Annotated in this window: 61 protein-coding genes (2 of these 61 only partly in view); 49 read left to right on the top strand and 12 right to left on the bottom strand. The window is 64.4% G+C overall.

All coding sequences use genetic code 11. The features are described from left to right. From rplW to dsbD, 27 genes are all read left to right on the top strand, one after another. Nucleotides 1-314 carry the 3' portion of a 50S ribosomal protein L23 gene (rplW, locus tag U1H99_RS26675; protein WP_141835705.1) on the top strand. The gene continues 4 nt to the left of window position 1, outside the view, so 314 of the gene's 318 nt are visible here — the last part of the coding sequence; the start codon falls outside the window, past its left edge; its stop codon occupies nt 312-314. Beyond that, entirely contained in the window at nt 314-1141 is an 828-nt protein-coding gene (rplB, locus tag U1H99_RS26670; RefSeq protein ID WP_141835702.1) for a 50S ribosomal protein L2, read from the top strand. The genes rplW and rplB overlap by 1 nt, the downstream gene beginning before the upstream one ends. A gap of 9 nt (nt 1142-1150) precedes the next feature. Next, a complete protein-coding gene (rpsS, locus tag U1H99_RS26665) occupies nt 1151-1426 on the top strand; it encodes a 30S ribosomal protein S19 (protein ID WP_036240336.1) in 276 nt (91 codons plus the stop codon). Continuing rightward, complete coding sequence (gene rplV, locus U1H99_RS26660) at nt 1423-1755, top strand: 50S ribosomal protein L22 (RefSeq protein ID WP_170976705.1); 333 nt, start codon at nt 1423-1425, stop codon at nt 1753-1755. Before rpsS ends, rplV begins: the two co-directional genes overlap by 4 nt. Nucleotides 1756-1765: 10 nt before the next feature. Continuing rightward, nucleotides 1766-2563, top strand: a complete 798-nt coding sequence (gene rpsC, locus U1H99_RS26655) for a 30S ribosomal protein S3 (RefSeq protein ID WP_141835697.1) — start codon at nt 1766-1768, stop codon at nt 2561-2563. A gap of 2 nt (nt 2564-2565) precedes the next feature. Then, the gene (gene rplP / locus U1H99_RS26650; protein WP_005663456.1) at nt 2566-2985 is read left to right on the top strand and encodes a 50S ribosomal protein L16; all 420 of its coding nucleotides are present in this window, start codon (nt 2566-2568) and stop codon (nt 2983-2985) included. Nucleotides 2986-2997: 12 nt separating this feature from the next. Beyond that, on the top strand, nt 2998-3189 hold the full coding sequence (gene rpmC, locus U1H99_RS26645; protein WP_323144670.1) for a 50S ribosomal protein L29: 192 nt from the start codon (nt 2998-3000) through the stop codon (nt 3187-3189). Further along, nucleotides 3186-3458: a 30S ribosomal protein S17 gene (gene rpsQ / locus U1H99_RS26640; RefSeq protein WP_141835692.1), complete on the top strand. Its 273-nt coding sequence runs from the start codon at nt 3186-3188 to the stop codon at nt 3456-3458. The genes rpmC and rpsQ overlap by 4 nt, the downstream gene beginning before the upstream one ends. 233 nt (nt 3459-3691) lie before the next feature. Next, nucleotides 3692-4060 (top strand): 50S ribosomal protein L14, encoded by a 369-nt coding sequence (gene rplN / locus U1H99_RS26635; protein WP_036172202.1) that lies wholly within the window; start codon nt 3692-3694, stop codon nt 4058-4060. Between the two features lie 10 nt (nt 4061-4070). Further along, nucleotides 4071-4385 carry a 50S ribosomal protein L24 gene (rplX, locus tag U1H99_RS26630; protein ID WP_141835689.1) on the top strand — a complete coding sequence of 105 codons (315 nt, stop codon included), beginning with the start codon at nt 4071-4073 and terminating at the stop codon, nt 4383-4385. Between the two features lie 6 nt (nt 4386-4391). Next, nucleotides 4392-4931 (top strand): 50S ribosomal protein L5, encoded by a 540-nt coding sequence (gene rplE, locus U1H99_RS26625; protein ID WP_141835685.1) that lies wholly within the window; start codon nt 4392-4394, stop codon nt 4929-4931. A gap of 4 nt (nt 4932-4935) precedes the next feature. Continuing rightward, on the top strand, nt 4936-5241 hold the full coding sequence (gene rpsN, locus U1H99_RS26620) for a 30S ribosomal protein S14 (RefSeq protein ID WP_141835681.1): 306 nt from the start codon (nt 4936-4938) through the stop codon (nt 5239-5241). 14 nt (nt 5242-5255) lie between these two features. Next, complete coding sequence (gene rpsH, locus U1H99_RS26615) at nt 5256-5651, top strand: 30S ribosomal protein S8 (protein WP_141835678.1); 396 nt, start codon at nt 5256-5258, stop codon at nt 5649-5651. 10 nt (nt 5652-5661) lie between these two features. After that, entirely contained in the window at nt 5662-6195 is a 534-nt protein-coding gene (gene rplF, locus U1H99_RS26610) for a 50S ribosomal protein L6 (RefSeq protein WP_141835675.1), read from the top strand. Nucleotides 6196-6206: 11 nt separating this feature from the next. Then, nucleotides 6207-6569, top strand: a complete 363-nt coding sequence (gene rplR, locus U1H99_RS26605) for a 50S ribosomal protein L18 (protein ID WP_141835673.1) — start codon at nt 6207-6209, stop codon at nt 6567-6569. A 12-nt stretch (nt 6570-6581) separates the two neighbouring features. Then, the gene (gene rpsE / locus U1H99_RS26600; protein ID WP_047826112.1) at nt 6582-7100 is read left to right on the top strand and encodes a 30S ribosomal protein S5; all 519 of its coding nucleotides are present in this window, start codon (nt 6582-6584) and stop codon (nt 7098-7100) included. Nucleotides 7101-7111: 11 nt separating this feature from the next. Next, a complete protein-coding gene (gene rpmD / locus U1H99_RS26595; protein WP_141835670.1) occupies nt 7112-7291 on the top strand; it encodes a 50S ribosomal protein L30 in 180 nt (59 codons plus the stop codon). A 28-nt stretch (nt 7292-7319) separates the two neighbouring features. Then, nucleotides 7320-7751 carry a 50S ribosomal protein L15 gene (gene rplO, locus U1H99_RS26590; protein WP_141835667.1) on the top strand — a complete coding sequence of 144 codons (432 nt, stop codon included), beginning with the start codon at nt 7320-7322 and terminating at the stop codon, nt 7749-7751. Nucleotides 7752-7779: 28 nt separating this feature from the next. Beyond that, nucleotides 7780-9114 (top strand): preprotein translocase subunit SecY, encoded by a 1335-nt coding sequence (gene secY / locus U1H99_RS26585; protein ID WP_141835664.1) that lies wholly within the window; start codon nt 7780-7782, stop codon nt 9112-9114. 30 nt (nt 9115-9144) lie between these two features. Then, nucleotides 9145-9363 carry a translation initiation factor IF-1 gene (gene infA, locus U1H99_RS26580; protein WP_005663428.1) on the top strand — a complete coding sequence of 73 codons (219 nt, stop codon included), beginning with the start codon at nt 9145-9147 and terminating at the stop codon, nt 9361-9363. Between the two features lie 36 nt (nt 9364-9399). Further along, nucleotides 9400-9513, top strand: coding sequence for a 50S ribosomal protein L36 (gene rpmJ / locus U1H99_RS26575; RefSeq protein ID WP_005663407.1), 114 nt, complete (start codon nt 9400-9402; stop codon nt 9511-9513). Between the two features lie 15 nt (nt 9514-9528). Beyond that, nucleotides 9529-9894 carry a 30S ribosomal protein S13 gene (gene rpsM, locus U1H99_RS26570; protein WP_141835661.1) on the top strand — a complete coding sequence of 122 codons (366 nt, stop codon included), beginning with the start codon at nt 9529-9531 and terminating at the stop codon, nt 9892-9894. A gap of 14 nt (nt 9895-9908) precedes the next feature. Further along, the gene (gene rpsK / locus U1H99_RS26565; protein WP_036172227.1) at nt 9909-10313 is read left to right on the top strand and encodes a 30S ribosomal protein S11; all 405 of its coding nucleotides are present in this window, start codon (nt 9909-9911) and stop codon (nt 10311-10313) included. 245 nt (nt 10314-10558) lie between these two features. Continuing rightward, nucleotides 10559-11182 carry a 30S ribosomal protein S4 gene (rpsD, locus tag U1H99_RS26560; protein ID WP_141835658.1) on the top strand — a complete coding sequence of 208 codons (624 nt, stop codon included), beginning with the start codon at nt 10559-10561 and terminating at the stop codon, nt 11180-11182. A 261-nt stretch (nt 11183-11443) separates the two neighbouring features. Continuing rightward, nucleotides 11444-12421 (top strand): DNA-directed RNA polymerase subunit alpha, encoded by a 978-nt coding sequence (locus tag U1H99_RS26555; protein WP_141835655.1) that lies wholly within the window; start codon nt 11444-11446, stop codon nt 12419-12421. A gap of 273 nt (nt 12422-12694) precedes the next feature. Continuing rightward, nucleotides 12695-13090: a 50S ribosomal protein L17 gene (gene rplQ, locus U1H99_RS26550; RefSeq protein WP_047826107.1), complete on the top strand. Its 396-nt coding sequence runs from the start codon at nt 12695-12697 to the stop codon at nt 13088-13090. Nucleotides 13091-13204: 114 nt separating this feature from the next. After that, entirely contained in the window at nt 13205-15076 is a 1872-nt protein-coding gene (gene dsbD / locus U1H99_RS26545) for a protein-disulfide reductase DsbD (protein ID WP_323144669.1), read from the top strand. Between the two features lie 111 nt (nt 15077-15187). Here the strand turns inward: dsbD and U1H99_RS26540 are convergent, their stop codons facing one another. Next, nucleotides 15188-15727 (bottom strand): Spy/CpxP family protein refolding chaperone, encoded by a 540-nt coding sequence (locus U1H99_RS26540; protein ID WP_323144668.1) that lies wholly within the window; start codon nt 15725-15727, stop codon nt 15188-15190. A gap of 210 nt (nt 15728-15937) precedes the next feature. On the opposite strand from U1H99_RS26540, the gene U1H99_RS26535 reads away from it, so the two are divergent. From U1H99_RS26535 to U1H99_RS26515, 5 genes are all read left to right on the top strand, one after another. Beyond that, nucleotides 15938-16666, top strand: coding sequence for a response regulator (locus U1H99_RS26535; protein WP_323144667.1), 729 nt, complete (start codon nt 15938-15940; stop codon nt 16664-16666). Then, nucleotides 16663-18036, top strand: a complete 1374-nt coding sequence (locus U1H99_RS26530; RefSeq protein WP_323144666.1) for an ATP-binding protein — start codon at nt 16663-16665, stop codon at nt 18034-18036. Before U1H99_RS26535 ends, U1H99_RS26530 begins: the two co-directional genes overlap by 4 nt. Nucleotides 18037-18135: 99 nt before the next feature. Continuing rightward, nucleotides 18136-19371: an efflux RND transporter periplasmic adaptor subunit gene (locus U1H99_RS26525; protein WP_323144665.1), complete on the top strand. Its 1236-nt coding sequence runs from the start codon at nt 18136-18138 to the stop codon at nt 19369-19371. 5 nt (nt 19372-19376) lie between these two features. Further along, the gene (locus U1H99_RS26520; protein WP_323144664.1) at nt 19377-22499 is read left to right on the top strand and encodes an efflux RND transporter permease subunit; all 3123 of its coding nucleotides are present in this window, start codon (nt 19377-19379) and stop codon (nt 22497-22499) included. A gap of 335 nt (nt 22500-22834) precedes the next feature. After that, nucleotides 22835-23671 carry a hypothetical protein gene (locus U1H99_RS26515; RefSeq protein WP_323144663.1) on the top strand — a complete coding sequence of 279 codons (837 nt, stop codon included), beginning with the start codon at nt 22835-22837 and terminating at the stop codon, nt 23669-23671. A 163-nt stretch (nt 23672-23834) separates the two neighbouring features. Here U1H99_RS26515 and hemB read toward each other — a convergent pair whose 3' ends face one another. Together hemB and yihA are read right to left on the bottom strand one after the other, a co-directional pair. Further along, on the bottom strand, nt 23835-24848 hold the full coding sequence (hemB, locus tag U1H99_RS26510) for a porphobilinogen synthase (protein WP_323144662.1): 1014 nt from the start codon (nt 24846-24848) through the stop codon (nt 23835-23837). 19 nt (nt 24849-24867) lie between these two features. Then, entirely contained in the window at nt 24868-25614 is a 747-nt protein-coding gene (gene yihA, locus U1H99_RS26505; RefSeq protein ID WP_323144661.1) for a ribosome biogenesis GTP-binding protein YihA/YsxC, read from the bottom strand. On the opposite strand from yihA, the gene U1H99_RS26500 reads away from it, so the two are divergent. The 7 genes from U1H99_RS26500 to U1H99_RS26470 all read left to right on the top strand — a co-directional run bounded on the left by U1H99_RS26500 (nt 25613) and on the right by U1H99_RS26470 (nt 31774). Further along, nucleotides 25613-25756, top strand: a complete 144-nt coding sequence (locus U1H99_RS26500; RefSeq protein WP_185748667.1) for a hypothetical protein — start codon at nt 25613-25615, stop codon at nt 25754-25756. The two genes, yihA and U1H99_RS26500, sit on opposite strands and share 2 nt — an antisense overlap. Nucleotides 25757-25797: 41 nt before the next feature. Next, on the top strand, nt 25798-26475 hold the full coding sequence (locus U1H99_RS26495) for a c-type cytochrome (protein ID WP_323144660.1): 678 nt from the start codon (nt 25798-25800) through the stop codon (nt 26473-26475). Between the two features lie 108 nt (nt 26476-26583). Beyond that, a complete protein-coding gene (locus U1H99_RS26490) occupies nt 26584-28671 on the top strand; it encodes a cytochrome c biogenesis protein ResB (RefSeq protein WP_323144659.1) in 2088 nt (695 codons plus the stop codon). Between the two features lie 18 nt (nt 28672-28689). Then, on the top strand, nt 28690-29862 hold the full coding sequence (gene ccsB / locus U1H99_RS26485; RefSeq protein WP_375341653.1) for a c-type cytochrome biogenesis protein CcsB: 1173 nt from the start codon (nt 28690-28692) through the stop codon (nt 29860-29862). Between the two features lie 93 nt (nt 29863-29955). Further along, entirely contained in the window at nt 29956-30936 is a 981-nt protein-coding gene (gene msrP, locus U1H99_RS26480) for a protein-methionine-sulfoxide reductase catalytic subunit MsrP (protein WP_323144657.1), read from the top strand. Between the two features lie 12 nt (nt 30937-30948). Next, nucleotides 30949-31584: a protein-methionine-sulfoxide reductase heme-binding subunit MsrQ gene (gene msrQ, locus U1H99_RS26475; protein WP_323144656.1), complete on the top strand. Its 636-nt coding sequence runs from the start codon at nt 30949-30951 to the stop codon at nt 31582-31584. A gap of 4 nt (nt 31585-31588) precedes the next feature. After that, on the top strand, nt 31589-31774 hold the full coding sequence (locus tag U1H99_RS26470; protein WP_141835591.1) for a hypothetical protein: 186 nt from the start codon (nt 31589-31591) through the stop codon (nt 31772-31774). Here the strand turns inward: U1H99_RS26470 and U1H99_RS26465 are convergent. The 3 genes from U1H99_RS26465 to lptM form a co-directional block, all read right to left on the bottom strand. Next, a complete protein-coding gene (locus U1H99_RS26465) occupies nt 31771-33639 on the bottom strand; it encodes a DUF4153 domain-containing protein (RefSeq protein WP_323144655.1) in 1869 nt (622 codons plus the stop codon). The genes U1H99_RS26470 and U1H99_RS26465 overlap by 4 nt on opposite strands. 71 nt (nt 33640-33710) lie before the next feature. Beyond that, nucleotides 33711-34985 (bottom strand): diaminopimelate decarboxylase, encoded by a 1275-nt coding sequence (gene lysA, locus U1H99_RS26460; RefSeq protein ID WP_323144654.1) that lies wholly within the window; start codon nt 34983-34985, stop codon nt 33711-33713. 13 nt (nt 34986-34998) lie between these two features. Then, nucleotides 34999-35262: an LPS translocon maturation chaperone LptM gene (gene lptM / locus U1H99_RS26455; protein WP_221631847.1), complete on the bottom strand. Its 264-nt coding sequence runs from the start codon at nt 35260-35262 to the stop codon at nt 34999-35001. A gap of 41 nt (nt 35263-35303) precedes the next feature. On the opposite strand from lptM, the gene cyaY reads away from it, so the two are divergent. Further along, a complete protein-coding gene (cyaY, locus tag U1H99_RS26450; protein WP_323144653.1) occupies nt 35304-35633 on the top strand; it encodes an iron donor protein CyaY in 330 nt (109 codons plus the stop codon). 157 nt (nt 35634-35790) lie between these two features. On the opposite strand, the gene U1H99_RS26445 is transcribed toward cyaY, so the two are convergent. Beyond that, entirely contained in the window at nt 35791-38151 is a 2361-nt protein-coding gene (locus tag U1H99_RS26445; RefSeq protein WP_323144652.1) for a penicillin-binding protein 1A, read from the bottom strand. Between the two features lie 353 nt (nt 38152-38504). On the opposite strand from U1H99_RS26445, the gene U1H99_RS26440 reads away from it, so the two are divergent. The 8 genes from U1H99_RS26440 to U1H99_RS26405 all read left to right on the top strand — a co-directional run bounded on the left by U1H99_RS26440 (nt 38505) and on the right by U1H99_RS26405 (nt 48457). After that, nucleotides 38505-39581, top strand: a complete 1077-nt coding sequence (locus U1H99_RS26440) for a pilus assembly protein PilM (RefSeq protein WP_141835565.1) — start codon at nt 38505-38507, stop codon at nt 39579-39581. Beyond that, nucleotides 39581-40222: a PilN domain-containing protein gene (locus U1H99_RS26435; RefSeq protein ID WP_323144651.1), complete on the top strand. Its 642-nt coding sequence runs from the start codon at nt 39581-39583 to the stop codon at nt 40220-40222. Before U1H99_RS26440 ends, U1H99_RS26435 begins: the two co-directional genes overlap by 1 nt. Continuing rightward, complete coding sequence (locus tag U1H99_RS26430) at nt 40219-40896, top strand: type IV pilus inner membrane component PilO (protein WP_141835559.1); 678 nt, start codon at nt 40219-40221, stop codon at nt 40894-40896. The genes U1H99_RS26435 and U1H99_RS26430 overlap by 4 nt, the downstream gene beginning before the upstream one ends. Beyond that, nucleotides 40893-41435: a pilus assembly protein PilP gene (locus U1H99_RS26425; RefSeq protein ID WP_323144650.1), complete on the top strand. Its 543-nt coding sequence runs from the start codon at nt 40893-40895 to the stop codon at nt 41433-41435. The genes U1H99_RS26430 and U1H99_RS26425 overlap by 4 nt, the downstream gene beginning before the upstream one ends. Next, nucleotides 41432-43576 (top strand): type IV pilus secretin PilQ, encoded by a 2145-nt coding sequence (locus U1H99_RS26420; protein ID WP_375341652.1) that lies wholly within the window; start codon nt 41432-41434, stop codon nt 43574-43576. The genes U1H99_RS26425 and U1H99_RS26420 overlap by 4 nt, the downstream gene beginning before the upstream one ends. A 54-nt stretch (nt 43577-43630) precedes the next feature. Then, nucleotides 43631-45586 (top strand): Ig-like domain-containing protein, encoded by a 1956-nt coding sequence (locus tag U1H99_RS26415; RefSeq protein ID WP_323144649.1) that lies wholly within the window; start codon nt 43631-43633, stop codon nt 45584-45586. A 112-nt stretch (nt 45587-45698) separates the two neighbouring features. Then, nucleotides 45699-47321 (top strand): bifunctional shikimate kinase/3-dehydroquinate synthase AroKB, encoded by a 1623-nt coding sequence (gene aroKB, locus U1H99_RS26410; RefSeq protein WP_445974740.1) that lies wholly within the window; start codon nt 45699-45701, stop codon nt 47319-47321. Then, entirely contained in the window at nt 47318-48457 is a 1140-nt protein-coding gene (locus U1H99_RS26405; protein ID WP_323144647.1) for a deoxyguanosinetriphosphate triphosphohydrolase, read from the top strand. The genes aroKB and U1H99_RS26405 overlap by 4 nt, the downstream gene beginning before the upstream one ends. 4 nt (nt 48458-48461) lie before the next feature. Here the strand turns inward: U1H99_RS26405 and U1H99_RS26400 are convergent, their stop codons facing one another. The 5 genes from U1H99_RS26400 to mutM form a co-directional block, all read right to left on the bottom strand. After that, nucleotides 48462-48830: a VOC family protein gene (locus U1H99_RS26400; protein WP_323144646.1), complete on the bottom strand. Its 369-nt coding sequence runs from the start codon at nt 48828-48830 to the stop codon at nt 48462-48464. An 82-nt stretch (nt 48831-48912) separates the two neighbouring features. Beyond that, on the bottom strand, nt 48913-49602 hold the full coding sequence (locus U1H99_RS26395) for a helix-turn-helix transcriptional regulator (protein ID WP_323144645.1): 690 nt from the start codon (nt 49600-49602) through the stop codon (nt 48913-48915). 6 nt (nt 49603-49608) lie between these two features. Beyond that, nucleotides 49609-50724, bottom strand: a complete 1116-nt coding sequence (gene mutY, locus U1H99_RS26390) for an A/G-specific adenine glycosylase (RefSeq protein WP_323144644.1) — start codon at nt 50722-50724, stop codon at nt 49609-49611. Beyond that, on the bottom strand, nt 50721-52643 hold the full coding sequence (locus U1H99_RS26385) for a dynamin family protein (protein ID WP_323144643.1): 1923 nt from the start codon (nt 52641-52643) through the stop codon (nt 50721-50723). Before U1H99_RS26385 ends, mutY begins: the two co-directional genes overlap by 4 nt. A gap of 32 nt (nt 52644-52675) precedes the next feature. Further along, complete coding sequence (gene mutM, locus U1H99_RS26380; RefSeq protein WP_323144642.1) at nt 52676-53512, bottom strand: bifunctional DNA-formamidopyrimidine glycosylase/DNA-(apurinic or apyrimidinic site) lyase; 837 nt, start codon at nt 53510-53512, stop codon at nt 52676-52678. Nucleotides 53513-53620: 108 nt separating this feature from the next. On the opposite strand from mutM, the gene U1H99_RS26375 reads away from it, so the two are divergent. Continuing rightward, nucleotides 53621-54678, top strand: the 5' portion of a protein-coding gene (locus U1H99_RS26375) for a tetratricopeptide repeat protein (protein ID WP_323144641.1). 724 nt of this gene lie beyond the right edge of the window; 1058 of the gene's 1782 nt are visible here — the first part of the coding sequence; the start codon lies at nt 53621-53623; its stop codon lies off the right edge, out of view.

The raw sequence follows: 54678 nt of genomic DNA, 5'->3' as shown, positions 1-54678 counted from the left end.
GCGCCGCAATCAAATTCAGCGAAGAGCGCCTGATGAAGGTGCTGCTGGCTCCGGTCATTTCCGAAAAGGCGACCTTCGTCGCGGAAAAGAACGAACAGATCGTGTTCAAGGTCCTGCCTGACGCGACCAAGCCGGAAATCAAAGCTGCCGTCGAACTGCTGTTCAAAGTCGAAGTGGAATCGGTGCAGACCGTGAACCGCGAAGGCAAAGTCAAGCGTTCGGGCCGTTTCACCGGTCGCCGCAACCACACCAAGCGCGCTTTCGTGGCCCTGAAGCCGGGTCAGGAAATTAACTTTGTCGAGGAGGCTCAATAATGGCACTCGTTAAGATGAAGCCAACCTCCCCAGGCCGCCGCGGCATGGTGAAGGTTGTGAACAGCGACCTGTACAAAGGTCGTCCGTTCGCAGCCCTGGTTGAGAAGAAATCGAAGACTGCTGGCCGTAACAACAACGGCCACATCACCACCCGCCACATCGGCGGTGGTCACAAGCAACACTACCGTATCGTTGACTTCAAACGCAACAAGGACGGTATTCCGGCCAAGGTCGAGCGTATCGAATACGACCCGAACCGTACCGCGCACATCGCTCTGCTGTGCTACGCGGACGGCGAGCGCCAGTACATCATCGCCACCAAAGGCATGGCTGTCGGCGACAGCGTCATGAACGGCTCGGAAGCTGCGATCAAGTCGGGCAACTGCCTGCCGATCCGCAACATCCCGGTTGGTACCGTGATGCACTGCGTCGAGATGCTGCCGGGTAAGGGCGCGCAGATGGCGCGTACCGCTGGCGCCGGCGTCGTGCTGATGGCACGCGAAGGCACCTACGCCCAGGTCCGCCTGCGTTCGGGTGAAGTGCGTCGCGTGCACATCGAGTGCCGCGCCACTATCGGCGAAGTCGGCAATGCAGAACACAGCCTGCGCAAGATCGGTAAAGCCGGTGCAATGCGTTGGCGCGGCGTCCGCCCGACCGTTCGCGGTGTGGTCATGAACCCGATCGACCACCCGCACGGTGGTGGTGAAGGTCGTACGGCTGCGGGTCGTCACCCGGTCTCCCCATGGGGCCAGCAGACGAAGGGCAAGAAGACGCGTTCGAACAAGCGCACGTCTTCGATGATCGTTTCGCGCCGCGGCAAGAAATAAGGATAAGACATGACTCGTTCATTGAAAAAAGGGCCGTTCATTGACGCCCACCTGGTGAAAAAAGTCGAAGCCGCGCAAGCGAACAAAGACAAGAAGCCAGTCAAAACCTGGTCGCGCCGCTCGACGATCACCCCGGACTTCATCGGTCTGACGATCGCTGTCCACAACGGCAAGGTGCACGTGCCGGTGTACGTCTCCGAGAACATGGTTGGTCACAAGCTGGGCGAATTCGCCCTGACCCGCACGTTCAAGGGCCACGCCGCTGACAAGAAGGCGAAGAAATAATGGAAACTAAAGCTATCCTCAAAGGCGTGCGCCTGTCGGAGCAGAAGGGCCGCCTGGTTGCGGACCTGATCCGCGGCAAGAAAGTCGACGCTGCGCTGAACATCCTGCAATTCAGCCCGAAAAAAGGCGCGACCATCATCAAGAAAGTGCTGGAGTCCGCAATCGCGAACGCCGAGCACAACGATGGTGCCGACATCGACGAACTGAAAGTGGTTCAGATCTATGTCGAAAAGGGCCCGATCCTGAAGCGCTTTACGGCTCGCGCCAAAGGCCGCGGTGATCGCATTTCGAAACAATCCTGTCACGTCTACGTGACTGTCGGTAACTAAGGGGCATACGATGGGTCAGAAAATCCACCCAACCGGCTTCCGCCTGGCGGTCACCCGTAACTGGGCATCGCGCTGGTACGCTGGCAACGGCAACTTCGCCGACATGCTGAAGGAAGACCTGGAAGCACGCGTCTTCCTGAAGAAGAAGCTGAAGAACGCCTCGGTCGGCCGCATCGTCATCGAGCGTCCTGCCAAGAACGCGCGCTTCACGATCTACTCGTCGCGTCCGGGCGTGGTCATCGGTAAAAAAGGCGAAGACATCGAAGTCCTGAAGTCGTCGCTGACCAAGATCATGGGCGTGCCGGTGCACGTCAATATCGAAGAGATCCGCAAGCCGGAAATCGACTCGCAGCTGATCGCCGATTCGATCTCGCAGCAGCTGGAAAAGCGCATCATGTTCCGCCGCGCCATGAAGCGCGCGATGCAGAACGCCATGCGCCTGGGCGCCGTCGGCATCAAGATCATGTCGTCGGGCCGCCTGAACGGCATCGAAATCGCACGTACCGAATGGTACCGCGAAGGCCGTGTGCCGCTGCACACCCTGCGCGCCGATATCGACTACGGCACCAGCGAAGCATCGACCACCTACGGCATCATCGGCGTCAAGGTGTGGGTCTACAAGGGCGACCGTTCGGCAACGGGCGAAGCTCCTGTGATCGACGTCCCGGCCGACGAGAAGAAGCCACGCGGCCCGCGCCGCGATGATGGCAAGCCGGGCGGCCGTCCGCGTCCAGGCGCCAAACCAGGTACCGCTCCAGCCGGTCGCCGCGCTGCTGCCAAGCCGGCAGCTGAGAAAGCAGGAGAATAAGCATGCTGCAGCCATCCCGCAGAAAGTATCGTAAAGAGCAGAAAGGCCGTAACACCGGCATTTCGCACACCCGCGGCACCGCAGTGTCGTTCGGTGAATTCGGTCTGAAGGCAGTTGCCCGCGGCCGTATCACCGCACGCCAGATCGAAGCTGCCCGTCGTGCCATGACCCGTCACATCAAGCGTGGCGGCCGTATCTGGATCCGTATCTTCCCGGACAAGCCGATCTCGAACAAGCCGGCCGAAGTCCGTATGGGTAACGGTAAGGGTAACCCGGAGTACTACGTCGCTGAAATCCAGCCGGGCAAAGTCCTGTACGAGATGGACGGCGTCGCTGAAGAACTGGCGCGCGAAGCATTCCGCCTGGCTGCCGCCAAACTGCCGCTGGCCACGACCTTCGTCGTGCGTCAAGTCGGCCAATAACAGGAGTTAAGAATGAAAGCAACAGAACTCCGCGGCAAGGACCAGGAAGCTCTGAAGAAAGAGCTGAGCGAACTGCTGAAGGCCCAGTTCGGTCTGCGTATGCAAGTCGCGACCCAGCAACTGACCAACACCGCGCAGCTCAAGAAGGTGCGCCGCGATATCGCGCGTGTGAAGACCGTGATGAACCAGAAGGAAGCCAAATGAACGACACCACTAAAACGGCGCTGAAGCGTACGCTGGTCGGCAAAGTCGTGTCCGACAAAATGGACAAGACGGTGACCGTGCTGATCGAACGTCACGTCAAGCACCCGCTGTACGGCAAGATCATCGTGCGCTCGAACAAGTACCACGCGCACGACGAGACCAACCAGGCCAAGATCGGTGACACGGTCGAGATCGCGGAAGGTCGTCCGATCTCGAAGACCAAAGCTTGGACGCTGACGCGTGTTGTGCAAGTCGCACAAGTACTGTAAGCACTAAAATTTGTCTTGCGACGCCCGCTGGTATCTGAGATACTAGCGGGCTTCGTTCATGTGTCGCCGCAGTTGGTCTCCGCGATTGCTGCGGCCTGCAAATGAAGTACATTGGAAAGTCCAATCACCCAAACGTATTGCTCCAGCAGGGGCGGTGCGGCGGGACCAAGACTGACCGCAGGCCCACGGTTTCCGTGGGGATTACTACGGCTTAAGTTGGGAAAGAAAATATCATGATTCAAACCGAAAGCCGGCTCGAAGTGGCCGACAATACCGGTGCAAAAGAAGTTCTGTGCATCAAGGTATTGGGCGGCTCCAAGCGCCGTTACGCCAGCATTGGCGACGTGATCAAGGTCACCGTGAAGCAAGCCGCTCCGCGCGGCCGCGTCAAGAAAGGTGAAATCTACAATGCCGTGGTTGTGCGTACCGCCAAGGGTGTGCGCCGCCAAGACGGTTCCCTGGTGAAGTTCGACGGCAATGCCGCCGTTCTGCTGAACGCCAAGCTGGAGCCGATCGGCACCCGTATCTTCGGACCGGTAACGCGCGAACTGCGTACCGAAAAGTTCATGAAGATCGTGTCCCTGGCACCTGAAGTTCTGTAAGGGAGTCGTAATGTCTAAGATTCGTAAAAACGACGAAGTCATCGTTCTGGCCGGTAAAGACAAAGGCAAGCGCGGCGTCGTCCAGCAACGCGTTGATGCTGAACACGTTATCGTCGAAGGCGTGAATGTGGCCAAGAAGGCCGTCAAGCCGAACCCGATGACTGGTGTCACTGGTGGTATCGTCGACAAGACCATGCCGATTCACGTGTCGAACGTCGCGCTGTTCAATGCAGCGACCGGCAAGGCAGATCGCGTTGGCTACAAAGATGTGGATGGCAAAAAAGTCCGCGTCTTCAAGTCGAACGGCGAAGTAGTGAAAGGGTAATAAGAAATGGCCCGTCTCCAACAACTGTATAAAGACAAAGTCGTCGCCGAGCTGACCGAGAAATTCGGTTACAAATCGGTGATGGAAGTTCCGCGCCTGACCAAGATCACCCTGAACATGGGTCTGTCGGAAGCAGTCGCCGACAAGAAGATCATCGAGCACGCTACCGGCGACCTGACCAAGATCGCCGGCCAGAAGCCGGTCGTGACCAAGGCTCGCAAGGCAATCGCAGGTTTCAAGATCCGCGAAGGCTACCCGATCGGCACGATGGTGACCCTGCGCGGCAACCGTATGTACGAATTCCTGGACCGTTTCATCACCGTGGCTCTGCCGCGCGTGCGTGACTTCCGCGGTGTCAGCGGCAAATCGTTCGACGGTCGCGGCAACTACAACATCGGCGTCAAAGAGCAGATCATCTTCCCGGAAATCGATTACGACAAGATCGATGCGCTGCGTGGCATGAACATCTCGATCACCACCACCGCCAAGACCGACGAAGAAGCCAAAGCGCTGCTCGCCGCCTTCAAATTCCCGTTCAGGAACTAAGAGCATGGCAAAACTTGCACTGATTAACCGCGAACAGAAGCGTGCAGACCTGGTGGAGAAATTCGCCGCAAAGCGTGCCGCTCTGAAAGCAATCATCGACGACCAGTCGAAGACCGAAGAAGAGCGTTACGAAGCCCGCCTGAAACTGCAGGCCCTGCCGCGTAACTCGGCCCCGACCCGTCAGCGCAACCGTTGCGCAATGACCGGCCGTCCGCGTGGCACTTTCCGTAAATTCGGTCTGGCCCGTACCAAGATCCGCGAATTCGCCATGAAAGGCGAAATCCCGGGTATGACCAAAGCTAGCTGGTAATAGGAGAACAAGCAATGAGTATGAGCGATCCTATCGCCGATATGCTGACCCGCATTCGTAACGCACAGGGCGTGCAAAAGACCAACGTGTCGATGCCGTCGTCGAAAGTGAAAGTTGCGATCGCCAACGTCCTGAAGGACGAGGGTTACATCGAAGATTTCGCCGTGTCCACCGAAGGTGGCAAGTCGGAACTGCAAATCGGTTTGAAGTATTACACCGGCCGTCCGGTCATCGAGCGCATCGAGCGCGTCTCCCGTCCTGGCCTGCGCATCTACAAGGGCAAGGATGAAATCCCTCAGGTCATGAACGGCCTGGGCGTGGCAATCATCTCGACCCCGCAGGGCGTGATGACCGACCGCAAAGCACGCGCAACCGGTGTCGGTGGCGAAGTGATTTGCTACGTGGCTTAAGGAGTAGACGATGTCTCGAGTAGCTAAGATGCCAATCGCCGTCCCGGCCGGTACCGATGTCGCGATCAACGCGTCGTCGATCACCGTCAAGGGCCCGCTGGGCACCCTGACCCAGCCGCTGAACGGCCTGGTCAAAGTAGAAAACAACAACGGCACGCTGTCGTTCGACGTCATCGACGATTCCCGCGAATCGAACGCGATGTCGGGCACCCTGCGTGCTCTGGTCAACAACATGGTGACCGGCGTGACCAAGGGCTTCGAGCGCAAGCTGAACCTGGTCGGCGTGGGCTACAAGGCAGCAGTGCAGGGCAACGCCCTGAACCTGTCGCTGGGCTTCTCGCACCCGGTTCTGCACGCGATGCCGGAAGGCGTCACCGCAACCACCCCGACCCCGACCGAGATCCTGATCAAGGGTATCGATCGTCAAAAGGTCGGCCAGGTCGCCGCGGAAGTGCGCGCTTACCGCTCGCCTGAGCCTTACAAAGGCAAGGGTGTCCGTTATTCGGACGAAGTGGTGAAGCTTAAAGAAACCAAGAAGAAATAATCGGAGCTGACATGGACAAGAAACAATCGCGTCTGCGTCGCGGACGCCAAACCCGCATCAAGATCGCCCAGCTGGGCGTGAATCGCCTGTCGATTCACCGCACCAACCTGCACATCTATGCGAACCTGATCAGCCCGGATGCGAAGGTCCTGGTTTCGGCTTCGACGCTGGAAGCAGACGTGCGCGCCGAACTGGCTGGCAAGACCGGCGCAGGCGGCAACGCTGCCGCCGCTGCCCTGGTTGGCAAGCGCGTCGCAGAAAAAGCACTGCAAGCAGGGATCACCGAGGTCGCTTTCGACCGTTCGGGTTTCCGTTACCACGGCCGTGTCAAAGCGCTGGCAGAAGCTGCCCGCGAAGCCGGTCTGAAGTTCTAAGGAAGAATCGTCATGGCAAAAATGCAAGCGAAAATGGCAAGCGACAAGCCGGATGATGGCATGCGCGAAAAAATGATCGCGATCAACCGCGTGACCAAAGTGGTCAAGGGTGGTCGTATCATGGGTTTTGCAGCGCTGACCGTTGTCGGTGACGGCGATGGCCGCATCGGCATGGGCAAAGGCAAGTCGAAGGAAGTTCCGGTCGGCGTGCAAAAAGCGATGGAAGAAGCCCGCCGCAACCTGATCAAGGTGCCCCTCAAGAACGGTACCCTGCAGCACACCGTTACCGGCCGCCACGGCGCCTCGCGCGTCCTGATGGCCCCGGCCAAGCCGGGTACCGGCGTGATCGCCGGTGGCGCAATGCGCGCTATCTTCGAAGTGATGGGCGTGACCGACGTGGTCGCCAAGTCGACCGGTTCGTCGAACCCGTACAACCTGGTTCGCGCTACCCTCGACGGTCTGGCGAAAATGAGCACCCCGGCTGACATCGCTGCCAAGCGCGGCAAGTCGGTCGAAGAGATCCTGGGTTAAGGGGAATTACCATGGCAAACACCATCAAAGTCAAGCTGGTCAAAGGCCTGATCGGTACCCGTCAGGATCACCGCGCCACCGTGCGTGGTCTGGGTCTGCGTCGCGTCAACTCGGTTTCCGAGCTGCAAGACACCCCGTCGGTCCGCGGTATGATCAACAAGGTCAACTACCTCGTCAAAGTTGTCGACTAAGCCGCGGCTTGGTCAACGGAGAAAATCTATGCAACTCAATACCATTCAACCTGCAGACGGCGCCAAGCATGCGAAGCGCCGCGTCGGTCGCGGTATCGGCTCCGGCCTGGGCAAGACTGCCGGCCGTGGTCACAAAGGTCAGAAGTCGCGTTCGGGCGGTTTCCACAAGGTCGGTTTCGAAGGCGGTCAGATGCCGCTGCAGCGCCGCCTGCCGAAGCGTGGCTTCAAGTCGCTGAACGCTACGTTCAAGGCTGAAGTCCGCCTGTCGGACCTGAACGCCCTGGCCGTCGGCGATGTCGACATCCTGGTGCTCAAGCAAGCCGGCGTGCTGCCGGTGGTCGCTCGCGACGTGCGTGTCATCCTGTCCGGCGAGATCACCAAAGCGGTGAACCTCAAGGGTATCAAGGCGACCGCTGGCGCGAAAGCCGCGATCGAAGCAGCTGGCGGTTCGGTCGCCTAAAGCGGCCGCTGCCTGATCGGAGCAAAAATTGGCGACTAATTCACAACTTGGTAAAAGTGCAGCATCCGGTTTCCCCTGGGGCCGGCTGTGGTTCTTGCTTGGCGCGTTGGTCGTGTACCGTATCGGTGCTCATATCCCGGTCCCCGGGATTGACCCGGTCGCCATGGCCCAGCTGTTCAAGCAGAACGAGGGCGGCATCCTGGGCATGTTCAACATGTTCTCGGGTGGCGCACTGTCCCGCTTTGCCGTGTTCGCTCTTGGCATCACGCCTTACATTTCGGCTTCGATCATCATGCAGCTGGTGTCGATCGTCTCGCCGCAGATGGAGGCACTGAAGAAAGAAGGCGAGGCCGGTCGCCGCAAGATCACCCAGTACACCCGTTACTTCACGGTGCTGCTGGCTCTGTTCCAGGCGTTCGGCATCGCGGTCGCCCTCGAGGCCCAGCAGGGCCTCGTGATCGACCCGGGCATCGCTTTCCGCTTCGTGACCGTCGTGACGCTGCTGACCGGCACCATGTTCCTCATGTGGCTGGGCGAGCAGATCACCGAACGTGGTCTTGGCAACGGTATCTCGATCATCATTTTTGCCGGTATCGCAGCCGGTCTGCCGAACGCACTGGGTAGCCTGTTCACCCTGGTGTCGAACGGTTCGATCAGCAGCTTCGCCGCAATCTTCATCGTGATTCTGGTGGCCCTCGTGACCTACGCGGTCGTGTTCGTAGAACGCGGCCAGCGCAAGATCCTGGTGAATTACGCGAAACGCCAGGTCGGTAACAAGATCTACGGTGGCCAAACCAGCCACCTGCCGCTGAAGTTGAACATGGCCGGCGTCATTCCGCCCATCTTCGCTTCGTCGATCATCCTGTTCCCGGCCACGATCGTCGACTGGTTCACCCGTGGCAAGGACACTTCGAATCCGTTCATCGGCTTCCTGAAGGACCTGGCCGCGTCGCTGACAGCCGGCGAACCGATCCATGCGTTGCTGTATGCGGTGGCGATCGTGTTCTTCTGCTTCTTCTATACGGCGCTGGTATTCAACAGCAAGGAAACGGCGGACAACTTGAAGAAGAGCGGCGCATTCGTTCCGGGCATCCGTCCGGGCGAGCAGACTGCGCGCTACATCGACAAGATCCTGATGCGCCTGACCCTGGCCGGTGCGGTCTATATCACGGCAGTGTGCCTGCTGCCGGAGTTCATGCAGAGCCAGTGGAAAGTACCTTTCTACTTCGGCGGTACTTCGCTCCTGATCATCGTGGTCGTCACGATGGATTTCATGGCGCAAGTGCAGAACTACGTCATGTCGCAGCAATATGAATCGCTGCTGCGCAAGGCTAATTTCAAGGGCGGCATCCCGTCGCGTTAAGCGGCGAGCGCCCAGGAGTGTATAGACCGAATGGCAAAAGACGACGTCATCCAAATGCAAGGGGAGATTCTCGAGAATCTCCCGAACGCGACGTTTCGCGTGAAGCTGGAAAACGGGCACGTGGTATTGGGACACATCTCGGGTAAAATGCGGATGAATTACATCCGCATTCTCCCAGGCGACAAGGTGACGGTGGAGTTGACGCCGTACGACCTGTCCCGGGCCCGCATCGTGTTCCGCACCAAGTAAAACATTTAAGTATCTGAATCTGGAAGAGAGTGCAAAATGAAAGTTAATGCTTCAGTCAAGCGGATCTGCCGCAACTGCAAGATCATCAAGCGCAAGGGCGTGGTCCGTGTGATCTGCGTCGAGCCGCGTCACAAGCAGCGTCAAGGTTAATACGAGGAATATCGAATGGCACGTATTGCAGGGGTCAACGTCCCCAATCATCAGCACACCGTGATCGGCCTGACGGCAATCTACGGTATCGGTCGCACCCGCTCGCAAAAGATCTGCGAAACCACTGGTGTTGCAACCAACAAGAAGGTCAAGGACCTGGACGACAACGAACTGGAAAAGCTGCGTGACGCAGTCGGCAAGTTCACCGTCGAAGGCGATCTGCGCCGTGAGCTGTCCATGAACATCAAGCGTTTGATGGACCTGGGCTGCTACCGTGGCATGCGTCACCGCAAGGGCCTGCCGGTCCGCGGTCAGCGTACCCGTACCAATGCACGTACCCGCAAGGGCCCGCGCAAGGCCGCTCAATCGCTGAAGAAATAATCTAGGAACCGACCATGGCTAAGCAACAAAGCTCGGCGGCTGCAGCCCGCATCCGCAAGAAAGTCAAAAAGAACGTCGCCGAAGGCATCGCACACGTCCACGCATCGTTCAACAACACCATCATCACGATCACCGATCGCCAGGGCAATGCCCTGTCGTGGGCAACTTCCGGCGGCGCCGGCTTCAAGGGCTCGCGTAAGTCGACCCCGTTTGCGGCGCAGGTCGCAGCTGAAGCTGCTGGCAAGGTCGCTCAGGAATACGGCGTGAAGAACCTGGAAGTGCGCATCAAGGGCCCGGGCCCTGGCCGTGAATCGGCTGTGCGCGCGCTGAACAACCTGGGCATCAAGATCACCGAGATCCAGGACGTGACGCCGGTACCGCACAACGGTTGCCGTCCGCCGAAACGTCGTCGTATCTAATCGATGGGCGGGCTCGCCCGCCTGTTGTGTGGATACCACGCGCTTTGACCGCACCATTGTGGTCAATGATCGCCGGTGCAGTTAACCCGTAATTGGGTTATACTGCCCGGCTATTGTCGCCTCCGATCGTCACGATTGGGGGCTTTTTGTAAGCCACGTCCGGTCTCATGCAGAATCGGACTAGCGCCTGTTGCGGGATTCCATCCGCATCCGGGGCGTGATCATTCAAATAAAGGAAGTACAACGTGGCACGTTATATCGGACCAAAAGCAAAACTGGCTCGCCGTGAAGGCACCGACCTGTTCCTGAAGAGCGCACGCCGCTCGCTCGATTCGAAGTGCAAGCTGGACGTCAAGCCGGGTCAACACGGCGTGAAGTCGGGCGCCCGTACCTCGGACTACGGCAACCAGCTGCGCGAAAAGCAGAAGGTCAAGCGCATCTACGGCGTGCTGGAGCGTCAGTTCCGCCGCTACTTCGCCGAAGCGTCGCGCCGCAAGGGCAACACCGGCGAAACCCTGCTGAAGCTGCTGGAAGCGCGTCTCGACAACGTCGCTTACCGCATGGGCTTCGGCTCGACCCGCGCCGAAGCGCGCCAGCTGGTGAGCCACAAGGCCTTCACCGTCAATGGCCAGGTCGTGAACATCGCTTCGTACCAGGTCAAGGCCGGTGACGTCGTCGCCGTGCGCGAAAAGGCCAAGAAGCAGACCCGTATCCTGGAAGCCCTGTCGCTGGCCGAACAAGTCGGCATGCCGAGCTGGGTCTCGGTCGACGCCAAGAAGATGGAAGGCACCTTCCGTTCGTTCCCGGAGCGTAACGAGATCGCTGCTGACGTCAACGAAGCGCTGATCGTCGAACTGTACTCGCGTTGATGCGGTAAACGACGATAAGGGACGGCCCGGCCGTACCTTATCGTCTTCCCCGCGAAGGCGGGGATCCAAGTTTGGCTGCGCAGTGTTAGCGCGAAAACTTGGGGGAGTTGATGCCATTGGCATCCACTCCGCCTTCGCGGGAACGACGGTTTATCCGTCCACACCGAATTCGTTTCACCGCCTGCTCAAAGAAGCAGGCGTTTTCACTGATGCCATCAGCCTTATCGGTGTAACGAGCCGAGGGTATTGAAGAGGACACCCATGCAAAATAGTTTGTTGAAGCCACGTATCATCGACGTCGAAGCTCTCGGCGCCGGCCACGCGAAAGTCGTGATGGAGCCGTTCGAACGTGGTTATGGTCACACGCTGGGTAACGCGCTGCGCCGCGTCCTGCTGTCGTCGATGATCGGCTACGCGCCGACCGAAGTGACGATCGCCGGCGTCGTGCACGAGTACTCGTCGCTGGACGGCGTGCAGGAAGACGTGGTCGATCTGCTGCTGAACCTGAAGGGCGTCGTGTTCAAGGTGCACAATCGTGACTCCGTGACGCTGACCCTCAAAAAGGACGGCGAAGGCCCGGTCCTGGCTTCCGACATCGATCTGCCGCATGACGTGGAACTGATCAATCCGGAGCACGTGATCGCCCACCTGACCGCCGGCGGCAAGCTGGACATGCAGATCAAGGTCGAAAAAGGCCGCGGCTACGTGCCGGGTAACGTCCGTCGCCTGTCGGAAGACACCAACAAGACCATTGGCCGCATCATCCTGGATGCATCGTTCTCGCCGGTGCGCCGCGTGTCCTACGCCGTGGAATCGGCCCGTGTCGAACAGCGTACTGACCTGGACAAGCTGATCATCAACATCGAGACCAACGGCGTCATCACCCCGGAAGAGGCGATCCGCCAGTCGGCCCGCGTGCTGGTCGACCAGCTGAACGTGTTCGCCGCCCTGGAAGGCACCGAAGCCGCCGCGGAAGCGCCGTCGCGCGCACCGCTGGTCGATCCGATCCTGCTGCGTCCGGTGGACGACCTGGAACTGACCGTCCGTTCGGCAAACTGCCTGAAGGCCGAGAACATCTACTACATCGGCGACCTGATCCAGCGTTCGGAAAACGAGCTGCTGAAGACGCCGAACCTGGGCCGCAAGTCGCTGAACGAGATCAAGGAAGTCCTGGCTTCCCGCGGTCTGACCCTCGGCATGAAGCTCGAGAACTGGCCGCCGGCAGGCCTCGAGAAGTAATACGTGAGGGGTTCCCGATAAACCTACTGCGCGGGCACATTTTGAGTCTGCGATGCTCCGCCACGGCGGACCGGCCGTACCGGATGTACGGCTGCGCTTCTTGACTCAAACTGAGCCCTGCTCGCTACGGTTTCTCGGGACCCCGATACGCTAGCTGTTTTTTGTAGTACCGCCAAAACATGTTGTTTCGGCGTTAGCCATTAACCGGCCCGCGCGGCGTAATGCGTTGCGATCGAAGAGCTGGACTTAAACTCAATCTTTAAAGGAATTACCATGCGTCACCGTCACGGCCTCCGTAAACTGAATCGTACTTCGTCCCACCGTCTGGCAATGCTGCGCAACATGACCGTTTCGCTGCTGCGTCACGAAGCGATCAAGACCACCGTTCCGAAAGCCAAGGAACTGCGTAAAGTCGTCGAGCCGATCATCACCCTGGGCAAAAAAGACACCCTGGCCAACAAGCGCCTGGCCTTCGCCCGTCTGCGCGACCGCGAAATCGTCCAGAAGCTGTTCGCTGACATCGGCCCGCGCTTCGCGAACCGTAACGGCGGCTACACCCGTATCCTGAAGATGGGCTTCCGCGTTGGCGACAATGCACCGATGGCCTACGTCGAACTGACCGACCGTCCGGAAGTCGGCGTCGACGAAAACGCACCGACCGCCGAGTAATCGACCGGTAGCATCAGAGGAACCAGGCCGCGTGCCTGGTTTTTTTTCGCCTCCATGCGTCGCATGCGCGAGCGGTGTACCATTTCCGCTGCGCAGAATCCTGATAAGCCATCCATGTCCCGATTTATATTCGCCTTGCTGTTGTCCTGGGCTGCACTGCTGGCCGCGCCCGCCCGTGCCGACGACGATTTCCTGCCGCCCGAACAGGCTTTCCAGTTCTCTGCGCGCATGCTCGACGCCCACACTGTCGTCGTGAACTACGCGATCGCCGACGGCTACTACATGTACCGCGAGCGCTTCAAGTTCACGGCCACCGGTGCCCAGCTGGGCGCGCCCCAGGTCCCGGCGGGCAAGATCAAGTTCGACGAGACCTTCAACAAGAACGTCGAGACCTATCACAAGGGTGTCGAGATCCGCATCCCGGTCGAGGGCAACGGGCCGTTCACGCTGAATGCCACCGGCCAGGGCTGCGCCGACAAGGGCCTGTGCTATCCGCCGCAGGATGCATCGATCCAGCTGGTGGCTGGCGGCGGGGCGGCTGCTGCGCAACCCGGCCTGCCGGTCGGGCAGGGCAGCGGTCTCGGCAACGCGCCGCAGTTCTCGCTGCCGGGCCAGGCCGCGCCGCAGGTCGACATTCCGGCCGGCCAGCCGCCGGCTGCTGCGGCTGGCGCGGCGACCGGGGCTTCGGCACCGTCAGCGGTAGCGGCGACGCCTGCAGCCCCGTCCGAGCTGTCCGGCATCGCCAGCCTGCTGCAGGGCGGCCGCCTGCTCGCCATCGTGCCGGCCTTCGTGCTGCTCGGCCTGGGCCTGGCCTTCACCCCCTGCGTGCTGCCGATGGTGCCGATCCTGTCGTCGATCATCGTCGGCGAGGGTAAGCAGGTCAAAAAAGCGCGCGGCTTCATCCTGTCGGTCGCCTATTCGCTCGGCATGGCCATCGTCTACACCGCGCTCGGCGTGGCCGCCGGCCTGGTCGGCGAGGGCTTGTCGGCGGCGCTGCAGAATCCCTGGGTGCTGTCCGCCTTCGCGTTGCTGATCGTGGTGATGGCCCTGTCGATGTTCAATGTCTACCAGCTGCAGGTACCTGCCAGCCTGCAGTCGCGCCTGGCCAGCGCCTCCGGCCGCCAGTCCGGCGGCAAGCTGGCCGGCGTGTTCGTCATGGGCGCGATCTCGGCCCTGATCGTCGGTCCCTGCGTGGCCGCGCCGCTGGCCGGCGCACTGGTGTACATCAGCCAGACCCGCGACGTCCTGATCGGCGGCGCAGCGCTGTTCGCGATGGCGGCCGGGATGAGCATTCCGCTGCTGCTGGTCGGCGTGTCGGCCGGTTCGCTGCTGCCGCGCGCCGGCATGTGGATGGAATCGGTGAAGCGCTTCTTCGGCGTGCTGATGCTGGCGATGGCCCTGTGGATGGTGACGCCGGTGCTGCCGGCGTTGGCGCAGATGGTGCTGTGGGCCGCGCTGCTGCTCGGCTACGGCTTTTATCTTTTGAAGGGCAAGGGGCACTGGGCCGCGATGGCCCTGGGCACCGCATGTGCCGTGCTGGGCGCGACCCAGCTGGTCGGCATCGCCAGTGGCGGGCGCGATCCGCTGGCGCCGCTGGCCCACCTCACGCGCGGCGCGGTGCCGCTGCAGCCGCTTGCCTTCACCCGCATCAAGACCGTCGAGCAGCTCGATGCCGCGCTGGCCCAGACCGGTGGCAAAACCGCGATGCTGGACTTCTATGCGGACTGGTGCGTGTCGTGCAAGGAGATGGAAAAGCTGACCTTCGTCGATCCTGCCGTGAAAGCGCGCCTGGCCAATACCTTGCTGCTGCAGGTCGACGTCACCGCCAACGATGCCGCCGACCGTGCGCTGCTCAAGCGCTTCGGGCTGTTCGGGCCGCCGGGGATCATCCTGTTCGACCGCCAGGGCCGCGAAATCGCGGACAGCCGTGTGATCGGCTACCAGGACACCAACAAGTTCCTCGGTTCGCTCGGCAAACTTCAGTAACAACTGCAAACGCAGGGAACGACAACTACAGCAACGAAAAAAAGGGAGGCCGCGGCCTCCCTTTCTTCCATTTATGTTTCGTTCACGATGCCGCCATGCCGGCGCAACCGGTCAACCGCGTGCGCTATCGGCGGCAGCGTCGCCGCGATGCTGCCAGCCGCCGCGGCCGCCATGCTTGCCGCCATGGCCCTGCAGGCGCGCCGCCTTGTCGTCGAAGGTCTTCTTCTGTTCCGGCGTCAGCACGGCATAGAAGCTGTTCACGGCGCCCAGGCGCTGCTCCATCATGGCGGTGCGCTGCTTCTGGCGTTCGATGTGCTGCGCCAGGCGCTGCGGGGCGCTGAGGCCGGCCTGTGCAGCGCGGTCCGGACGTGCCCCACGCGCCTGCGGTTTCATCGAGGCGACGAAGGCGTTCCAGGCGTTTTCCTGCGCCGGCGTGATCTTCAGCTCGTCGTGCAGTTGCGCCACGCGCTTGGCCTGGAACTCGGCCCGCTTGGCCTTGAACGCGGCACGTTGTTCCTGGCTGACGGCGTGGCCATAGCGGCCCTGGTTGGCGCCGTCGGGGGCCTGGGTCTGGGCATGGGCCCCCAGGGCGGCCGTACCCATCGACAGTACAGCCAGTGCGCTCAGGAGGTTTTTGCGAAAGGTAGTCATTTTGTTTGTCCCTAGTAGGTGAGGGCGGCGATCGGGCCGCCGCGGCCCGCCGCGAAAAGGCTCGCGGCATGGACCTATCATCGGTGGCAGATGTAAGCCGGGCGTGTCCGCTGTCCCACTCTTTGTATCAATTTGTTTCGCCTATGCATCCATATACACGCCGATACAAAGTGGCTGTTCAGGGGTGCACGAAGTCAGGATAATGACGCCATGGATACGCAATCTACCATTCTGATCGTCGACGATGACCGCGATATCCGGTCGCTGCTGGCCGACTACCTGGAAGCGAACGGCTACCGCGCGCTCGCTGCCGGCGACGGCAACGCCATGTGGAAAATGCTCGACGAGTCGCGCCCCGACCTGATCGTGCTCGACCTCAACCTGCCGGGCGACGACGGCCTGACGCTGTGCCGCAAGCTGCGCGCGCACTCGACCCTGCCGGTGATCATGCTCACCGCGCGCAACGAACCGCTCGACCGCATCCTCGGCCTCGAGATGGGCGCCGACGACTACCTGCCGAAGCCCTTCGAGCCGCGCGAACTGCTGGCGCGCATCCGCAGCGTGCTGCGCCGCAGTCACGCGATGCCGCCGAACTCGCAGACGGAAAACGTGCAGCAGATGAAATTCTCGGGCTGGACCCTGGACCTGACCGCGCGCCACCTGGTCAATCCGCAGGGCGTGGTGATCATGCTGTCGGGCGCCGAATTCCGCCTGCTGCGCGTGTTCCTGGAGCACCCGAACCGCGTGCTCAACCGCGACCAGCTGCTGAACCTGACCCAGGGCCGCGACGCCGATCCGTTCGACCGCTCGATCGACATCCAGATCAGCCGCCTGCGCCAGAAGCTGGGCGAGGACGCGCGCATGCCGCAGATTATCAAGACCGTGCGCAACGGCGGCTACGTGCTGGCCGGCCAGGTGAGCGTGGAGCCCGCTGCGTGAGAGCCTTCCTCGGCTCGATGACGGGCCGCGTATTCGGCACGCTGTTGCTGGGGATCCTGATTACCGCGGCGCTGACCCAGCTGCTGGCGGACGCCGAGCGCCAGCGCGTGATCGACGAGTACCGCGAACTGCACTGGCTCGACCGCGCCGAACAGCTGATCATGGCCACCGAGATCGTGCCGCAATCGGCGCGCACCGCCTATCTCGAAGTCGCCAACCGGCCCGGGGTCGAGCTGACCGAAATCATCGGCGGCGCGCCGCCGCCGACGCTGGCGCCGTCCCAGACCGAATTCACGCATGCGCTGGCCGCCCGGCTGGGCCCCGCCTACCAGTTGCGCTCGGTGGCCGCGCGTCCCAGCGCCTGCGATACCGCGCTCGACCAGCCGGTGGTATTCGGCCTGCTGCGCATGAAGTGGCACGGCACCTGCGAAAGCGTGGCCGTGCGCCTGCGCGACCGCAGCGAACTGCTGCTGTCGGTGCTGCCGCCGCGCTACGCCACCTCGCCGGAACGCACCGACTACACCTGGACCATCGCGCTGTTCCTGGCCAGCATCGGTGCCCTGGCCTATGTCGTGGCGGGCATGACCACCCGTCCGCTGAAGCAGCTGGCCCAGGCCGCGAAAGACCTCGGCAACGACATCAACCACCCGCCGCTGGACCTGACCGGCGCCGACGAGATCCGCCAGGCCAGCGCCGCCTTCAACGCGATGCAGGCGCGCATCCGCCAGTACATCTTCCAGCGCACCCAGATGCTGGCCGCGATCACCCACGACCTGCAGACGCCCCTGACCAGGATGCGCCTGCGCCTGGAAAAGGTCTCGGAGCCGGAGTTGCAGGAACGCCTGATCGGCGACCTGTCGGCCATGCAGGCGATGGTCAAGGAAGGCCTCGACCTGGCGCGCAGCATGGACACCAGCGAGACCATGCAGATGCTCGACCTCGACTCGCTGCTCGATTCCGTGTGTGCCGACGCCGTCGACGCCAGCCAGCGCGTGGACCTGGTCGGCCATGCCGGCATGGCGCTGCTGGGCCGTCCGCTCGACCTGCGCCGCTGCCTGGTCAACCTGATCGACAACGCCGTCAAATACGGCCACGCGGCCAAGGTGACGGTCGACCGCATCAACGGCGCCGCGCGCATCCGCGTGCGCGACGCCGGCCCCGGCATTCCCGCCACCGAACTGGGACGGGTGTTCGACCCGTTCTACCGCGTCGAGACCTCGCGTTCGCGCGAGTCGGGCGGCACCGGCCTGGGCCTGACGATCGCACGCAACATCGCCGAGCAGCACGGCGGCAGCATCCGCCTGGTCAACCACCCCGAAGGTGGCTTGGAAGCGACACTGATGCTGCCCGAGTACTACCCTGGCAAATGATGACACCCCGCTGTCATGCCAGCGTGCGACAATCGCTGGCTTTGAGCCGCTGAATACCTATAAAAACGAAGCCGCCGGCAAGGTGGCACAGGGAGTGGAATGAAGAACAAGAATCTCGGCGTCATCGCCGCCGTGGTCGTCGCCGCCGGCGCCGGCCTGTGGTACGTCAACCATGGCGACGCCGCCCATGCCGAAGGCGCGGGCAATGCAGGCGGGCCGGGCGCGCATGGTGAAAAAGGCGGCGGGGCACAGCCGCCGGCCGTGGTCAACGTGGTAGCGCCGCAACGCCAGGACGTGCCGGTGCTGCAGGTCGCCAACGGCACCGTCACCCCGATCCGCACCGTCGACCTGCATCCGCAGACCACCGCCACCATCCGCACGGTCCACATCAGGGAAGGCCAGTTCGTGAAGCAGGGCGAGCTGATGTTCTCGCTGGACGACCGCGCCGACCGCGCCAACCAGGACAAGGCGCAAGCCCAGGTCGAGCGCGACCGCGCCTCGCTGGCCGATCTCGAACGCCAATACAAACGCAGCCAGGACCTGCTGGCGCAGAAGTTCTTCTCGCAGAGCGCGGTCGACACCCTGCGTGCCCAAGTGGATCAGGCGCGCGCCACGCTGCAGGCCGACATCGCGGCCGCGCGCGCGGCCGGCGTCAGCACCAGCTACACCGCGATCCGCGCGCCGATGTCGGGCCGCGTCGGCGGCATCGGCGTCTATCCGGGCAGCCTGGTGCAGCCGACGACCTCGCTGACCACGGTCACCCAGCTGGATCCGATCAACGTCGCCTTCACCCTGCCGGAATCGAGCCTGCCGGCGCTGCTGGCGGCGCAGAAGCGCGGCAAGGTCGAGGTGCAGGCCCTGCCTGGCGCCGGCCTGGCCCCAGTGAGCGGCGTGCTGAGCTTCGTCGACAACACGGTCGACCCGACCGCCGGCACCATCAAGGTCAAGGCCGAATTCGACAACCGCGAGACCACCCTGTGGCCGGGCCAGTACGTCAACACCAAGGTCACGGTGCAGACCATCAAGGATGCCGTGGTGGTGCCGCAGAGCGCCATCATCACCAGCGCCCAGGGCACCTTCGTGTACGTGCTGGACAAGGACCGCTCGGCCAGGCAGGTGCCGGTGGAGCGCATCTACGGCTTCGGCGTGGACGCCGCCGTCAGCGGCTTGAGCGGCAGCGAGACCATCATCACCGAGGGCAAGCAGAACGTGCGCCCGGGCGGCAAGGTGCGCCTCGCGTCCGAGCTGGACAAGGGCGGCGCCAATGGCAAGAGCGGCAAGGACGGCAAGGATGGACACACGCTGACCGCCGAAGCCGGCGCACATAAAGGCTGAACGCGATGAATTTGTCCGAACTGTGCATCCGCCGGCCGATCATGGTGGTGCTGCTGTCGATCAGCCTGATCCTGGTCGGCATCCTGGCCTATTCGCATATCCCGGTCGCCGCGCTGCCCAGCTATAACACGCCGGTCATCAACGTCAACGCCAACCTGTCCGGCGCCAGCCCGGAGACCATGGCGTCGTCGGTGGCGCTGCCGCTCGAAAAGCAGTTCTCGACCATCCCCGGCATCAACCTGATCACCTCGACCAGCACCCAGGGCAATACCTCGCTGACGCTGGAATTCGACACCACGATCGACATCAACGCGGCCGCGGTCGACGTCCAGGCCGCGCTGCTGGCGGCCCAGCGCCAGCTGCCGCAGGAAATGACCGACCTGCCGTCCTACCGCAAGGTGAATCCGGCCGACGCCCCGGTGCTGTTCATGACCATGAGCTCGCCGTCGATGAACCTGTCGGAATTGAACGACTACGCCGAGAACCTGGTGTCGCCGGCGATTTCGACGCTGCCGGGCGTGGCCCAGGTGCAGGTCAACGGCGGCAAGAAATTCGCCGTGCGCGTGCGCGCCAAGACCGACCTGATGAACGCGCGCAACCTGACGATGGACGAGCTGGCGACGGCGCTGCGCTCGGCCAACTCGAATTCGGCGCTCGGCATCCTCGACGGTCCGCAGCAGACGCTGACCATCCAGGGCCCGCCGCAGATGATGAAGGCGGCCGACTTCCGCGAACTGATCGTCGCCACCCGCGACGGCCAGCCGGTGCGCCTGAAGGACGTGGCCGAGGTCGAGGACAGCTACCAGTCCACCAAGGCCTACGGCGCCTACAACGGCGAGCGCGCCATCGTGCTGCTGGTGCAGCGCCAGCCGGACGCCAACACCGTCGCCGTGGTCGACCACGTGCGCCACCTGCTGCCGCGCTTCGAATCGCAGCTCCCCAGCTCGATCAAGATCAACCTGGTCAACGACCGCTCGGTCTCGATCCGCGAAGCGCTGCACGACGTGAATTTCACGCTGGCGCTGACCGTCGGCCTGGTGGTGATGGTGATCTTCCTGTTCCTGCACCGCGCCTCGGCCACCTTCATCCCGGCCGTCACGATGCCGATTTCGCTGCTCGGCGCCTTGTCGCTGCTGTACTGGCTCGGCTACAGCCTGGACAACATCTCGCTGCTCGGCATCACGCTGGCCGTGGGCCTGGTGGTCGACGACGCCATCGTGGTGCTGGAAAACATCGTGCGCCACATCGAGATGGGCAAGAAGCCGATGCGCGCCGCGCTCGAAGGCTCGCGCGAGATGGGGTTCACCATCATCTCGATCTCGATCTCGCTGATCGCCGTGTTCATCCCGATCTTCTTCATGCCGGGCGTGATCGGCCTGCTGTTCCACGAATTCGCGGTGATCGTCGGCCTGGCGATCCTGGTGTCGGCGGTGGTGTCGCTGACGCTGGTGCCGATGCTGGCGTCGCGCCTGCTCCCCGCACATGGCCATGATCATGCCGAAGAGAAAAGCTTCATCGGCCGCCACTTCGAAGCCGGCTTCACCGCGGTGCGCAACGGCTACGAAAAGACGCTCGACATCGCCTTGAAGTACCGCTTCATCGTGCTGATGATCGCGCTCGGCACCTTCGCGCTGACGGCCGTGATGTACACCACGATTCCGAAAGGTTTCTTCCCTGAGGAAGACATCGGCCAGCTGCGCGTGAGCACCGAAGCGGCGGAAGACATCTCGTCGTCGGCCATGATGGCCTTGCAGGCGCGGGTGGCGGCCACGATCCAGGCCGATCCGGCGGTGCAGGACGTGACCGCGTTCTCCGGCGGCGGCAACGGCGGGCGCATGTTCGTGGTGCTCAAGGCGCGCGAGCAGCGCGACAAGATGCCGCAAGTGCTGGAGCGCCTGCGCAAGTCCACGCGACAAGTTGCCGGCATCAACGTCTACATGGCGCCGGTGCAGAACCTGCAACTGGGCGGCCGCCAGAGCAAGAGCCGCTACCAGTACACGCTGCAGAGCGTGTCGGGCGCGGACATCGGCAGCTGGTCGAACGCGTTCATGGAGCGCATGCGCAACAACCCGCTGTTCCGCGACGTCACCAGCGACACCCAGGAAAAGGGCTTGCAGGCCACGCTCGACATCGACCGCGACAAGGCCAACTCGCTCGGCGTGTCGCTGGGCGACGTGCGCACCGCGCTGTACGCCGCCTTCGGCGAGCGCCAGGTCTCGACCATCTATTCGAGCGCGGCCAGCTATTACGTGATCCTGGAAACCGCCAACGAAGACCGCCAGTTCGAGGATGCGCTGTCGCGCCTGTCGGTGCGCAGCAAGGATGGCCGCCTGGTGCAGTTGTCCAGCCTGGCGAAGGTCAAGCGCACGGTCGGTCCGATCGCGGTCAACCACCAGGGCCAGCTGCAGGCGATCACGCTGTCCTTCAACCTGGCGCCGGATGCGCCGCTGGGCGAAGCGACCGCGGCGATCGAGCAGATGGGACGCGACATGAAGCTGCCGGCCTCGATCATCACCAAATACGGCGGCGACGCCGCGGTGTTCCAGGATTCGCAGTCGAGCCAGTTGATTTTGATCATCGCGGCGGTGGGCGTGATCTACGTGCTGCTGGGCGTGCTGTACGAAAGCTTCATCCACCCGCTGACCATCCTGGCGGGCCTGCCGTCGGCGGCGGTGGGTGCGCTGCTGACGCTGCGCCTGTTCAACATGGACCTGACGATGATCGCCATGATCGGCATCCTGATGCTGATCGGTATCGTGAAAAAGAACGCGATCATGATGATCGACTTTGCCCTTGACGCCCAGCGCAACGCCGGCATGACCCCGGAGCAGGCGATCCGCGAGGCGTGCATCCTGCGCTTCCGTCCGATCATGATGACGACGCTGGCCGCGCTGATGGGCGCGCTGCCGATCGCCCTCGGCCTCGGTGCCGGTGCCGAACTGCGCCAGCCGCTGGGCCTGGCGGTGTGCGGCGGCCTGATCTTCTCGCAGGTGATCACGCTGTATATCACCCCGGTGATCTACCTGTATCTGGATCGCTACAGCGGCAACGGGCCGATGACGGACGCCGTGGTGGACGAAGCGGCGCACCATGTGGCGCCGACGATGGTGCTGAACAAGGCGGCCTGAGCCATGCGGGGCGCACCCTGCGCCCTTGCATTACATTCCCGCCATGTTGGGTTGCGCCGTCGCAGTCACCCTATAATGGGTATCTGGTGCATGGTTCAGGGACCGCGGGTCCCTGATACATGTTGTAACAACCATCAATTTCATCAGCTTGTAAGCTGTTGGCAAAGGTCCAACAAGCGTGCGCCGGGAAGTCAAACAGGTTAGACTGCCGCACTGGACTGCCCCTATTTGCCGTTTTCCCTAAAATTTCGACGATCTTGCGTGACCATTCCCACAGCCCATTGGACGACAGCGATGTCTGCGCACATTGCGGCCAACCCCTGCCCGGACGGAAGGTGATCGCTTACGGCGAGCAGGACGGCAACCGCCGCTACGGCCTGATCGTCGCCATCGCGGTGCACGTGCTGCTGGTCGCGATCTGGTATTTCCAGCCCAAGGTCAAGCCGCAGCATGCCGCCGCCAAGTCTGGCGAAGCCATCGTCTGGCTGCCGCCGCTGGCGCCCACCAAGCCGACCACCAAACCGAAGGCCGAGGCAGCGCCCAAGGCCGCCAAGCCGGCTGCCCCGACCCGGGCAACGCCGCCGCGCGTGACCCAGGTCAAGCGCTTGCCGAACACGATCACGCTGCCGAAGGAAAAGCCGGTCGAGGACACCCCGCCGCCACCGAAGGAAGTGGCCAAGGTCGAGCCGGAAGTCACCGACATGCAGGCCTACATCGACGCCAAGCGCAAGGCGCGCGGCGCACCGAGCCAGAGCGACTCGACCGAGGAAAGCCAGTCGGCCAAGGGCATGCGCAACGCGCTCGCCAACATCGGCGCCATCAACGGCCGCGGCGGCCAGGACCCGAACGAAACCGGCGGCGTGTTCAGCGTCAGCAACAAGACCTTCAACAGCGCCGACGTCAAGTTCCGCGGCTGGAACCCTAACTTCAAGCGCCGCTGGCTGACCGCCGTGACGGTCGAGCGCGGCGGCGATCCGGATATCGAGACCGCGATCGTCAAGAAGATGATCGAGCTGATCCGCAAGGAAAAGACCGGCGACTTCGAGTGGGATTCGCATCGCCTGAACCGGGTGGTGACCTTGTCGGCGCGGCCGCAGGATACGCAGGAATTGATGGATTTCCTGTTCAAGGAGATGTTCCCGGAGTACAAGCCGCCACGTCGGGGTGGGTAAAAGTCCACTTGGATCCCCGCCTGCGCGGGGATGACGGTTCTTCGGCCAACGACTTCTGCACGTCATTCCCGCGCAGGCGGGAATCCAAGTTTGCTGCATACCGATAACGCATAAAAAAACCGCGCCCCAAGCGCGGTTTTTTATTAGCTGAACAAAACCGGGATCAGGCCCCAGCCTTCAACCGCCGCGCCACATCCAGCGCAAAGTAGGTCAGCACCCCATCCGCCCCAGCCCGCTTGAACGACATCATGGTCTCCATGATGATCTTGTCCTTGTCCAGCCAGCCGTTCTGGAAAGCCGCCTGCAGCATCGCGTACTCGCCGCTGACCTGGTAGGCGAAGGTCGGCACCTTGAACTCGTCTTTGACGCGGCGTACCACGTCCAGGTAAGGCATGCCGGGCTTGACCATGACCATGTCGGCGCCTTCGGCGATGTCCAGCGCCACTTCGCGCAGGGCTTCGTCGGTGTTGGCCGGGTCCATCTGGTAGGTGTTCTTGTCGGCCTTGCCCAGGTTGGCGGCGGAGCCGACCGCGTCGCGGAACGGGCCGTAGTAGGCCGAGGCGTACTTGGCGGAATAAGCCATGATGCGGGTGTGGATCAGGTTCTGCTCTTCCAGCGCCACGCGGATTGCGCCGATGCGGCCGTCCATCATGTCCGACGGCGCCACGATGTCGACGCCGGCTTCGGCCTGGGCCATCGCCTGGCGGATCAGCATGTCGATCGTCTTTTCGTTGACGATGTAGCCGTTCTCGTCCGGCAAGCCGTCCTGGCCGTGGGTGGTGTAGGGGTCGAGCGCGACGTCGGTCATCAGGCCGAGCTGCGGGAATTCGCGCTTGAGCGCCTTGACGGCGCGCGGGATCAGGCCTTCCGGATTGGTGGCTTCGACACCGTCATAGGTCTTCAGCGCCGCGTCGATGACCGGGAACAGGGCCAGCACCGGGATGCCCAGGCTGACGGCTTCCTCGGCCACTTTCAGCAGCAAATCGACGGAGACGCGTTCCACGCCCGGCATCGAGGCCACTTGCTGGCGCTGGTTCTGGCCGTCGAGGATGAAGACCGGGTAGATCAGGTCGGACGCGGTGACGGTGTTTTCGCGCATCAGGGCGCGCGAGAAGGGGTCGCGGCGCATGCGGCGCATGCGGACAGCGGGGTAGGCGTTGGGGGTAATGATCGGCATGAGATGTCCTTGTGGATGGTCAATCGGCCTGGCCGGACTGGTCGTCGTCCGGTCCCGGGGCCGCGGTGTCGTCTCCGGTGTTCTCCTGCCCGGCTTCCTCTTCTTTGTCTAGGCCGAGCAGTTCGATGATCTTGTCGTTCGCTTCGTCGATGCCCACGCGCTTGAGCGCCGAGAACAGCTGCACCGTGAACGGGAAGCCTTCGCCGTCCTCGTCGACGTAGCTGTCGAGGATCTGCCTGGCCTGGCGCAGCACGTTGACCGACTCGTTGCGGTTCAGTTTATCCACCTTGGTCAAGATGCAATGGATCGGCTTGCCGGTCGGGGCGAACCATTCCAGCATCTGCACGTCCAGGTCGGTGAACGGGCGGCGCGCATCCATGATCAGGACCAGCGCGGCCAGCTGGTCGCGCCGCTGCACGTAGTCGCCCAGCAGCTTTTGCCAGTGCAGCTTGGCGTCGCCGGACACTTCGGCGTAGCCATAGCCCGGCAGGTCGACCAGCAGCGCCTGGATTTCCTCGACGCGGGTTGCATCCTTGCGGTGCATCGCCACATGGGCGCCGCCGATCGAGAAGAAGTTGATGTGCTGGGTGCGGCCCGGCGTCTTGGACGCGAAGGCCAGGCCCTTCTGGTTGGTCAGGATGTTGATCGCCGTCGATTTGCCCGCATTGGACCGGCCGGCGAAGGCGATTTCCGGCACCTGCGTCTTGGGAAGATCCCGCAGCTGGTTGACGGTCGTGAAGAAGCGGGCTTGCCAGAGTTTGGACATGGGGGCAATCGAAATGAGCGGAGGAAACGAAAATGAAGCTGAAAAGACAACTAAAAAAGCGGTCTGGAAAGCAAGCTATTGTACAATAGGGAGTTACCTGGCGCTGCGCGCCCGGGGCACGAGCATGGCCGCCGCACTGTAACTGCAAGTTCTTCATAGATTTGACTTTTTCAGGGTGCTTGAATGAATCGTGTGTTCTTACCGGCCGCGCGCGCGGCATTCGTGACCTCCTTGTTGACCCTCTTCGCCGCCAACGCCTTGGCGGCGGACGCAGCCCATGCCCCGGCGGCCGTCCCCAAAGTCGACCCTGCCAAGGGCGGCTCCCTCTACGATAGCGGCGACAACGCGCGCGGCCTGCCGGCCTGCGTGTCCTGCCACGGCGCCGGCGGCAACTCGACCATCGTCGCCAACCCCAAGCTGTCCGGCCAGAGCGAAAACTACCTCCACAAGCAGCTGGTCGACTTCACCACGCCCAACCGCAACCAGCCGGTCATGACGACCTACGCCAAGATGCTATCCGAGGACGAGAAGAAGAACATCGCCGCCTGGCTCGCCACCCAGCAGCCGAAGGCCGGTGCGGCGCGCCACAAGGACACCCTGGACATGGGCCGCAAGATCTACCGCGGCGGCATCGCCGAGCGCGGCGTGGCCGCCTGCGCCAGCTGCCACGGCGCCACCGGTGCCGGCATCCCGATCCAGTACCCGCGCCTGGCCGGCCAGCACCAGGACTACACCGTGGCCCAGCTGCAGGCGTTCAAGACCGGCGCACGCAACAACAGCGTGCAGATGGTCGCACTGTCCAAGCGCATGTCGGACGAGGAAATGAAGGCGGTAGCCGACTATATCGCCGGGTTGAAGTAGGCGCTCGCCTCGGAAGGGCCGGTGGAAAAGGGCAGCTGCATACTGGCAGGCTGCCCTTTTTACTGTATCCTCGCGCCAGTATGTCGCAACTGAAAGAAGCAGCTACCGATGAGCACCACCGGAATTGAATTGAAAACGCGGCGCCGCGGCCTGGCCGAGGCGGTCGAACTGGTGTCGTCGATGCGTTTTGCCATCACCCTGCTGATGATGATCGCGATCGCCGCCATCATCGGCACCGTCATGAAGCAGGACCAGCCCACGCCCGACTACATCAACCAGTTCGGCCCGTTCTGGGCCACGGTGTTCGACAGGATTGGCCTGTACAGCGTGTACTCGGCCTGGTGGTTCCTGCTGATCCTGGCGGTATTGATCGTCTCGACGGCGCTGTGCGTGACGCGCAATGCGCCGCGCATGCTGCGCGACATGCGCAGCTGGCGTGAGAGCGTGCGCGAAGAATCGTTGCGCAATTTCCACCACAAGACGGAATGGACGTCCGCCCTGGCCGCGGTGCCGCTGGCCACCCAGACCGCCCAGCGCCTCGGCAATGCCGGCTACCGCGTCAAACTGGTCGATAAAGGCGGCGGCGTGCTGGTGGCGGCCAAGAAGGGCGCCGGCAACAAGTTCGGCTACATCTTTGCGCACACGGCGATCATCGTGATCCTGCTTGGCGGCCTGCTCGATTCGAACCTCCCGATCCGCTTCCAGGAATGGTTCTTCGGCAAGACGCCCTATATCAGTGGCGAACTGACGACGCGCAACCGGCTCGGCCTGGGCAATCCCAGCTTCCGCGGCACCACCCAGATCGCCGAAGGCAAGTCCAGCAATACCGTCATGATCCCGCGCGCCGACGGCATCCTGCTGCAGGACCTGCCGTTCACGATCACGCTGAACAAGTTCATCATCGACTTTTATTCGACCGGCATGCCCAAGCTGTTTTCGAGCGAAGTCACGATCCGCGACCACGAGACCGGCAAGACCTTCCCGGCCAAGATCCGCGTCAACGAGCCGCTGATCTACCGCGGCGTGGCGGTCTACCAGTCCGGCGTCGACGACGGCGGCAGCAAGCTGAAACTCACCGGCTACCCGATGACCGGCACCGGCGACGCCACTTTCGCCATCGAAGGCGAAGTCAACAGTGCGACCAGCCTCAAGGGTGCCGGCGGCGAGTACACGGTCGAGTGGTCCGGCTTCCGTCCGTTCAACGTCGAGAACATGAATACCGAGGGCGACCTGCGCAAGGTCAGCAAGACGCAATCCTTCGACCAGCAGTTTGCCCAGGCGCTGTCGCAGCACTCGGGCTCGGCCGCCAAGAACGCCAACAACAAGGACCTGAAGAATGTCGGCCCCAGCGTGCAATACAAGCTGCGCGACAAGACCGGCCAGGCGCGCGAATTCCTGAACTACATGCAGCCGGTGACGCTGGAGGGCGCGCAAGTCTACCTGGCCGGCGTGCGCAACAATCCGTCCGACGCCTTCAGCTACCTGCGCATTCCGGCCGACGACCAGCACGGCGTACGCGAATGGATGCGCCTGCGCGCCGCGCTGGCCGATCCGGCGCTGCGCCAGGAAGCGGCGCGCCGCTATGCGCAGCGCGCGCTGCCCCAGCCGAATGCGAATGCCGCCCTGGCGGCCCAGCTGCAGGAATCGGCGGCCAAGACCCTGGGCCTGTTCGCCGGCGACGAGGGGCAGGGCGAGGGTGGCTTTATGGGCGTGTCGAAGTTCCTGGAACGCATCCCGAAGGCCGAGCAGGAAAAGGCCGCCAATGTGTTCATGAAGATGCTCAACGGCGCCCTGTGGGAACTGTGGCAGGCGGCGCGGGCACTTGCCGGCGAGGCGCCGGCCGAGCCGACCGAAGCCCACGGCCGCTTCCTGCAGCTGGCGACCAACGCGCTGTCGGACAGCTTTTTCTATGGCGCGCCGGTCTACCTGGCGCTCGACGAATTCACCGAGGTGAAAGCGTCCGGGCTGCAGGTGACGCGCTCGCCGGGCAAGAAAGTCGTCTACCTCGGCTGCCTGCTGCTGGTGCTGGGCATCTTTGCGATGTTCTACATCCGCGAGCGCCGCATCTGGGTCTGGGTGCGGGGCGACGACCAGGGCGGCGCCCATGCCATGATGGCGATGAGCACCCAGCGCAAGACGCTCGATTTCGAGCGCGAGTTCGACGATTTGAAAACAGTCCTACCGCAATCGGCGTAAGTGGAGAAGAGAATGGATATGTCACCCGCATCGCAAGCAAGCGCGGCCCTCAAGGCGGAAAAATACGCCCGCCCGCAAGGCTTTTTCAGGCGCCTGACGGCGCTCGACTGGCTGTTCGGCGCCGGCCTGCTGGCCGCCAGCCTGTTCGCGCTGCAGCGCTTCGGCCACTTCATGGACGTCTACGAACAGGCGATCCTGGTGCTGGCCGCGCCGACCTTCGCGCTGCTGGGCTGGGGCTGGAAGCCGGTGCGTTGGCTGATGCCGCTGATCGCCGTGCTGGCGCTGTGGGCGGTGTCGCTGTACGGCGGGTCGCTGGACGCCGCCAACCAGAAATTCTTCCTCAAGTACATGCTGTCGAGCCAGTCCGCGATCCTGTGGATGAGCGCCTTGTTCGTGTTCTCGACCGTGTTCTACTGGATCGGGCTGGTGGCGCGCTCGCCTTTCGGCGGCAGCGTCGGCTCCAAGCTGTGCTGGGCCGCGGTGGTGCTCGGCTTCACCGGCATGATGGTGCGCTGGTACGAATCCTACCTGGTCGGCGCCGACGTCGGCCACATCCCGGTGTCGAACCTGTATGAAGTGTTCATCCTGTTCTCGATGATCACCGCGCTGTTCTACCTGTACTACGAACAGCGCTACGCCACCCGTCAACTGGGACCGTTCGTGCTGCTGGTGGTCTCGGCCGCGGTCGGCTTCCTGCTGTGGTACACGGTGGCGCGCGACGCCGCCGAGATCCAGCCGCTGGTGCCGGCGCTGCAGAGCTGGTGGATGAAGATCCACGTGCCGGCCAACTTCATCGGCTACGGCACCTTCGCGCTGGCGGCCATGGTCGGCTCGGCCTACCTGCTGAAGTCGCACGGTATTCTCGCCGACCGCCTGCCGTCGCTGGAAGTGCTGGACGACGTCATGTACAAGTCGATCTCGGTCGGCTTCGCCTTCTTCACGGTGGCCACCATCCTGGGTGCGCTGTGGGCGGCCGAGGCCTGGGGCGGCTACTGGTCGTGGGATCCGAAGGAAACCTGGGCGCTGATCGTCTGGCTCAACTACGCGGCCTGGCTGCACATGCGCCTCATGTCCGGCCTGCGCGGGCGCCCGGCGGCATGGTGGGCGCTGGTCGGCCTGCTGGTGACGACCTTCGCTTTCCTCGGCGTGAACATGTTCCTGTCCGGCCTGCACTCGTACGGCAAACTGTAAGGAATGTGTACCGGACCGGCCTAGTCGTGTCGGATAGTGTAAGGTTGACATGTCGGACGCGAAACGCGTCATTTAGCACAGGCAGGAATCGCCATGTTGATCAAACGTAATCCTAACGGCATCGAGTTGCCGTTCTCATCTGAAATCACGCCGCAAGCGGTGTACGAAGAGCGGCGCGCCTTCCTGGCGCGCGTGGCGGCCACCGCGGTGGTCGGCTCTTCGCTGTGGGAAATGGCCAATCGCGAAGCGTTTGCCCAGGGCGCGGCCCTGCCCAGGCTGGCCGCCACGCGCAACGCCGGCTTCTCGACGAACGAAAACCAGACCTCGTTCAACGACGCCACCCACTACAACAATTACTACGAGTTCGGCACCGACAAATCCGATCCGGCCGAGAATGCGCACACGCTGCGCACGCGGCCGTGGATGGTGCAGATCGACGGCGAAGTCAAGAAGCCGATGACGATCGACATCGACCGCCTGACCAAGCTGGCGCCGCTGGAAGAGCGCGTGTACCGCCTGCGCTGCGTCGAAGGCTGGTCGATGGTGATCCCCTGGGTCGGCTATTCGCTGTCCAACCTGATCAAGCAGGTCGAGCCGACAGGCAACGCCAAGTACGTCGAATTCGTCACCCTGGCCGACCGCACCCAGATGCCCGGCGTCAAAAGCCGCGTGCTCGACTGGCCCTACGTCGAAGGCTTGCGCATGGACGAAGCCATGCATCCCCTGACCCTGCTCACGGTCGGCATGTACGGCCAGGTGCTGCCCAACCAGAACGGCGCCCCGGTGCGCCTCGTCGTGCCCTGGAAGTACGGCTTCAAGTCGGCCAAGTCGATCGTCCGCATCCGTTTCGTGAAAGACCAGCCGAAGACCGCCTGGAACGGCATCGCCGCCAACGAATACGGTTTTTATTCGAACGTGAATCCGAACGTCGACCATCCGCGCTGGTCACAGGCGACCGAGCGCCGCATCGGCGAAGGCGGCCTGTTCACGCCCAAGCGCAAGACCCTGATGTTCAATGGCTACAGCGAGGTCGCCTCGCTGTACACTGGCATGGATCTCAAGAAGTTCTATTAAAAGCATTCATTCATGGCGGCTTTCAATCCGACACCCAAGCAACTGAAGGCAATCAAGGCGCTGGTCTTCGTGCTGGCGCTGCTGCCTTTCCTGCGCATCGCCGCGCTGGTTGCCATGCAGGTGCCGGTCGACCCGGTCGAATTCATCACCCACGGCAGCGGCGACTGGGCCCTGTACCTGCTGTGCGCCACGCTCGCCGTGACGCCGCTGCGCCGCTTTACGGGCTGGAACTGGCTGGTGCGCCTGCGGCGCATGCTGGGTTTGTACACCTTCTTCTACGCCTTCCTGCACTTCCTGGCCTTTTTGTGGTTCGACCATTTCTTCGACCTGGCGGCGATGTGGCGCGACGTGCTCAAGCGTCCCTTCATCACGGTCGGCTTCATCGCCTTCGTGCTCCTGGTCCCGCTGGCGGCGACCAGCACCCAGGCCATGATCAAGCGTTTGGGGCGCAACTGGGCGCGCCTGCACAAGCTGATCTACGCCATCGCGCCGCTGGCGATCCTGCACTACTGGTGGATGAAGGCGGGCAAGCACAATTTCGAGCAGCCGATCGTCTGGGGCTGCGTGGTGGCCATGCTGCTCGGCCTGCGGGTGTTCTGGAGCTGGAACCGCACCCGCCAGGCCGCCACGTCTTCGGCGAGGTCCTGACGTGATGAAGCCAATTGGAGCGATCCTGCTGCTGGTGGTCCTGGTGCTGGTGCTGGTGCTGGCCGGCTCGCGCGGCCGCTATTCCCTGGCGGTCGACCGCTGCCTCGACCTCGACGGACGCTGGTCCGAGCAGGCCGCGGCCTGCGCGTCGCAGGCCTGGCCGGAAGACCGCTCGCGCGGGCGGGATTAATCCGCGCCCTGGTTAGGGCAGTGGATGCCTGAATCGACCAGGTGCAGGCGTCCCCGCTCGCCACCGATGCCGATGTCCGCCAGCACCGGCGGCAATATTCCGACCTTGCCGGCGGCAAGGTTTTCACGCACCTCCTTGCAGGCCAGATTCGGCATCGACAGTGTCGCATAGGCCGCCCAGCGGCCTTGCGGGTCTTCGGCCAGCACCAGGTTGCCATCCTGGGTGCGGCGGCTCCTAGCCTGCGGTTCAGGGGCCTCTAACAGCAGCACTTCAGGCTTGCCGTCGTTGTTCATGTCCAGCAGGAAGACGTCGCAAACCCGGTCCGCGCGGTACAGGCATTCCGGGTACAGGTACAGCTCGTCCTTCGATGCCCAGTCGGTTTTCAGGAAGGCTGCCGGCAGGCGCGTGCCGCTGGGATGAATATGCAGGTTGGCGGCGAGGTCGGCTGCAGGCTGCAGCCGCCTGTCATCCCAGTTGCCCGCCATCTTGCGCACGACGGCGATCTGCTGTCGCACCAATGCGGCGTCGGGCAGGCCCGGCGCACGTTCCAGCCGGTCCAGCGCGGCGCGTCCGAAGCGTTCGCCGTCGAAGCGCAGGAAGGCGAAGTCGAAGCTATCCGCCTTCGCCTGGCCGGACGCCAGCCGCGCCACTTGGCTGTTCACCGAGATCCGCGCCGGGTCGAGCAGCGGCGAGAAAAGCGCCAGCAGCAAGCCGATGACCGCGAAGGCGGTGCCGATGTTGACACGCGCTAGCGCGGGCAGCCAGCCCGGCCGCAGGCCCGCATAAAAATAACCGGCGGCGTAGCAGCCGGCCACCAGCATGCAGGCGGCGGCGCTGACGCGGTCGCCGGTCCAGCCGTAGTCGCGCACGCGCAGGAATAGCGCATAGACGGCGATCAAGACCAGCGGCGCCAGCAGCAGTGCGGCGATGCGCGCCGCCATCCGCACCACGCTTGCGACATCGCTGCCGTCCCCGCCTTGCTGCCAGGCGGCGTTGATCAGCACCACGATGGCCGCCGCTGCGAACAGCAGCACCGAGGCCGCGTGTTTCGTGCTCCACAGCGGCGCCAGGCCGGTGAAGGGCAGCGTCGCCAGGAAACCGCCGATCAGCAGCACCGCCACCGGCAGCAGCCATGACATCAGCACCAGCAGCAGCCCGCGGATGCCGCGCACGATGGCCGGACGCACGTCGGTCAGGTGCATCGCGCAGGCGAATGCGAAGGCGGTAACCGGAATGCCGAACCAGGCTTCGCGCATCGTCCGGCTCAGGAAATGCAGCTTCACCAGCTCGAACAGCTGGGCCCCGAGCAGCAGCACCAGCCAGGTCACGCCGGTGAACAGCATGCTGAAGGCGATCTGGACGCCGAGCTTCCAGGCGATGTCGAAGTGGGTGGCATAGGTGGCGATGCGGCGTCCGTCGCGCACCGCGGCCAGGACCAGCGCATGGGCGATGAACAGGTCTGCGGCACCATAGAACAGCAGGGCCGGCGAGGGCATGGCGTTACGGTGCGGGCCGGGCTGCCCCGGCGCGGCTTCGTGCCACAGCGCCAGGTCGGCCACGCGCCAGGCACCGTAGCAGGCCAGGCCGGCCAGCAGCACGGCGGCGCTGCCGACCCACAGCGCGAGCCGGCGCCGGTCCATCTGGCCCAGTCCCGAGATCGCGATCAGCGGCACGTACAGCCCGGCCAGCAGCATGGGTGCGAACAGCAGCGGCGAGGTGGCCGGCCACACGTGTTCACGGGCGGCGCGGTACAGGAGGAAGAGAAACAGGCCTTGCAGCAGGCCCAGCACGATGCGGCGGGCGCCGGTGCGCGGCGATGCCGGTACCGGCAGGGTGGGCGAATCGGCAGGATAGTGCGCTTGCATGAACAACCTCCGGAGTATCTTTCCGGAAATATTATCATTCACGCAAGCGCGAAGGGGACTTCAGCGGCGTTTTATTTGACCAGCATTTCCAGCGCAAACAGCTCCGCCGGGGTCTCGCGGCGGCGGATCAGGTGCACCTTGTCGCCGTCGACCAGCAGCTCGGCGGCGCGGCCGCGCGTGTTGTAGTTCGAGGACATGGTAAAGCCGTAGGCGCCGGCCGCCATCATCGCCAGCACGTCGCCCGGCTGCACGGCGAGGGCGCGGTCGCGCGCCAGCCAGTCGCCCGATTCGCACACCGGACCGACCAGGTCGTAGACCGGGGCGTCGCCTGCGCGCGGCACTACCGGCTTGACGTCCATCCAGGCCTGGTACATGGCCGGACGGGCCATGTCGTTCATGGCGGCGTCCACCACGCAGAAGTTCTTTTCCTCGCCCGGCTTCAGGAACTCGACCGACATCAAGAGCACGCCGGCATTGCCGACGATCGAGCGGCCCGGCTCGAAGATCACCTTGATCGGCTTGCCGTCGTATTTTGCGGCGCGCCAGGCGTCCACGCGCGCGAACACGCGGCTGACGTAGTCGCCGATCGGCACCGGCTGGCCGTCGGCGCTGCCGTAGTCGATGCCCAGGCCGCCGCCGACGTCGAGGTGGTGCAGATGGATGCCTTCCAGGGCCAGGGTGTCGATCAGCTCGATCAGTTTATCCAGCGCCTCCAGCAGCGGCGCATCGTCCAGCAGCTGCGAGCCGATGTGGCAATCGATGCCGACCACGTCCAGGTGCGGCAGGGCGGCGGCGCTGCGGTAGGTGGCCAGCGCATCCGAGAAGGCGACGCCGAACTTGCTGGCCTTCAGGCCGGTCGCGATGTACGGGTGGGTTTTCGCATCGACGTTCGGATTCACGCGCAGCGATACCGGCGCGCGCTTGCCGAGGCGGCCGGCGACCTCGTTGATGCGGTCCAGTTCGGGGATCGATTCGACGTTGAAGCACAGGATGCCCTTTTCCAGCGCCAGCTCGATTTCCTGTACGGTCTTGCCCACGCCCGAGAAGATCACCTTGCCCGGGTCGCCGCCGGCGGCGATCACACGCAGCAGTTCGCCGCCCGAGACGATGTCGAAGCCGGCGCCTTCGCGTGCCAGCAGGTCGAGGATGGCCAGGTTCGAATTGGCCTTCATCGCATAGCAGACCAGCGCGTCGCGGCCCTTGGCCGGGGCGGTATAGCCGGTGAAGTTGTCCAGCAGCTGGGCTTTGGAGTAGACGTAGGCCGGGGTGCCGAACCGGGTGGCGATATCGGACAGGGCAACGCTTTCGGCGTGCAGGACGCCGTTCTGGTACGAGAAATGCGACATGGCGATGGGGGACTTATTGGGAAGCGGGAACGGAAGACGGCGGCATCGTGGCCTGAGTGTTGTTGGCGTTCGACTCGGCGGCCGGCACGGCGGTGCCCGCGGCCGGTGCCGGTGGCACGGCGATGGTGGCCGGCGCCGGCGCCGGTGCGGCCGGACCGGCGGGCGCGGCACCCTTGTGCTTGGGCGGCTTGGGCATGTACAGCGGACCGGTCTGGCCGCAGGCGGACAGCGTCAGCAGGGTTGCCAGAGCGGCAGGCAGCGCAAATGAGGACTTCACGATTAGAATCACGGTTTGATTAGCAGACCTTGGAGTGTAGCATGACCGAAACCGAATTTTTGGACCTCGCCGAGTCCACCCTGGACCGGATCGAGCAAGCGTTCGACCGCCTGTTCGAGCAGGATGTCGTCGACGTCGAATGCAAGCGTAATGGCAACGTGCTCGAAATCGAGTTCGTCGACAATGGGTCGAAAATCATCGTCAACAGCCAGGCGCCGCTGCAGGAGATGTGGATCGCGGCGCGCGCCGGCGGCTTCCATTACAAGCGCGTCGGCGACGAATGGCGCAACACGCGCGACGACAGCGAATTCTTCACGGCGCTGTCGGACTTCGCCACCCAGCAGGGCGGGGCGCCGGTCAAGCTGGCCTGAGACCGGGTGAGATTCGTAGGGTGGACGGTTTTCCCGTCCACGCGGTGATTGTTGACCGATGCGCCATCGCGGACCCATACGGCGCCGAGTAGGGCAAACGTAATTTGAACGCGTGGACGGCAGAGCCGTCCACCCTACGCGCAACGCGGCGTTCAGCTTAGAACAGCTCGTTGCGCACGGCGTCGCGCGTCTTTTGCTCGCCCTGCGGCGACGGCGTACCCACGTCCAGCGACTGCACGCCCGTGCCCGGCGGATTTTCGGCGTAGTAGTACTCGTCGCCGTACTGCACCAGCCCGCCCGGCACGGTGCGTTCCTCGACCGGCACGCCTTTCAGCGCCTTCTGCATGAAGCCGATCCAGATCGGCAGCGCCAGGCCGCCGCCGGTTTCCTTGTTGCCGAGGTTGCGCGGCTGGTCGTAGCCCATCCAGGCGATGCCGACCAGGTGCGGCGTGTAGCCGGCGAACCAGGCATCCATCGAATCGTTGGTGGTGCCGGTCTTGCCGCCGATGTCGGGGCGCTTGAGGGTCGCCTGGGCCTTGGCCGCGGTGCCGTAGCGCGCCACGTCGCGCAGCATGCTGTCCATCAGGTAGGCGTTGCGCTCGTCGATCACGCGGTTGGCTTCGACGCCGGCGCGTTCCGGACGCGCTTCCGACAGCACCTTGCCGTCGGCATCGGTCACCTTGGAAATCAGGTAAGGGCTGATGCGGTAGCCGCCGTTGGCGAACACGGAATAGGCGCCCGACATCTGCAGCGGCGTGGTCGCGCCCGCCCCCAGCGCCAGCGTCAGGTAGGGCGGGTTCTTGTCGGCGTCGAAGCCGAAGCGGGTCGCATATTCCTGGCCGTAGCGGGCGCCGATCTTGTTCAGGATGCGGATCGAGATCATGTTCTTCGACTTGGTCAGGCCGCGCCGCATGGTCATCGGGCCTTCGTACTTGGCGTCGTAGTTCTTCGGCTCCCAGGCCTGGCCGCCGGTCGAGCCGGCGTCGAAGGAAATCGGGGCGTCGTTGATCAGGGTGGCCGGCGAGAAGCCGCGTTCCAGCGAGGCCGAATAAATGAACGGCTTGAACGAGGAACCGGGCTGGCGCCAGGCCTGCGTGACGTGGTTGAACTTGCTGCGGTTGTAGTCGAAGCCGCCCACCAGCGCGCGGATCTGGCCGTCGGACGGATCGACCGCGACGAAGGCCGATTCCACTTCCGGCAATTGCGTGATGCTCCAGGACGAGCCGCCGTCCTGGCTGACGCGGATCACGGCGCCGCGGCGCAAGCTGCGGGTGGTGGCGGCCTTGGGCGACAACCATTCGCGGGCAAACGCCAGGCCAGGACCGCTCATCTTGATTTCCTCGCCCGAGGCCAGCACCGCGGTGACGCCGCTCGGCGCCGCCTGCAGCACGATGGCGGCGACGATGTCGTCCGAATCCGGGTGCTCGGCCAGCTCGGCTTCGATGGCTTCGTCGGCGTCGGCCTTCGTTTTCGGGATCTCGATGTATTTTTCCGGGCCGCGGTAGGTATGGCGGCGCTCGTAGTCCATCACGCCGCGGCGCAGCGCCAGGTAGGCGGCATCCTGGTCGGCCTTGGTGATGGTGGTGAACACGTTCAGGCCGCGCGTATAGGTGTCTTCCTTGAACTGTTCGTAGACCAGCTGGCGCGCCATTTCGGCCACGTATTCGGCATGCACGCCGAAGGCGGTGCTGTCGGTCTTGATCTTGAGTTGTTCATCCTTGGCTTCGGCGTACTGGGCGTCGGTGATGTAGCGCAGGTCGTGCATGCGCTGCAGGATGTACTGCTGGCGCATGCGCGCGCGCTTCGGATTGACCACCGGGTTGTAGGCCGAGGGCGCCTTCGGCAGGCCGGCCAGCATCGCCGCTTCCGCCACCGTGATGTCCTTCAGGTCCTTGCCAAAATAAATCTGGGCCGCCGACGAGAAGCCGAAGGCGCGCTGGCCCAGGTAGATCTGGTTCATGTAGACCTCGAGGATCTGGTCCTTGGTCAGGTTCTTCTCGATCTTCCAGGCCAGCAGCGCCTCGTAGGCCTTGCGCTTGAGGGTCTGTTCGCTCGACAGGAAGAAGTTGCGCGCCACCTGCTGGGTGATGGTGGAGGCGCCCTGGCGCGCGCCGCCGGTGGCGTTGTGCACGGCCGCGCGCACGATGCCCAGGTAGTCGACGCCGCCGTGCTCGTAGAAGCCGGTGTCCTCGATCGCCAGCACGGCCTTCTTCATGACGTCCGGGATGTCCTTGAAGTGGACCAGGGTGCGGCGTTCCTCGCCGAATTCGCCGATCAGGACGTTATCGGCGGTAAAAATGCGCAGCGGCATCTTCGGACGGTAGTCGGTCAGGGTGTCGAGCGCGGGCAGGTTCGGATAGGCCATGGCCAGCGCAAACACCACCACCAGCACGCCGCACACGGCGAGGCCGGCCAGTCCGGCCAGCAGGGTGAACAGGATGCGCTTGGGCGAGTGCCGCTTGGACGGGTGCCGATCATGCGGCGGCGGAGCGGACGCCCCGGTTGGAGAAGCTTTCATGCGGAGGTAGGGTTCGCTATATGGATCAGATTCATTATAAGTCAGTGCCGGTCTGGAAACACGACTGGACAAGAGCACAACAGGTGTGAAAAGGCTTGCAATATCGATCGATCAAGCATGAAAACCAAGTGTCGTTTTCATGCTTCGTTGCACTATGTTCCCATGTAGAAATTTCTTGTCGCCAGTCACTAGTGTTGCTACGATTTGAGGCAGTGCCTGACTACCCCGCTCCAACCATCAGGTTATTCAACGATTTCCCCTTCGCGGGTGTTCAAAAGCAAACCTCGGCAGCCGGGGTTTTCCACAGCCGTTCTACGTTAGAACGCATAGCAGCAGCAAAAGGGAGTACGTTCGTGATCAGTCTAGGTTCCTTGTTCGGACAGTCCAGCCCGCCATTGGTCGGGCTCGACATCAGCACGTCCGGCGTGCGCCTGGTGGAGTTGGCCGACGCCGGCAAGGGTGTGCTGCGCCTGGAGCGTTACGCTTCCGAGCCGCTGCCGCGTGGCGCCGTCGTCGACGGTAACATCGAAAACATCGAATCGGTGTCGGATGCGGTCCTGCGCGTCTGGAAGAAAAGCGGCACCAAGGTCCGCCACGTCGCGCTCGGCATGCCGCCGGCCGCCGTCATCACCAAGAAAATCATCCTGCCCGCCGGCTTGCCGGAAGACCAGCTCGAAGTGCAGGTCGAGTCGGAGGCGAGCCAGTATATCCCGTTTGCGCTGGACGAGGTAAGCCTCGACTTCGACGTGATCGGCCCGGCCGCTAACTCGGTCGAGGATATGGAAGTCATGCTGGCCGCGGCGCGCCGCGAAAAGGTCGAGGACCGCGTCGCGATCGCCGAAGCCGCCGGCTTGAGCGCCACCGTGATGGACATCGAGTCGTACGCGGCGCGCGCCGCCGTGCACCGCGCCATCGAAGGCATGGCGGGTAGCGGGCCGGACCAGATCGTGGCCCTGTTCCAGATCGGCGCCCAATCCACCCACATCTCGGTGCTGCAGAATGGCGACACCGTCTACGAGCGCGAGCAGCCCTTCGGCGGCATCCAGCTGACCCAGGACGTGGTGCGCGCCTACGGCCTGTCGTTCGAGGAAGCGGAAGCGCGCAAGAAGGCCGGCGACTTGCCCGACAATTACGCCGCCGACCTGCTGGCCCCGTTCCTGGAAAACGCGGCCCTCGAAGTCACGCGCGCGATCCAGTTCTTCTTCACCTCGACCCCATACACCCGCATCGACCAGATCTACCTGGCCGGCGGCTGCGCGCTGGTGCCGGGCCTGCTCGAGATCATCGCCAGCCGCACCCGCATTCCGAGTGCCGTGGTGGCGCCGTTCAGGGGCATGCAGCTCGGCCCGTCGGTGCGCGAACAGCAGCTGCGCAACGAGGCGCCGGCCTACCTGGTCGCCTGTGGACTGGCCCTGCGGAGGTTTGGCTGATGATCCGGATTAACCTGCTTCCCCACCGGGAAGCCAAACGCAAGCAGAAGCAGCAAGCCTTCGTGGCCCTGATGGCGCTCGGCGCGCTGGCCGGCGCCGCGCTGGTGCTGCTGATCGGCGCCTACAACGCCAGCCGCATCGCCACCCAGAACGAACGCAACACGGTGCTGAAGGAAGCGAATGCGGAACTCGACAAGAAGATCAGCAAGATCGCCAGCCTGAAATCCGAGATCGAGGCGCTCAAGGCGCGCCAGCAGGCGGTCGAGGACTTGCAGGGCGACCGCAACCAGCCGGTCTACCTGCTCGACGAACTGGTGCGCCAGATGCCGGACGGCGTCTACCTGAAGAGTTTCAAGCAGGACGGCCAGAAGGTGGTGCTGAGCGGCTATGCGCAATCGCAGGAACGGGTGGCCGAACTGCTGCGCAACCTGTCCGGCAATTCGCCCTGGCTGGAGCGCCCCGAGCTGAGCGAAGTGAAGGCGGTGCCGCTGGCCCAGAGCAAGAGCGGGCGCCGGGTCGTCGAATTCCTGCTGGGCGTGGCAATCAAGCGTGCGCGCAGCACGGACGACGACAAGGGCGGCGCCGCCAAGCCGGCCGCCGCTACCACGGCGGCCGCGGCAAGCGCCGGAGCACACTCATGAACATTGACCTGAAACAATCATTCGCCGACCTGTCGGCCCAGTTCGAGGGCTTGCAGGGCCGCCATCCGGGCCTGTGGCCGCTGGCGCCGCGCCTCTTGTGCGCGGCCGGCGTGATGGTGGCCGTGCTCGGCCTCGGCTACTTCTTTTACTGGAGCGGCCAGTTCGAACAGCAGGACAGCCTGGCGGCCGAGGAAACCACGCTGCGCGACGCCTACCGCCTCAAGATGGGGCAGGCGATCAACCTGGACGCGCTGGAAGCCCAGCAGCAGCAGGTCAACCGCTACGTCGAGCGCCTCGAGAAGCAGTTGCCGAGCAAGGCCGACATGGATGCCCTGCTGTCCGACATCAACCAGGCCGGCATCGGCCGCGGCCTGCAGTTCGAGCTGTTCAAGCCGGGCTCGGTCGTGGTCAAGGATTACTATGCCGAGCTGCCGATCGACATCAAGGTCACCGGCGGCTACCACGAGATCGGCGAATTCGCGGCCGACATGGCCAAGATGTCGCGCATCGTCACGCTGAACAACCTGGCGCTCGGCACCGAGAAGGAAGGCACGCTGTCGCTGGAAGCGGTAGCCAAGACCTTCCGCTACCTCGACCAGGAAGAGCTCGACGCCCAGGCCAAGGCGCGCAAGGCGAAAAAGAAGGGCGCAGCCAAGAAGGAAGGCGAAGCATGACCCGGTATTCCCCCATGATCGCCGGCGCCCTGAGCGCCGTGCTGCTGGCCGGCTGCGGCGACAGCGACGTGCGCGAAGTGCGCGACTGGATGGCGCAGGTCCAGCGCGAGACCCATCCGACCGTCAAGCCGCTGGCCGAACCGAAGACCTTCCTTCCCTACGCCTACGGCGCCAGGGAGGCGCTCGACCCGTTCAGCCAGACCAAGCTGCTGGGCGAGCTGGCCAAGGCCGCGGCGGTCTCGGACAACCCGAACAAGCCGGATACGGCGCGCCCGCGCGAACTCCTCGAAACATTCCCCCTGGATACCATGGTCATGGTCGGGACGATGGAAAAGGGCGGCGCCCGCTATGCGCTGCTGCAGATCGACCGTTCGTTGTACCAGATCCGGGCCGGCCAGCGCGTCGGCCAGAATTTCGGCGTCGTTACCCGCGTGAGCGATGGCGCCATCGATATCCGTGAAGTCGTGCAGGATGCCGCCGGCGAGTGGGTCGAGCGCATGGCGAAGCTGGAGCTGCAAAGCAAGGAGACAGGAAAATGACCCGTTTTAAAGTAATGGTGTGCGCCTTCCTGGGCAGCCTGATGTTCGCCGCCGGTACCGCGTACGCACAGAGCAACGCGATCGAATCGATCAGCGCCAGCCCGCAGGGCAGCAACGTCGTGATCCGGGTGGGGATGAAGGAAGCCCCCACCAAGCTGCCGATCGGCTTTTCGATCACCAATGCGGCGCGCATCGCGCTCGACTTCGGCGCCACCGCGAATGCCACCGGCAAGAATGCCCAGGACATCAACCTGGGCGACGTGCGCGGCGTGAACGTGGTGCAGGCCGGCGATCGCACGCGCCTGGTGCTGAACCTGAAGCGCACCCTGAACTATGCCGCCGCGATCGACGGCAAGGCGGTGATCGTCACCGTCGAAGGTTCGGGCGGGTTGGCACAAGCCACGCCGGTGGCCGCGGCGCCGGCCGGGGCCCCGGGCACACGTTCCTCTTCCCCGACCCTGCGCGACCTCGACTTCCGCCGCGGCAGCAACGGCGAAGGCCGGGTCGTGGTCGACCTGCCCAACGGCCAGGTCGCGGTCGACGTGCGCCAGGCCGGCAACCAGATCCTGGTCGACTTCCTGAAGACCGGCGTGCCGGCCACGCTGCGGCGCCGCCTCGACGTCAGCGACTTCGGCACCCCGGTGTCGCGCATCACCACCACGCCGCAAGGCGACAACGTGCGCATGACCATCGACGCCCAAGGCGCCTGGGAACAGAGCGTCTACCAGAGCGACACCCAGCTCGTGATCGACGTCAAGCCGGTCAAGGAAGACCCGAACCGCCCGGGCGGCAACGGCGCCCAGGGCTACCGCGGCGAAAAGCTGTCGTTCAACTTCCAGAACGTCGAAGTGCGCGCGGCGCTGCAGGCGATCGCCGACATCTCGGGCCTGAACATCATCACCAGCGACTCTGTCAGCGGCAACCTGACGCTGCGCCTGAAGGACGTGCCGTGGGACCAGGCGCTCGACGTGGTGCTGCAGGCCAAGGGCCTGGACATGCGCAAGAACGGCACCGTGCTGTGGATCGCGCCCAAGGAAGAACTGCTGTCCAAGGAAAAGATCGAGCTCGAGCAGAAGGCGCAGATCTCCGATCTCGAACCGCTGCGCTCCGAGATCTTCCAGCTGAACTACCAGAAGGCCGAAGCCTTCCGCGCCGTGTTCGGGCTGGATGCATCGGGTGCCAGCAGCGGCGGCGGCAACAACCGCGTGCTGTCCAAGCGCGGCAGCGCCATCATCGACCCGCGCACCAACCAGCTGTTCGTGACCGACATCGCGGCGCGCCTGGAGGATATCCGCAAGCTGATCCAGAAGGTCGACGTCGCCACCAAGCAGGTGCTGGTCGAGGCGCGCCTGGTCGAAGCCAACGACGGCTTCTCGCGCAACCTCGGCGCCAAGCTCGGTTTCACCGACCTGCGCGGCGTCCGCGGCGGCGATCCCGGCTACCAGATCAGCGGCAACCAGCGCGTGGCGATCGGCGGCAACCTGGCCGGCGTGACCAGCGTCACCGGCCAGACCGCGGCCGCCGACGCCACCACCAACAGCACCCTGGTCAACCTGCCGGCCGCCGGCATCAACGGCGCATCGCCGAGCACGATCGCGTTCTCGCTGTTCTCCTCGGCCGCCAACCGCTTCCTGAACCTGGAGCTGTCGGCGCTGGAAGCCGACGGCAAGGGCAAGATCATTTCCAGCCCGCGCGTGGTCACCGAGGACAACATCCCGGCCGTGATCGAGCAGGGCGTCGAACTGCCGTACCAGCAGGCCACCAGCAGCGGCGCGACCTCGATCGCCTTCCGCAAGGCCAGCCTGCGCCTGGAAGTCACGCCGCAGGTGACCCCGGACGGCAACGTGGTGCTGGATGTCGACGTGGCCAAGGATTCGCGCGGCGAGAACACCACCGCCGGCCCGGCCATCAACACCCAGCACGTGAAGACCAAGGTGATGGTGGAAAACGGCGGCACCGTGGTGCTGGGCGGTATCTACCAGCAGAGCGAAACCAACGACACCACCCAGGTGCCGGTGCTGGGCAATATTCCCGTCGTGGGGAACCTGTTCAAGACGAATTCGCGGGCGACGACCAAGACCGAACTGCTGGTCTTCATCACGCCGCGCATCGTCGCCGAACGGGTGCAGGGCGGGCGCTGATGCCGGGACGGCGTGGCGCTCCATCGTAAGAACAACCAACAACAAATGACTGAGATGAAAAACCATCAGAATGTGAACGCAGGCCGCGGACTCCAAGTTGCCGCCCTGCTGGCCGCCATGCTGCTTTCCGCCTGCGGCGGTGGCGGCGGCAACCCGGGCGCCGTCACCGGCGGCGCCGGCGGCGGCAGCACCGGTACTGGCGGCACCGGTACCACGGTCCCTGTCACCGCGCCAACCGTTGCCGTGGCCTTCGCCACCAGCACCGGTGCCAGCAGTAACAACCTGACCGGCGCCACCCCGCTGACGGTCAAGGCGACGGTGCTGGACAAGGACAAGAAGCCAGTCCAGAACGCGATCGTCACCTTCGCAACCGATAATAAACTGGCCACGTTCTCGCCGAGCGCGGGTACCGCCCTGACCGACGCCAATGGCGTGGCCACCGTGACCATGCGCGCGGCAAGCCTGGCCGCCGGCGGCGCTGCCGCCGTCACCGCCAGCACCACCGTAGCCGACGCCATCGTCACCGGCACCGGCAACTATGCGGTGGGTGCCACCGCGCTGACCTTCGGCACCTTGAGCGCCAAGGAACCCAAGCTGCAAGCCTACGGCACCACCGTGCTGTCGGTCGACCTGCTTTCCGGCTCGACCAAGTACACCGACCAGCAAGTCAACGTGAACTTCAGCTCGGCCTGCATCACGGCCGGCAAGGCGACGGTGTCGAGCACGGTCGCCACCAATGGCGGCACCGCCTCGACCGTGTACCGCGACAAGGGGTGCGCCAACACCGACATCGTCACCGCCTCCTCCGACAGCGTCGCGAAGTCGGTGACCACCACCCTCGACATCGCGGCGCCGGCCGCCGCCTCGGTGCAGTTCGTCAGCGCGGCCCCGGTCAACCAGGCGATCGTGATCCGCGGCCAGGGCGGCAACGGCCGCACCGAGACGGCAACGCTGGTCTATAAGGTGGTCGACAACACCGGCGCGCCGCTGGCCGGCAAGCAGGTCAACTTCACGCCCTCGACCAACCTGGTCACCGTCAACAAGGCCAGCGACACCACCGATGCCACGGGCAGCGTGAGCACCACCGTCAACTCGGGCACGACCCCGACCTCGTTCCGCGTGCTGGCGACCCTGCCGGGCACCGCCACTGCCGCCAACCCGACCGACATCTCGACCCTGTCGGACTCGATCGTCGTCACCAACGGCCTGCCGGTGCAGAGCGCGTTCTCGATCGGCACCGACACCTTCAACGTGGAAGGCCTGACCATCAATACCTCGGGCACCACGCCGGCCGCCCACATCACGGTCAGCCTGGGCGATGCCAACGGCAACCTGGTTCCGGACGGTACCCCGATCGTGTTCCAGACCAACGTCGGCGCCGTCGGTACCTCCAGCTCGGGCGGCTGCAACACCGTCAACGGCAGCTGCACGGTCGACTTCCGCGCCCAGGAACCGCGCACTCCGACGCCCGGCCTGCCGAAAACCGCCTGCAACGCCGCCATGCCGGACATTACCCGCGCGGGCATGGCGACCATCTGCGCCAGTACCACGGACGGCAGCCAGACCCTGGCCGCCAGGACCGCGGTGTTCCTGAGCGGCAGCACGGCCGTCTTCTATATGAACGGCAGCAAACTGTCGGGCGCAGAAGTCGACCTGGGCCACGTCGGCTCCGGAGAGACCCGCTCGTTCCAGTTGCAGATCAGCGACGTCAACCAGAATCCGATGCCGGCCGGTTCGCGTGTCGAGATCACGAGCATGCTGAACGGTAACGCGGCGGGGGTCTCGCCGGCCACCGTGCCGAACATCGCGCCCCACAACGCCGGCGGCGCCGATGACGCCACTGGCGCCAGCATCGCCGGCAACCAGGGTTCGATCCACACGTTCCGCATCGCCAGTACCCAGCCGACCGACTGCAAGAACGCGACGCAGGCCTCTTTCAACGTAAGCGTCACTACGCCATCCGGCGCAGTGACCAGTATTCCGTTTAAACTGTCGTTCACCTGCCCTTAAAATAAGGTTGACTGAATGACACGCGGCGGCCAGGTTATCCTGGCCGTCTGCATTTTGAGCGATCGAAATAGTGCCTGACTGCAAGAACAACAACATCTTCCTCGTCGGTTTGATGGGTGCCGGCAAGACCACCATCGGTCGCCTGCTGGCGCGGCGCCTGAACATGGCCTTCATCGACTCCGACCACGAGATCGAAGCGCGCACCGGCGCCACGATCCCGTGGATCTTCGAAATCGAGGGCGAGCCCAGCTTCCGCCGGCGCGAAGCCGACGTGATCCGCGACCTGACCGCGCAGCGCGGCATCGTGCTGGCCACCGGCGGCGGCGCCGTGCTGAATCCGGCCAGCCGTGCGCTGCTGGCCGAGCGCGGCACCGTGGTCTACCTGCGCGCCAGCGTGAGCAGCATCCTGCAGCGCACCTCGCACGACAAGAACCGCCCGCTGCTGCAGACCGCCGACCCGCGCAAGAAACTGGAAGACCTGACGGCCCAGCGTGAGCCGCTCTACCGCGAGATTGCCGACCTGACCATCGATACCGGCCGCCCTAACGTACAATCGATGGTCCAGACCATCATCGACCAGATCGCGCAGCTGGAAACGGCACGCGCGCGCAAGGCAAGAATTAATATGAATGAACAGGCATGTATTTCACTTGACGTCGAACTGGGCGAGCGCAGCTATCCGATCGTGATCGGCCGCGGCTTGCTCGACGACGGCGCGCTGCTGACGCGCCATATCAGCGGCAGCGGCAAGGTGGCGATCGTCACCAACACGACGGTGGCGCCGCTCTACCTCGACAAAGTCGCGGCACCGCTGCGCGCCAGCGGGCGCGAGGTGGTGACCATCATCCTGCCGGACGGCGAAGAATACAAAAACTGGGAGAGCCTGAACCTGGTGTTCGACGCGCTGCTGGCCAACAAGTGCGACCGCAAGACCACGCTGGTGGCGCTCGGCGGCGGCGTGATCGGCGACCTGACCGGCTACGCGGCGGCCAGCTACATGCGCGGCGTGCCCTTCGTGCAGATCCCGACCACGCTGCTGGCGCAGGTGGATTCCTCGGTCGGCGGCAAGACCGGCATCAACCACCCCCTCGGTAAAAACATGATCGGCGCCTTTTACCAGCCGCGCGCCGTGATCGCCGATACCGCGACGCTCGACACCTTGCCCGACCGCGAACTGTCGGCCGGCCTGGCCGAAGTCATCAAGCACGGCGCCATCCTCGATGCCGGCTTCTTCGACTGGATCGAGCAGAACATCGGCAAGCTGGTCGCGTGCGACCACGACGCGCTGGCGCACGCGATCCTGCGCTCGTGCGAGATCAAGGCCGACGTGGTCAAACGCGACGAGCGCGAAGGCGGCCTGCGCGCGGTGCTGAACTTCGGCCACACCTTCGGCCACGCGATCGAGAACGGCCTCGGCTATGGCGCCTGGCTGCACGGCGAAGCGGTCGGCTGCGGCATGGTGATGGCGGCCGACCTGTCGCACCGCATGGGCCTGATCGACGGCGCCAGCGTCGAGCGCCTGCGCGGGCTGACCCGGGCGGCGCGCCTGCCGACGGTGGCGCCCGACCTCGGCCTGGACCGCTGGATCGAGCTGATGGAAGTCGACAAGAAGAACGAGGGCGGGGCGATCAAGTTCATCCTGCTGAAACCCCTGGGCAGCCCGAGCATCACCGGCGCCCCGCGCGAGCAGCTGGAAGCGACGCTGGCCGCCACCGTGGAAAGGCCGGCGGCATGATCGATTTCGACGCCCACCTGGCGCCCTATGCGGCGCACTCCTCGAAGAGCCGCGGGCGTCGCCATCCGGAGCCGGCCGCCGGCTCGCGCAGCGAATTCCAGCGCGACCGCGACCGCATCATCCATTCGACCGCCTTCCGCCGGCTGGAATACAAGACCCAGGTATTCCTGAATCACGAGGGCGACCTGTTCCGCACCCGCCTGACCCACTCGATCGAGGTGGCCCAGATCGCGCGCACGCTGGCGCGCAGCCTGCGCCTGAACGAAGACCTGGTCGAAGCCACCGCGCTGTCGCACGACCTCGGCCACACGCCGTTCGGCCACGTCGGCCAGGACGTGCTGAACGAATGCATGAAGGAGTACGGCGGCTTCGAGCACAACCTGCAAAGCCTGCGCGTGGTCGATCACCTGGAAGAGCACTATGGCGCCTTCGACGGGCTGAACCTGACGTTCGAGACGCGCGAGGGCATCCTGAAGCACTGCTCGCTGACGAATGCGCGCCAGCTGGGAGACTTGGGCCAGCGCTTCCTGGACAAGACCCAGCCCAGCCTGGAAGCCCAGCTGACCAACCTGGCCGACGAAATCGCCTACAACAACCACGACATCGACGACGGCCTGCGTTCCGGCTTGCTCACCATGAAGCAGATGGAAGAGGTCGAGCTGTTCGCGCGCCTGCACCGCCAGGTGGTGCAGCAGTACCCGGGCCTGCCGGGCCGGCGCGAGCTGTACGAGACGATCCGCCTGATGATCACGGCGATGACGGCCGACCTGGTGGAGGAATCGTGCCGCCTGATCAAGGAAACCAATCCGCACAGCATCGACGACGTGCGCACGGCGCCGCCGCTGATCCGTTTTTCGGCAAGCATGCGCGCCGAGACCACGGCCCTGAAGCGCTTCCTGTACGCCAACCTGTACCGCCACTACAAGGTGAACCGCATGCGTGTCAAAGCCAGCCGCATCGTGCGTGAGCTGTTCGAGGCCTTCATGACGGACCCGGTGCTGCTGCCCTTCGATTACCAGGTGGCCGGCGGCGACACGCACAAGCAGGCGCGCAAGATCGCGGATTACATCGCGGGGATGACGGACCGCTATGCGATCCGCGAGCACAAGCGGATCTTCTCGCTCGACGAGCTGTAATCGCTCATTCGCTGCGCGCAAACACGCGCAGTCGATGCCCGTCCGGATCGGCTGCGGTGAAGGTATAGCCGAAGTCCAGCGTGACCGGCGCCTGCAGGATCGCAAGGCCGCGTGCGCGCCAGTCGGCGTGCAGGGCGTCGACCTGCGCGGTATCCGTCACGCGGAAGGCGAGTTCGTTGGCGCTGCCTTTGAGGTCGCCGTCCGGCCGGACGCTGTCGCGCGCCCACAGGCCGAGCATGCGGCCATTTTCCAGGGCGAACAGGGAAAAGGTCGGCATGACCTCCATCGCTTCGGCGCCAAGCAGGCCGGCATACAGGCGCGCGCTGGCGGCGGGATCGGCGACGTAGAGGATGGTGTATTGCGGGCTTAACATGGCATGCTCCTTCAGTGGTTGACAGAGCGGCCAGTGTAGGGGCGGGCACTGTCAGTTTCTGTCAGCAGCCTGCGTTGCCATGTCACTGTGCGGGAATGCCTTCGCTGGCATGCCATGCCTGCAGCAGGGCCTGGCGATGGCGCGGGTAGCGTGCGGCGCTCACTTCCAGTGCCGCAATGCGGTCGAGGCGAAAATGACGGAAAGCCTGGCGCAGCTCGCACCAGGCGACCAGGATGCGGGTCTGTTCGAAGAAGCCGATCGCGACGGGCCAGACCGTGCGCTGCGAGGTGGCACCGCCGGCGTCGCGGTAGTCCAGCACCAGCTTGCATTCGTCCCGGATGGCGATGCGGATCGGCCCCATGTCCGGACCCGCGGGCGCATCCGTACTTGGGCGGGCCACCAGCAGGCCGGTGCCGTCGAGATTGCGCCGGAGCGCTTCCGGCAGGACGGCGGCGATCTTGTCGACGGCCTCACGCGCAGCGGCGCCGAGCACCGCATCGCCGTGCTGCGCAACCCAGCGCCCGCCCAGCACCAGCGCCTCGATCTCTTCCTGGGTGAACATCAGGGGCGGCAGCAAAAAGCCCGGCTTGAGCACATAACCCAGTCCGGCTTCCCCTTCGATATGGGCACCTTGCCCACGCAGGGTGGCGATGTCGCGGTACAGCGTGCGCAGGCTGACCGACAGCTGGGCGGCGAGCGCCTCGCCGGTGACCGGATAGCGGTGCCGGCGCAGCGCCTGCAGCAGCGCGAGCAAGCGGTCGGCGCGTGCCATCGCCGCTCAGCCGAACAGCGTCGGCGCCGCCAGCTGCCCCAGCAGTTTCTTCACCGGCGCCGGCAAGGGCGCGGCATCGATATTCGCCAGGTCCCACCACACATGCCCGGCCGGTGTCCCGGCCCGCTTGGCCAAGCCCACCCGGAACGGCTGGATATGCAGCTTGTAATGGGTAAAACCATGCACCAGCGGCAGTAGCGGTTCCACCTCGTCGACCGTCCCGAACTCGCCGGCGGCATTCGCCAGCACCGCCACGTCGGCATCCTCGGCCTCGTCGACGCCGACGTGGCCGTCGAATTCCGGCAGCGACAGCAGGCCGCCCCAGATGCCGGATGCCGGCCGCTGCTGCAGCAGCACCTGTCCACCCTCGACCACGGCCAGCATCAGCGCGCGCTTTTCCGGCGTGTCCTTTTTCGGTTTGCGCACCGGCAGTTCGGCAGTGCGGCCGGTGGCATAGGCCACGCACCGCGCCTGCAGCGGGCAACGCTCGCAGTCGGGGCGCGAACGCGTGCACAGCGTGGCGCCCAGGTCCATCAAGCCTTGCGTGTAGGCTTCGATGCCGCCATCCGCCGGGGTCAGCGCTTCGGCGCGGCGCCACAGCGCGTCTTCGACCGGTTTCAGGCCCGGATACTGGTCGACGCCGAACACGCGCGCAAACACGCGCTTGACGTTACCGTCCAGGATCGCGGCGCGCGTGCCGCTGGAGAACGCGGAGATGGCGGCGGCGGTCGAGCGGCCGATGCCGGGCAGCTCGGCCAGCAGCGCCGGATCGGACGGGAACACGCCGCCGTACTGCTCGACCACGCGCTTGGCGCAGGCGTGCAGGTTGCGCGCGCGGGTGTAGTAACCGAGGCCGCTCCAGTGCGCCATCACGTCTTCCAGCGGCGCCTCGGCCAGCGCGACGACGGTCGGGAAGCGCTCCAGGAAGCGCGCGTAATAGCCGAGCACCGCGGTGACCTGGGTCTGCTGCAGCATGATCTCGGACAGCCAGATGCGGTAGGCGTCGCGCGTGTTCTGCCAGGGCAGGGCGTGGCGCCCGTGCTGCTTCTGCCAGTCGACGACGGCGCGCGAAAAGCTCGGGTCTTCAAGTTCTGAGAGTTCGAATTCGGTGAGGCGTTTCATGCAGCTTCCAGTTGGGGGAGGTCGGCGTCCAGCGCGCGCGTGACGGCGCCGGACAGCCCGGCGAGCCGGCCCTTGACCTTCTCGAGGTCCTGCTGGGCGGCTTCGAAGGCGGCGATCTTCTGTTCCAGGGTGTCGGTGGCTTCGAGGATGCGCTGGATTGAGGTCTGGCGCCCGCGCAGCTGCTCGCGGTGCTGGCGGATCTGCGCTTCCAGCGGCGCCATGATCACCTTCAGCCAGGCTTCGACGTCGGCATTCGCCGCGCGGAAGCTCTGGCGCACGCGCGAGGCGATCGAGTCGAAGAAGCGATCGAGCAGCGTGCCGCGGCTGGTGATCAGCAGCGTCGCCGTGCCGAACTGTTTCATGTAGATGGCTTCGATGGCGTCGATCTCTTCGCGATAACGCTGCAGCGACAGCTGCATCGGCACCGCCATGCTCAGGCCGTGTTCGGCCGAGAATTTTCGGTACATCGAATCCATCATGGCGTTGATCTCGCCGATCTTGGCGCTCGACGCGTCCAGGTTGGCGCGCACCGCCTCGAAGAAGGCGCGCACCGGCGGCCGGGTGCCGGTGCCGAAGCGCGCGGCCTGCATGGCGGCGCGCACGGCGTCGACCTGGCCCTGCACCACGTCCATGCCGATGCTGCTGTACAGCTCCATCGACAGGGTCGTGAACACGGCGCGCGTACCCTGCAGCTTGAACAGGCTGGCGTCGAATTCCTTCTTTTCCATCTCGACGCGGCGCATCATGTGGGTGATCACGCCCTGGTTCTTGCCGCGCAGGCTTTGCAGTTCCTGGCGCTGCTCGACCAGGTCACGGATGCGGGTGCCGAGCAGCGCCTGCTGGCCGGCCAGCAGCAGGTCCATGTCCTGGCGCAGCTGGCTGCGCAGGATGTCCTGGCGCGCCGGTACCAACTCGTCGAACAGCGCGGTCTCGAGGCGGCCGAGGCGGCTTTTCCCGAACAGCGCCATGTCGCCGTTGATCTTGCCGACCAGGGCTTTCTGGGCCGAGACCGGGAATACCTGGGTGTCGGCCACGCCCAGCAGCTGGGCCACGCTGGCCTGCTGGTGCGCGATCGCGGCGTCGTTCTCCTGCGGCGACTTGAGCTCGTCCCACATGGCGTCGATCTTGTTCAGCACCACCAGCCTTCCCGGGCCGGCCCCGATGTGGGTGCGCCAGACCTCGATATCGCTTTTGGTCACGCCGGTCTCGGCGCCCAGCACGAACAGCACCGCGTGCGCATTCGGGATCAGGTTCAGCGTCAGTTCCGGCTCGGTGCCGATGGCGTTCAGGCCGGGTGTGTCGAGGATCACCAGGCCCTGCTTCAGCAGCGGGTGCGGGAAGTTAATGAGCGCGTGGCGCCACTGCGGGATCTCGACCAGGCCGTCGTCGCCCACGGTCGCCGCCAGGTCGGGATCCTCGGCGTCGTACAGGCCGAAGCCGGACGCCTCGTCCTTGTTCACGCGGCGCGTCAGGCTGACCTGCTTGAAAGTGTCGATCATGCGTTCGGGCGCATCGAGGTCGAGCGGCAGCACGGTCCAGGCGGCCGGGTCGTCGCGATAGTCTCCGGTGGCCAGGTGCGCGGCGCGGGTCTCGATCGGCAGCAGGCGGATGCACGGCGGCAGGGCAGGGTCCCAGGCCAGCTCGGTCGGGCACATAGTGGTGCGGCCCGGACTGGACGGCACGATGCGCTGGCCGTAGTCGGCAAAGAAGATCGCATTGATCAGCTCGGATTTGCCGCGCGAGAACTCGGCCACGAAGGCGACCGACAGGCGGTCGTCGCGCACCCGCGCCAGCGCGCGCGCCAGGCGCTGGCCGGCCTCGGCATCCAGCAGCTCGGCCGCCTGCACCCAGCTGCGGTACTGTTCCAGCGCCGTGGCGACGCGTTCGCGCCACGCACTATATTGTTGTAGATCTTGCATGATCGTTGACCGTGGTTTTGTCTCGACAGGCCTTAGCGCTGGCAAACGGCGCAGTAGAAGGTGGAGCGCTGGCCCTGCTTGATCTGGCGTATCGGCGTTCCGCAGTTGCGGCAAGGCACTCCTGCACGATCATAGACGAAATATGTCTGCTGGAAATATCCAGATTGACCATTTACCGCAATAAAGTCACGCAAGGTGCTGCCGCCCTGCACGATGGCGGCGGCCAGGATGTCGCGGATCGCCCCGGCCAGCTTGTCGTAGCGCGCACGGCTGATGCGCGAGGCCGCCGTCTTGGGGCTGATGCCGGCCCGGAACAGGCTTTCGCAGGCGTAGATATTGCCGACGCCGACTACGATGTCGCCGCTTAATAACACCTGCTTGATCGGGGCGTTGCGCTTGCGCGTCTCGCGGTACAGCAGGGCACCGTCGAAACCGTCGATCAAGGGTTCGACCCCGAGGCCGCGCAGCAGGATGTGCTGCTCGAGTTCGCCATCGTCGTGGGCATGCCACAGCACGGCGCCGAAACGGCGCGGGTCGTGCAGGCGCAGCACGCGCCGGCCTTCCGGGCCGCCACTGACGACCAGGTCGAAATGGTCGTGCTTCTTCAACTCGATGCCTTCGGACAGCACGCGCAGGTGGCCGGACATGCCGAGGTGGACGATCAGCACGCCATGCTCGAAATTAATCAAAAGATATTTACCGCGCCGGCCCGTGGACAGGATGCGCCGTCCTTTCAGCAAGGCGGGCAGGTCGGGCGGGAAGGGCCAGCGCAAGCCGTCGCGGCGCAGGATGACGTCTTCGACGATACGGTCTTCCAGGTGCGGCGCGACGCCGCGCCGGGTGACTTCGACTTCCGGGAGTTCAGGCATTAGCGATGGAAAGAAAAGATGACAGGAATGTAAAAACGTGTTGCGGTCTCGTACGCGCGGCAGGCGATCAGCGTAGAATCGGACAATCTTTTTGACGTGGGATTTGCCTTGAAAAACGCTTTCGCCATTGTAACTCTCTCCGCATTGTTGTCGGCCTGTGCTGTAACACCCAAGCAGCCGCCCCAGGACACGTCGGACCAGCCGCTGGCCGCCGCCGAGGCCAAGGCTGGCACGCCCGTGCCGCCGGCCGAGCAGAGCGAGGACAAGCTGCCGAACGTGCAAATGACCAGCGCCATGATGCAGCAGTTGCTGAAAGCCGAAATGGCGTTCAAGAACGGCGACTGGCAGGGGCCCTACCTCACCATGATGAGCCTGGCGCAGCAGACCAAGGATCCGCGCCTGGCAAAGCGGGCCGCCGAGATGGCGCTGTCGGCCAAGCAACCCGACGACGCCCTCGCCGCGGTGCGCCTGTGGCGCGACTACGCCCCAGGCTCCGATGAAGCGAACCAGTACTATCTGGGGCTGGTGATCCTGTCCGACAACCTGGCCGAAGCAGAAAAACTCCTGACCCAGCGCCTGGCCGAGGCCACGCCCGGCGCCCGCGGTCTGGTGATGTTCCAGATGCAGCAGCTGGTGCTGCGCGCGCGCGACAAGGATGCCGCCATCGCCATGCTGCAGCGCCTGGTCGCGCCCTACGGCAACATGATGGAAACCCATGTGGTGCTGGCCCAGGCCGCACTGGCCAAGGGTGCCAAGGAGGATGCCGTGCGCGAAGCGCAGGCCGCGCTCCGGATCAAGCCGGATTCCGAAATCGCGGTCCTGACCCTGGCCCAGGTCACCGAAGACGAAGCCCGCACCACGAAGATCCTGCAGGACTTCCTGGCGGCCCACCCGGAGGCGCGCGAAGTGCGCGCTGCCTATGCGCGCCTGCTGGTCAACAACAAGCAATTCGACGCCGCGCGCAAGGAATTCCTGGTGCTCGACAAGTCGCGGCCGAACGATCCCGCCACCCTGTATGCGCTGGGCGTGCTGTCGATGCAGCTGAACGATGCGCGCGGCGCCGAGGGCTACTTCACGCGCTTCGTCGACGTCACCGACAAGACCCCGGACCAGGAGAACGATCCGACCAAGGCGCTCCTGATCCTGTCGCAGCTGGCCGAGGAACG

It is taken from the genome of Massilia phyllosphaerae (genome assembly GCF_034659755.1).
GTDB lineage: Bacteria > Pseudomonadota > Gammaproteobacteria > Burkholderiales > Burkholderiaceae_D > Telluria > Telluria phyllosphaerae.
The sequence above is the reverse complement of the archived record's forward strand: the minus strand, read 5'-3'. Positions and strand labels throughout refer to the sequence as shown.

Excerpts from the sequence above, each read along its gene's own strand:
- rpmC (WP_323144670.1), top strand. The coding sequence starts at position 2,998 with ATGAAAGCAACAGAACTCCGCGGCAAGGACCAGGAAGCTCTGAAGAAA.
- rplN (WP_036172202.1), top strand. The coding sequence starts at position 3,692 with ATGATTCAAACCGAAAGCCGGCTCGAAGTGGCCGACAATACCGGTGCA.
- U1H99_RS26495 (WP_323144660.1), top strand. The coding sequence starts at position 25,798 with ATGAATCGTGTGTTCTTACCGGCCGCGCGCGCGGCATTCGTGACCTCC.
- msrQ (WP_323144656.1), top strand. The coding sequence starts at position 30,949 with ATGGCGGCTTTCAATCCGACACCCAAGCAACTGAAGGCAATCAAGGCG.
- rpsM (WP_141835661.1), top strand. The coding sequence starts at position 9,529 with ATGGCACGTATTGCAGGGGTCAACGTCCCCAATCATCAGCACACCGTG.
- U1H99_RS26420 (WP_375341652.1), top strand. The coding sequence starts at position 41,432 with ATGACCCGTTTTAAAGTAATGGTGTGCGCCTTCCTGGGCAGCCTGATG.
- U1H99_RS26400 (WP_323144646.1), bottom strand. The coding sequence starts at position 48,830 with ATGTTAAGCCCGCAATACACCATCCTCTACGTCGCCGATCCCGCCGCC.
- rplP (WP_005663456.1), top strand. The coding sequence starts at position 2,566 with ATGCTGCAGCCATCCCGCAGAAAGTATCGTAAAGAGCAGAAAGGCCGT.
- lysA (WP_323144654.1), bottom strand. The coding sequence starts at position 34,985 with ATGTCGCATTTCTCGTACCAGAACGGCGTCCTGCACGCCGAAAGCGTT.
- U1H99_RS26490 (WP_323144659.1), top strand. The coding sequence starts at position 26,584 with ATGAGCACCACCGGAATTGAATTGAAAACGCGGCGCCGCGGCCTGGCC.
- rplQ (WP_047826107.1), top strand. The coding sequence starts at position 12,695 with ATGCGTCACCGTCACGGCCTCCGTAAACTGAATCGTACTTCGTCCCAC.
- U1H99_RS26525 (WP_323144665.1), top strand. The coding sequence starts at position 18,136 with ATGAAGAACAAGAATCTCGGCGTCATCGCCGCCGTGGTCGTCGCCGCC.
- msrP (WP_323144657.1), top strand. The coding sequence starts at position 29,956 with ATGTTGATCAAACGTAATCCTAACGGCATCGAGTTGCCGTTCTCATCT.
- rpsS (WP_036240336.1), top strand. The coding sequence starts at position 1,151 with ATGACTCGTTCATTGAAAAAAGGGCCGTTCATTGACGCCCACCTGGTG.
- rplE (WP_141835685.1), top strand. The coding sequence starts at position 4,392 with ATGGCCCGTCTCCAACAACTGTATAAAGACAAAGTCGTCGCCGAGCTG.
- U1H99_RS26520 (WP_323144664.1), top strand. The coding sequence starts at position 19,377 with ATGAATTTGTCCGAACTGTGCATCCGCCGGCCGATCATGGTGGTGCTG.
- U1H99_RS26535 (WP_323144667.1), top strand. The coding sequence starts at position 15,938 with ATGGATACGCAATCTACCATTCTGATCGTCGACGATGACCGCGATATC.
- hemB (WP_323144662.1), bottom strand. The coding sequence starts at position 24,848 with ATGCCGATCATTACCCCCAACGCCTACCCCGCTGTCCGCATGCGCCGC.
- U1H99_RS26470 (WP_141835591.1), top strand. The coding sequence starts at position 31,589 with ATGAAGCCAATTGGAGCGATCCTGCTGCTGGTGGTCCTGGTGCTGGTG.
- U1H99_RS26395 (WP_323144645.1), bottom strand. The coding sequence starts at position 49,602 with ATGGCACGCGCCGACCGCTTGCTCGCGCTGCTGCAGGCGCTGCGCCGG.
- cyaY (WP_323144653.1), top strand. The coding sequence starts at position 35,304 with ATGACCGAAACCGAATTTTTGGACCTCGCCGAGTCCACCCTGGACCGG.
- rplX (WP_141835689.1), top strand. The coding sequence starts at position 4,071 with ATGTCTAAGATTCGTAAAAACGACGAAGTCATCGTTCTGGCCGGTAAA.
- U1H99_RS26430 (WP_141835559.1), top strand. The coding sequence starts at position 40,219 with ATGAACATTGACCTGAAACAATCATTCGCCGACCTGTCGGCCCAGTTC.
- infA (WP_005663428.1), top strand. The coding sequence starts at position 9,145 with ATGGCAAAAGACGACGTCATCCAAATGCAAGGGGAGATTCTCGAGAAT.
- U1H99_RS26465 (WP_323144655.1), bottom strand. The coding sequence starts at position 33,639 with ATGCAAGCGCACTATCCTGCCGATTCGCCCACCCTGCCGGTACCGGCA.
- rplF (WP_141835675.1), top strand. The coding sequence starts at position 5,662 with ATGTCTCGAGTAGCTAAGATGCCAATCGCCGTCCCGGCCGGTACCGAT.
- U1H99_RS26405 (WP_323144647.1), top strand. The coding sequence starts at position 47,318 with ATGATCGATTTCGACGCCCACCTGGCGCCCTATGCGGCGCACTCCTCG.
- ccsB (WP_375341653.1), top strand. The coding sequence starts at position 28,690 with ATGTCACCCGCATCGCAAGCAAGCGCGGCCCTCAAGGCGGAAAAATAC.
- rpsE (WP_047826112.1), top strand. The coding sequence starts at position 6,582 with ATGGCAAAAATGCAAGCGAAAATGGCAAGCGACAAGCCGGATGATGGC.
- aroKB (WP_445974740.1), top strand. The coding sequence starts at position 45,699 with ATGGGTGCCGGCAAGACCACCATCGGTCGCCTGCTGGCGCGGCGCCTG.
- rplO (WP_141835667.1), top strand. The coding sequence starts at position 7,320 with ATGCAACTCAATACCATTCAACCTGCAGACGGCGCCAAGCATGCGAAG.
- rpmJ (WP_005663407.1), top strand. The coding sequence starts at position 9,400 with ATGAAAGTTAATGCTTCAGTCAAGCGGATCTGCCGCAACTGCAAGATC.
- U1H99_RS26425 (WP_323144650.1), top strand. The coding sequence starts at position 40,893 with ATGACCCGGTATTCCCCCATGATCGCCGGCGCCCTGAGCGCCGTGCTG.
- U1H99_RS26385 (WP_323144643.1), bottom strand. The coding sequence starts at position 52,643 with ATGCAAGATCTACAACAATATAGTGCGTGGCGCGAACGCGTCGCCACG.
- dsbD (WP_323144669.1), top strand. The coding sequence starts at position 13,205 with ATGTCCCGATTTATATTCGCCTTGCTGTTGTCCTGGGCTGCACTGCTG.
- U1H99_RS26555 (WP_141835655.1), top strand. The coding sequence starts at position 11,444 with ATGCAAAATAGTTTGTTGAAGCCACGTATCATCGACGTCGAAGCTCTC.
- mutM (WP_323144642.1), bottom strand. The coding sequence starts at position 53,512 with ATGCCTGAACTCCCGGAAGTCGAAGTCACCCGGCGCGGCGTCGCGCCG.
- U1H99_RS26540 (WP_323144668.1), bottom strand. The coding sequence starts at position 15,727 with ATGACTACCTTTCGCAAAAACCTCCTGAGCGCACTGGCTGTACTGTCG.
- rpsH (WP_141835678.1), top strand. The coding sequence starts at position 5,256 with ATGAGTATGAGCGATCCTATCGCCGATATGCTGACCCGCATTCGTAAC.
- mutY (WP_323144644.1), bottom strand. The coding sequence starts at position 50,724 with ATGAAACGCCTCACCGAATTCGAACTCTCAGAACTTGAAGACCCGAGC.
- U1H99_RS26435 (WP_323144651.1), top strand. The coding sequence starts at position 39,581 with ATGATCCGGATTAACCTGCTTCCCCACCGGGAAGCCAAACGCAAGCAG.
- rplR (WP_141835673.1), top strand. The coding sequence starts at position 6,207 with ATGGACAAGAAACAATCGCGTCTGCGTCGCGGACGCCAAACCCGCATC.
- yihA (WP_323144661.1), bottom strand. The coding sequence starts at position 25,614 with ATGTCCAAACTCTGGCAAGCCCGCTTCTTCACGACCGTCAACCAGCTG.
- rpsC (WP_141835697.1), top strand. The coding sequence starts at position 1,766 with ATGGGTCAGAAAATCCACCCAACCGGCTTCCGCCTGGCGGTCACCCGT.
- rpsK (WP_036172227.1), top strand. The coding sequence starts at position 9,909 with ATGGCTAAGCAACAAAGCTCGGCGGCTGCAGCCCGCATCCGCAAGAAA.
- U1H99_RS26500 (WP_185748667.1), top strand. The coding sequence starts at position 25,613 with ATGGGGGCAATCGAAATGAGCGGAGGAAACGAAAATGAAGCTGAAAAG.
- rplB (WP_141835702.1), top strand. The coding sequence starts at position 314 with ATGGCACTCGTTAAGATGAAGCCAACCTCCCCAGGCCGCCGCGGCATG.
- rpmD (WP_141835670.1), top strand. The coding sequence starts at position 7,112 with ATGGCAAACACCATCAAAGTCAAGCTGGTCAAAGGCCTGATCGGTACC.
- U1H99_RS26445 (WP_323144652.1), bottom strand. The coding sequence starts at position 38,151 with ATGAAAGCTTCTCCAACCGGGGCGTCCGCTCCGCCGCCGCATGATCGG.
- rpsQ (WP_141835692.1), top strand. The coding sequence starts at position 3,186 with ATGAACGACACCACTAAAACGGCGCTGAAGCGTACGCTGGTCGGCAAA.
- U1H99_RS26415 (WP_323144649.1), top strand. The coding sequence starts at position 43,631 with ATGAAAAACCATCAGAATGTGAACGCAGGCCGCGGACTCCAAGTTGCC.
- rpsN (WP_141835681.1), top strand. The coding sequence starts at position 4,936 with ATGGCAAAACTTGCACTGATTAACCGCGAACAGAAGCGTGCAGACCTG.